Here is a 55,816-nt window from a genome sequence, read left to right on the forward strand (position 1 = left end):
CCACGCCCGAGCCGGACGGCGAGACCGCCCGAGCCGGATGCCCTGACACGCCCGAGCCGGACGGCGAGACCGCCCGAGCCGGATGCCCTGACACGCCCGAGCCGGACGGCGAGACCGCCCGAGCCGGATGCCCTGACACGCGCGAGCCGGACGGCGTGACCCGCACCGCCGGCACGCGAAAGGCCCCCGGCCGGCGCCGGGGGCCTTCGCTCACCTCAGGGGTCAGGACACCGCGCTGCGCAGCCCCTGCACGTCGATCTGCTCCGTCTCGTCGTGCGCCGTCAGGTCGATGACCTGGCCGATGCCGCGCGACTCCGCGTCCGCCGGCTTGTACCGGGCCTCGGTCTCGGCCTTGTGCAGCGCGAGCGCCTCCTGGCCGACGACGTCGGCGAGATCCTCGTTCTGCACGGCCTCCAGGGCGGCGCGCGAGGTGCCCTTCTTGGTGCCGAAGAAGTCGAACCCGCCCTCGCTCACCGGGCGCCGGGTCGGCGTCTGCGGGGCGACGGCCACGGCGGTCGGCACGGTGAAGTGACCGGAAACCGCCTGCCCGGCACGGGCCCGCTCCGGCAGCCGCTCACCCTCGGCCTGCGCGTCGGCCGAGGCGTCCTGCGTCTCGGGGGCGGCAACCGGTTCCGCGGGAGTACCGGTGCCGTCGGCACCGGAGCGAGCGGCGTCATCGGCATCGGCATCGGCACCGGAGCGAGCGGCGTCATCGTCGGCAGCGGTGGGAGCTGCGGCGGTCGCGTGCTCGTCCACCGCACCGGACTGCCGCCGGGGCTCGTCCTGCGGGGCCTGTTCCCGCTGCTCGGGCTGCTCCCGCTCGCCCTCCTGCGCGGGCTCCGCGTCGTCGTCCCCCTTCGGGACGCCGTCGCCGTCGCCGTCCCCGCCGCCGTCCGGGTCCGGGACCGTCTCGGCGTCGAACCGGGCGAGCGCCGCCTTGGCCCGCAGGAACAGCCGGGAGCCCTCCGGCGAGAACACCGCGGGGACCGCGGGCCCCTCCGCCACGGCGAGCGCCTCGCCGGCCGCGGCCCCGGCATCCGGCGCCCCGGAACCGGAACCTTCGGGGGCCGCCTGCTCCGGGCCCTGGGGCGCGCCGGCCGCGCCGGAGGCGCCCGCCGGCAGCGCGGCCCGCACCGGAGCCGTGGCCTCTATCTCGAGCACCCGGCGTTCCTCCAGGACGCTCGCGCGCTCGGTCTCCGACGTGGCGTACCGGCGCAGCAGCGCGGCGTGCTCGTTGCGCAGCCCGGCCAGCTCCGCGCGCTTGGCGCGCAGCCGCTGCTCCAGCTTCGCGCGCAGCTCGCGCGACTCCTCGAGGTCGGACTCCAGTTCGGCGACCCGCTCCTCGAAGCGCCACTCGTCGCTCGCCCGCGCGCGCGTGAGGTCGGCGACGCGTTTGCCCGCCTGGATGTCCCAGCGGCGCAGCACGACCGCGCCGATGACCGCCGTCGCCGCGGCGGCCGCGGCCAGACCGCGGAGCACGGCCGGCTCCGTGAACACCCATGGCCCCAGGGCGCAGACGAGGGAGACGCCTGCGATCGCCGACGGGGGCAGCAGCCTGTGCAAGGGCGGGGAATGGCGATGACGTCCACGTGGCATGGCCAGAAACTTACCGCGCGTAGGCGAATCATGGTGAGCCACCCCGCAAAAACAAAGCCATATCAAGAGAGTCACGCGGCATCAGAACCCGGGAAGAAGCGGAATCAACCGGCCACGCAATTCCCGGGATCATGCTCAACCTGCGTTCAGCCGTCCGCTCATCCACTCCAGCGCCGCCGGAATCTCCCGCCTCCAGGTGTTGAAGTTGTGCCCGCCGCTTTCCAGGACGATCGACGAGATCCGCGTCCGCCCGTTGGCCTTCACACGGTCGATGAACTCCACCGTGTCCCGGTAGTTGGACTCTCCCCGTCTGCTGCTGGTGACCAGCAAAGAGGTGTCGGGAGCGGGCATGTTCGCCAGGTACCACCACAGGTCGGCGCGATTGCGCAGCCCCTTGTCGCCCTGGAAGAGATCGCCCGTCGTGGCGTCGATCGGCGCCTTGTAGTACGCGGACAGACCGGCCCCCGCCGCGTACACCCGGGGATGGTGCAGGGCGATCTTCAACGCGCAGTAGCCGCCGGTGGAGTTGCCGATGATGCCGAGACCGCCGGGCTCCCGGGAGATCCGGTAGTGCGTGCGCAGCGCGTCGGGCAGATCCCTAGCGAAGAACGACTCCGTCTGCGGCCCGCCGGGGACGTCCACGCACTCCGTGTCCCGGGGCGGCGCCACCGTGGGCCGCAGCATGACGAGGATCATCGGCCGCGCGCGTCCCTCCCCGGCCAGCCGGAGTGCCGTGCGCGGATAGTGGAGTTTCTCCACCAGCGCCGACGCCGTGCCCGGATATCCGGTCAGCACCACGGCGGCGGGGAATCGGCGCGTGCGGTGCTGAGGCTGGAAGTACTCCGGCGGCAGATAGACGTACGCGGGCGTGGAGATACGGGTCGTACGGCCCGTGACGCCGATCTCGTGGATCCTGCCCCCGGCCGCCGGCCGCGCCCCGCCCGCCCCCGGCACCCGCCGCGAACCGACCACCTCCAGCCCGCCGCCGCGCCCCGCGTGGTCGACGACCACGCCCTGCTCCTTCTCCTGCCCGAACAGGTCCGCCCAGCTCGCGTAGAACCCGAAGGCCTGGTTGGCGGCCAGGCCCACCGCGGCGAACAGCGCCAGCTGTGTGGCCAGCAGCAGGGCGATCCGCCCGCCCACCGCACGCCAGGTGCGCCGGGCCAGCCTCGGCCACAGCCAGACCGTGCCGGCGAACAGCAGCACGGCGGACAGCACCGTCGGCACCAGCACGTTGTTGCTCGTCAGACCCATGGGGTGGTCACCTGCTCGCACTCTCCGCCCGGCCAGGCCCGTGCGCGTACACCTTCGCGCGGGCTTGGCCCGGACTTTCCTCGGCCTTGGAAGCGGCTTTGACGCGGGGAGTGAACCTCTCCCCTTGAGACACCGTCCTAGAGGGCGCAATGTCGCCGGATGCCCGAATCGGCACCGGATCCAAGGTCACTCGCAGAACCACGGGATGCGATGTCTGTCAGGACAGATGAGGAAATGTCGGGTGAGGTTCCGGGCCGCCGCGGCGGTACGGCGCCCACGGGCCGGCTGGGCCGGATGCTGCGCGGGCCACGCCCCGAGGCCGTCCCGGTCCTCGCCGGCAGAGCCTGCGCCCTCGTGGGCCTGCTGGACATCGCCGCGGGCGTCTTCCCCCGCTTCCGGCACAGCCGGATGCACGCCCTCGCCGAGGTCCTGCCCGGCGCGCTCGGCCCGTTCGCGGCCGCCCTGTCCCTCAGCGCCGGCGTGCTGTTGCTGCTGCTCGCCCACGGCCTCAAGCGCGGCAAACGCCGGGCCTGGCGGGCGGCAGTGGCCCTGCTCCCGGCGGGTGCCGTCGCGCAGTTCAGCTACCGGCACTCCGTGGTCGGCGTCCTGCTGTCCCTGGCGCTGCTGGCCCCCCTGCTGCGCCACCGCGACCAGTTCGACGCCCTGCCCGACCCGCGCAGCCGCTGGCGGGCACTCGCCAACTTCGTGCTCATGAGCGCCGGTTCGCTGCTGCTGGGCCTGCTCGTGGTCAGCGTGCACGGCGACCGCATGGTGGGCGACCCGAGCATGGCCGACCGCATCGCCCACGTCATCTACGGCCTGTTCGGCTTCGAGGGCCCGGTCGCCTACCGGGGCAGCACCTCCTGGACCGTCGCCTTCTCCCTCGGCGCCCTCGGCCTGCTCACCGCCGTCACCACCGTCTACCTGGCCTTCCGCCCCGAACACCCGGCCGCCCGGCTCACCGGGGAGGACGAGGCCCGGCTGCGCGCCCTGCTGGAGCGGCACGGCGGCCGCGACTCCCTCGGCCACTTCGCCCTGCGCCGCGACAAGGCCGTCGTCTTCTCCCCCAGCGGCAAGGCGGCCGTCACCTACCGCGTGGTCTCCGGCGTGATGCTCGCCAGCGGCGACCCGATCGGCGACGTCGAGGCCTGGCCCGGCGCCATCGAACGCTTCATGGACGAGGCCAGGGCCCACTCCTGGACCCCCGCCGTCATGGGCTGCTCCGAGACCGGCGGCGAGGTCTGGACCCGCGAGACCGGGCTCGACGCCCTGGAACTGGGCGACGAGGCGGTGGTGGACGTCGGGGATTTCTCCCTCGCCGGCCGCGCGATGCGCAACGTGCGCCAGATGGTCAAACGCATCGAGCGCGCCGGTTACGAGACCCGGGTACGACGTGTCCGTGACCTCGGCGACGCCGAACTGGAGCGCATCCGCCGCGCCGCCGACGACTGGCGCGGCACCGACACCGAACGCGGCTTCTCCATGGCCCTGGGCCGCGTCGGCGACCCGGCCGACGGCGACTGCCTCATCGCCACCGCCCACAAACAGGACGACCGGCCGGGCCCCTACGGCGATCTGAAGGCGATCCTGCACTTCGTGCCGTGGGGCCCCGACGGCGCCTCCCTCGACCTGATGCGCCGCGACCGCTCCGCCGACCCCGGCATGAACGAACTGCTCATCGTCGCCGCCCTGCAGGCCGCCCCGAAGCTCGGCATCGAGCGGGTCTCCCTCAACTTCGCCATGTTCCGCGCGGCCCTGGCACGCGGCGAGAAGATCGGCGCCGGGCCGGTGCTGCGCGCCTGGCGCGGACTGCTGGTCTTCCTCTCGCGCTGGTTCCAGATCGAGTCGCTGTACAAGTTCAACACCAAGTTCCGGCCGCGCTGGGAGCCCCGCTTCGTCGTCTACCGCGCCTCCGCCGACCTGCCGCGCATCGGCATCGCCGCGCTGCAGGCCGAGGGCTTCGTCAACCTCGCCCTGCCGCTGCCGCGCTTCCTGCGCCGCCGGCGCCCGGAAGACCGCCGTCCGTGCACCCACACACCGGCGCCCGCGCCGGAACACAGCGTCCGGGCGGCGTGACACGGACACCCACCACCCGACGGCACCGGGCCCGGCCCACGACGGCCCGGTGCCGCCCCCTCCCGACCACGCCCGGCGCTCCCCCCACCGCCCAGGGCCCCATCAGTACGACGCCCCCCGGCCCCCACACGGCCAGGCACCGCAGACCGCGCCGCCGCAGCAGCAGCCCGGCACGCACCCCCACACAGGACCCGGCGTACTTCCCCACCCCACCCCCCACGCACACAGAACCCAGCACCTCCCCCACCCCCCACCCCGCCCGCGCACGCGCCCCCGCGTACGCGCCCCCGCGTCCATTCGGCCCGGGCCGCGGCGTCTGGCGGCCCCCGCCGGGGCCTACGCTGAACATATGAGCAACCAGAGCGGACGCGGGCGCGTCGCGGGCCTGCCGGAATGGGACCGCTGCGCGGTCATGGGAGTCGTGAACGTCACCCCCGACTCCTTCTCCGACGGCGGCCGCTTCTTCGACACCACGGCCGCCGTCAAACACGGCCTCGACCTGGTCAGCGAGGGCGCCGACCTGGTCGACGTCGGCGGCGAGTCCACCCGCCCCGGCGCCACCCGCGTGGACGAGGCCGAGGAGCTGCGCCGCGTCGTCCCCGTCGTGCGCGGCCTGGCCTCCGAGGGCGTCACCGTCTCCGTCGACACCATGCGCGCCTCGGTCGCCGCCCGCGCCCTCGCGGCCGGCGCCGCCCTCGTCAACGACGTCAGCGGCGGCCTGGCCGACCCCCGCATGATCCCGGCCGTCGCCGACGCCGGCGCCCCCTTCGTCGTCATGCACTGGCGCGGCTTCCTCCAGGGCGGCAACGTCCGCGGGGTCTACGCCGACGTCGTCACCGAGGTCGTCGACGAGCTGCACGCGCGCGTGGAGGCCGTCCTGGCGGGCGGCATCGCCCCCGACCGGATCGTCGTCGACCCGGGCCTCGGCTTCTCCAAGGACGCCGAGCACGACCTGGCCCTCCTCGCGCGTCTCGACCGGGTCCTCGGCCTGGGCCACCCGCTGCTCGTCGCCGCCTCCCGCAAGCGGTTCCTCGGCCGGGTCCTCGCCGGCCCGGACGCCCCGCCCCCGCCCGCCCGCGAACGCGACGCCGCCACCGCCGCCGTCTCCGCCCTCGCCGCGCACGCCGGCGCGTGGGCCGTCCGCGTCCACGAAGTACGCGCCACCGCCGACGCCGTACGGGTCGCGCGCGCCGTGGAAGGGGCCCGCACCGGCGCGGAAGGAGCCCGGTGAGCGCCCCGCACACCGACGTCGAACAGGTCGAAGCCGCCAACACCGCCTTCTACGAGGCGCTGGAACAGGGCGACTTCGAGGAACTCGCGTCGCTCTGGCTGACCCCTTCCGACCTGGGCGTCGACGAGAGCTACCACGACCCGGCCGACAGCGGCGTGGTCTCCTGCGTGCACCCGGGCTGGCCGGTGCTCACCGGCCGCGGCGAGGTCCTGCGCTCCTACGCCCTGATCATGGCGAACACCGACTACATCCAGTTCTTCCTGACCGACGTGCACGTCTCCGTCACCGGCGACACCGCCCTGGTCACCTGCACGGAGAACATCCTCAGCGGCGGCCCCGCCCCCCAGGGCGACGAGGAGCTCGGCCCGCTCGTCGGGCAGCTCGTGGTCGCCACCAACGTGTTCCGGCGCACGCCCCAGGGGTGGAAACTCTGGTCGCACCACGCTTCCCCCGTCCTGGCCGAGAACGACGAGGACGAGGGCGACGACACCCCCGCCTGAGTGGGCAGGAGACGGGAAGTGGTTGGAATCACGGCCCCCCGGGTATGGGCCGCTACCAACCCGTGAGCCACCGGATTCCCCAGGGGAAACGCTGGATGAATCCTGCCGGGCCCGCCCCGGGCCCGCACCCCCGTGGCCCGGCCCCGTCCGTGCTCGCAGGTAGATTCGACCGGGGCCGGTGTGCCGCCCGCACACGGCACGGACCGGCCGTCACCGACGATTGCAGGAGTGATTCGCGTGGATCGTGTCGCGCTGCGCGGCCTGAAGGCCCGCGGGCACCACGGTGTGTTCCCCGAGGAACGCAGGGAGGGCCAGACCTTCGTCGTGGACCTCGTCCTCGGCCTGGACACCCGGCCGGCCGCGGCCGACGACGACCTGGCGAAGACCGTGCACTACGGCATCGTGGCGGAGGAGGTCGTGGCCGTCGTCGAGGGCGAGCCCGTCGACCTCGTCGAGACGCTGGCCGAGCGCATCGCCCAGGTCTGTCTGAAGCACGAGAGGGTTCAGGAGGTCGAGGTCTGCGTCCACAAGCCGCAGGCTCCGATCACCGTCCCCTTCGACGACGTGACCGTCACCATCACCCGGAGCCGAGGATGACTGCACCCTTCATCAAGGGTCCCAGCGACCCGACCGTCCAGCCGGTACCCGCCTCCGTCACCGAGAAGGTCGACGCCGCCGACACCACGCTGTCCAATCCGAAACGGGCGGTCGTCGCGCTCGGCTCCAACCTCGGCAACCGCCTGGAGACCCTCCAGGGCGCCGTCGACGCCCTCGGCGACACCCCGGGCCTGCGCATCAAGGGCGTCTCCCCCGTCTACGAGACCGAGCCCTGGGGCGTCGACGCCGACAGCCAGCCCGCCTACTTCAACGCGGTCGTGGTCCTCAAGACCACCCTCCCGCCCTCGTCGCTCCTGGAGCGCGCCCACGCGATCGAGGAGGCCTTCCACCGCGTCCGCGACGAGCGCTGGGGCCCCCGCACCCTCGACGTCGACATCGTGTCCTACGCCGACGTGGTCTCCGACGACCCGCGGCTCACGCTCCCCCATCCCCGGGCCCACGAGCGCGCCTTCGTCCTGGCCCCCTGGCACGACCTGGACCCCGAGGCGCAGCTCCCCGGCCACGGCCCGGTGGCCGCGCTGCTGGACGTGGTCACCCGTCAGGGCGTGACGCCCCGCGGGGACCTGGAACTCCGGCTGCCCGAGTAGCCGTTAAGGTCAAGACGGCCGTGAACGGGGCCGGAACCGGGGGAACCGAAGGGACACCGTGAAAGAGCTGCGCATCAGGTTGCTGGCCGGCGTGTTCGTCGTGGCCGGGGTCCTGTCCTGGGCGGGCGCCCGCCTGTGGAGCGCGATCGGCACGCTCCCCAGCGTCCCCCTCGCCGCCCCCATCGTCCTGGCGCTGATCGCCGTGGTCCTGCTGGCCACGGCGCTCTCGCTGCGCGCCCGCCTCAAGGCCCAGCGCGAGCGCCGGCCCGACGCCAAGGGCGTCGACCCCATGATGGCGGCCCGCGCGGTGGTCTTCGGCCACGCCAGCGCCCTGGTCGCCGCCCTCGTCTCCGGCATGTACGGCGGCACGGGCGTCTTCCTCCTGGAGTCCCTGGAGATCCCCGCCCGCCGCGACCAGGCCATCTACGCCGGCCTCTCGGTCGTCGCGGGCATCGGCGTCATAGCGGCCGCGATGTTCCTGGAGCGCGTCTGCAAGCTCCCGGAGGACGACGAGAACGACGGCACCGGCGTGGCCCCGACGGCCTGACGCGCGGCGTCAGCGGGCCATGATGAGGCTCATCGCCTCGTTCCGCGTCGCCATGTCCCGCAGCTGCCCCCGCACCGCCGACGTCAGCGTCTTCGCACCCGGCTTGCGGATCCCGCGCATGGACATGCACATGTGCTCGCACTCCACGACCACGATGACCCCGCGCGGCTCCAGGATCTCCATCAGCGAGTCCGCGATCTGCGTGGTGAGTCGTTCCTGCACCTGCGGACGCCGGGCGTAGACGTCCACGAGCCGGGCCAGCTTGGACAGCCCGGTGATCTTTCCGCTGGTGGACGGGATGTACCCGACGTGAGCGACACCGCGGAACGGGACCAGATGGTGCTCACAGGTCGAGTACACCTCGATGTCCTTCACGAGCACCATCTCGTCGTGACCGAGGTCGAACGTGGTCGTCAGGACGTCCTCGGGCTGCTGCCAGAGCCCGGCGAATATCTCCTTGTACGCCCGCGCCACCCGCGCCGGTGTCTCGCGCAGGCCCTCGCGGTCCGGGTCCTCGCCGACCGCGATCAGAAGTTCGCGGACGGCGTTCTCGGCGCGCTTCTCGTCGAACTCGCCGATCTGGCCCTCGCCGTCCAGCGTCACGGGGTCGGTCATCTGTGCCTCGTTCCTGTGTCCCTCATGGCGGAAAAGCCGCGCCCCCCAGGCTAAAACCTGGGGGGCGCGGCTTTCATTCCGGGGCCGGTGGCCGCCGGGAGCGCTGCGTTCAGCTCTCGGGGCGGTCCTCCGGCATCCGCTCGGGCGCCGGGGCGGGGTCCGCCGCGGTGCTCTTCACGGTGCTGATGGCCGGGGTCGCGCCGTTCGCGCCGTTCGTCAGGGCCAGCTCCTTGGGGGAGAGCACCGGCGGACGGGTGGACGGCGTGCGGCGGGAGGAGCCGGTCCAGGCGGGCCGGGGCGGGCGCTTGACGATCGGGGCGAAGATCTCGGCGATCTCCTCCTTGCCCAGCGTCTCCTTCTCCAGCAGCTGCAGCACGAGGTTGTCGAGGACGTCGCGGTTCTCGACCAGGATCTCCCAGGCCTCGTTGTGCGCCGTCTCGATGAGCTTCTTGACCTCTTCGTCGACCAGCGCGGCGACCTCTTCCGAGTAGTCGCGCTGGTGGGACATCTCACGTCCGAGGAAGGGCTCGGTGTTGTCCCCGCCGAACTTGATCGCACCCAGGCGCTCGGTCATGCCGTACTGCGTGACCATGGCGCGGGCGAGGCCGGTGGCCTTCTCGATGTCGTTGGCGGCACCCGTGGTCGGGTCGTGGAAGACGAGCTCCTCGGCCGCGCGACCGCCCAGCATGTAGGCGAGCTGGTCGAGCATCTCGTTGCGCGTGGTCGAGTACTTGTCCTCGTCCGGCAGCACCATCGTGTAGCCGAGGGCGCGGCCTCTCGACAGGATCGTGATCTTGTGGACCGGGTCGGAGTTCGGCGAGGCCGCCGCGACCAGGGCGTGTCCGCCCTCGTGGTACGCGGTGATCTTCTTCTCCTTGTCCGACATGATCCGGGTCCGCTTCTGCGGTCCCGCGACCACGCGGTCGATCGCCTCGTCCAGCATGTGGTTGTCGATCAGCTTCTGGTCGCTGCGGGCCGTCAGCAGGGCGGCCTCGTTCAGCACGTTGGCCAGATCGGCACCCGTCATGCCGGGCGTGCGGCGGGCGACGGCCGACAGGTCGACGTCCGGGGCGACCGGCTTGCCCTTCTGGTGGACCTTGAGGATCTCCAGACGGCCCTGCATGTCCGGGCGGTCGACGGCGATCTGCCGGTCGAAGCGGCCGGGGCGCAGCAGCGCCGGGTCGAGGATGTCGGGCCGGTTCGTCGCGGCGATGAGGATCACGCCGCCCTTGACGTCGAAGCCGTCCATCTCGACGAGGAGCTGGTTCAGGGTCTGCTCGCGCTCGTCGTGACCACCGCCGAGGCCGGCGCCGCGGTGGCGGCCGACCGCGTCGATCTCGTCGACGAAGACGATCGCCGGGGCGTTCGCCTTGGCCTGCTCGAACAGGTCACGGACTCGGGAGGCACCGACACCGACGAACATCTCGACGAAGTCGGAACCGGAGATCGAGTAGAACGGCACGCCCGCCTCGCCCGCGACGGCACGCGCGAGCAGGGTCTTGCCGGTGCCGGGCGGGCCGTAGAGCAGCACGCCCTTGGGGATCTTGGCGCCGACGGCCTGGAACTTGGCCGGCTCCTGCAGGAACTCCTTGATCTCGTGGAGCTCCTCGACGGCCTCGTCCGAACCGGCGACGTCGGCGAACGTCGTCTTGGGGGTGTCCTTGGTGATGAGCTTGGCCTTGGACTTCCCGAAGTTCATGACCCGGGAGCCGCCGCCCTGCATCTGGTTCATCAGGAACAGGAAGACGACCACGATGAGAACGAAGGGCAGCAGGGAGAGCAGGATCCCGACGAAGGGGTTCTGCTTGGACGGCGAGACCGTGTAGCCGTCCGGGATCTGCTTGTCCTGGTACTTGTTCTGCAGCGTGTTGGCGATGTCAACGCCCTGGTCGCCGATGTAGCTCGCCTGGATCTTCGAGCTGCCCTCGACCTTCACGCCGTCTTTGAGCGTGACCTTGATGGTCTGCTCGTCACCGGTGGTGAGCTTGGCCGACTCCACCTTGTTCTGGTTGATCGCCTGGACGACCTGGCCGGTGTCCACTGTCTTGTGGCCGCCGGACGAGCCGACGACCTGCATCAACACGACCACGGCGAGGACGGCCAGCACGATCCACATGACCGGCCCACGGAAGTATCGCTTCACGTCCATCCATACGGAGCGGTGCCGCCCCGTCCCTCCTGCCATAGTGAGTTTGATAAAGACTGTTCTTCGGACGGTACCCCAGCATTGTCACCTGAAGCTGCGCGGTGCGGCTGGCGATCCGTCTACGCATGCTCCAACGGCGGGAAGCCCGCCGGGGTTCCCGATCACCGTCACGGCACCCCGGCCGGGGTTTCAGCCGCCGTAGACGTGGGGCGCGAGCGTACCGACGAACGGGAGGTTGCGGTACTTCTCGGCGTAGTCGAGGCCGTAGCCGACGACGAACTCGTTGGGGATGTCGAAACCGACCCATTCGACGTCGATGGCGACCTTGGCCGCGTCCGGCTTGCGCAGCAGGGTGCACACCTTGAGCGACTCCGGCTCGCGGGAGCCGAGGTTCGACAGCAGCCAGGACAGCGTCAGGCCGGAGTCGATGATGTCCTCGACGATGAGGACGTGCTTGCCCTTGATGTCGGTGTCGAGGTCCTTGAGGATCCGCACCACACCCGAGGACTGGGTGCCCGCTCCGTACGAGGATACGGCCATCCAGTCCATCGTGACGGGGGTGGACAGCGCCCGGGCGAGGTCGGCCATGACCATCACCGCGCCCTTGAGGACTCCGACGATCAGCAGGTCCTTGCCCGCGTACTCCGCGTCGATCTTCGCTGCCAGCTCGGCCAGCTTGGCGTCGATCTCTTCTTTGGTGATGAGCACCTGCTGGAGGTCGGCACCCATGTCTTTCGCGTCCACCCGCATCACTTTCGGTCGTCCCACCGGCTGAGCGGCTCCGCCTCCGACTGCTCGGAGGGGTCGGCGTCAGCCCTGCCGAATCACCAGTCTGCCACCCTGCCGACGTGCCACGACCTTGCCGGGGAGGTTGATGGCCCCCTGACCGCGCCAGCCGGTGATCAGCCGGTCGACTTCCTCGAGGTGGCGGGCGAACAGCGAGCCCGCGGGGGCACCGGCCGCGATGGCGGCCCGGCGCAGGATCCGCCGGCGTACGGCGGGCGGCAGGGCGTAGAGCTTGGCGCACTCCAGCATCCCCGCGGCGTCGCGGACGGTGGCCTCGGCCTGGGCGGCCCAGGAGTCCAGGGCGTCGGCGTCGTCGCGGGAGAGCTGGGCCGTCCGGGCGAGGGCCTCGACGACGCCCTTGCCGAGGGCCTTCTCCAGGGCGGGCAGGCCCTCGTGGCGCAGCCGGGAGCGGGTGTAGGCCGGGTCGGCGTTGTGCGGGTCGTCCCAGACGGGCAGGGACTGGACCATGCAGGCCTTGCGGGCGGTCTGCCGGTCGAGCTCCAGGAAGGGGCGGCGGTAACGGCCGCCGGCCCCCGAGACCGCGGCCATTCCGGACAGGGAGCGGATGCCGGAGCCCCGCGCGAGGCCGAGCAGGACGGTTTCGGCCTGGTCGTCGCGGGTGTGCCCGAGCAGGACGGCCGCGGCGCCGTGCCGCTCGGCCACGGTGTCGAGCGCGGCGTAGCGGGCGTCGCGGGCGGCGGCCTCGGGCCCGCCGGCGCGGCCGACGGTGACGGTGACGGACTCGACGGGGTCCAGGCCGAGTTCGTGCAGGCGCTGGACGACTTCCGCGGCGCGTACGTCGGAGCCGGGCTGCAGACCGTGGTCGACGGTCACGCCGCCGGCTCTGACGCCGAGCTTGGGGGACTCGAAGGCCAGGGCGGAGGCGAGGGCCATGGAGTCGGCGCCGCCGGAGCACGCCACGAGCACGAGCGGCGGGGGTGGGGGCACCTCCCCGTTCGAGCGCGGTGGGGAGCCGGGGGAAGGCTCCTGTGCGAGGGCGTGCGGGACCGCGGCGGGGGCGCGGTGGTGCTCGGTGAGGAGGTCGTGGAGGACGCGGCGAACCGCCAGGCGTATCGCCGCGACCGCAGGATGGGGACCCATGTCCGGTTCCCTTCATGAAGTTTTCGGGGGGTGAACCCGAGGACGGTCACGCAGAGTGTGTAGATGGTGACAGAACCGGGCCGTTCCCCGAGCATTGCACGCCTACCCCTCCCTCACGGTCCCTCGGACGGGTGATTGGAGGGGCGTTTGCCTGCCGTCGGCCGGTTCTCTTTCACGACCTCCCCCCGATGTTCACTACTCGGACTTGCGGTGCACCCGCGCGATCCAGTCCGCCGGTTTGGCGATCTCCGTCTTGGTGGGCAGCGTGTTGGGCGAGGTCCACACGCGGTTGAAGCCGTCCATGCCGACCTCCTCGACGACGGCCCGTACGAAGCGCTCGCCGTCGCGGTACTGGCGGAGCTTGGCGTCCAGGCCGAGCAGTTTGCGCAGGGCGAGGTCCAGGCGGGAGGCGCCCTTGGCGCGGCGCTGCTGGAACTTCTCGCGGATCTCGGCGACGGACGGGACGACGGCGGGGCCGACGCCGTCCATCACGAAGTCGGCGTGGCCCTCCAGCAGGGACATCACGGCGGTGAGGCGGCCGAGGATCTCGCGCTGGGCGGGGGTCTGCACGATCTCGACGAGGGAGCGGCCCCCGTCGTCCTCCTCGCCCTCGGGGCGGCCCCCGGCGAGGCTCTGGGCGGCCTCGCGGACGCGTTCCAGGACGGTCATGGGGTCGACGTCGGTCTCCGCGAGGAACGACTGGATCTCGCCCTCGAGGTGGTCGCGCAGCCAGGGCACGGCGGTGAACTGGGTGCGGTGGGTCTCCTCGTGGAGGCACACCCAGAGCCGGAAGTCGTGCGGTTCGACATCGAGTTCCCGCTCGACGTGGACGATGTTCGGGGCGACCAGGAGGAGCCGGCCGCCGCCGCTCTGGCCCGCGGGGAGTTCGCGGGTGGCCGGGGCGAAGGTCTCGTACTGGCCGAGGACGCGGGAGGCCAGGAAGGACAGCAGCATGCCGAGCTCCACGCCGGTGACCTTGCCGCCCACGGCGCTCATGACCGCGTTGCCCGCGCCGCTGCCGCGCCGCTCCTCCATCTTGTCGAGCAGGGGTTTGAGGATCTCGCGGAACCCGGCGACGTTCGCCCGGATCCAGCCCGGGCGGTCGACGACGAGGACGGGGGTGTCGTGCCCCTCCTCGGTGTCCAGCCGGGTGAAGCCGCGGACGTGTTCCTCCGAGGCCTTGGCATGCCTGCGCAGTTCCGCGACGACGGCCCGGGCCTCGTCGCGGCTGACCTCGGGGCCCGGCCTCACGAGCCGGGTCGCGGTCGCGACCGCGAGATTCCAGTCGACCATGCCGGATGAGGCAGCACCACCGATGCTCGTCATGCGTCAACCGTACGTGAGCGCCCGCCACTGGGGCAGGGCGACGAGGGCCGGGCGCAGTTGCCCGGTGTTCGGCGCCGCGGGCCGAGCGGTCGGCCCTCCCCGGTCAGGCCACCTCAGCGGCAGCCGCAGTCGGCCAGGGTCGTGGCCAGCTTGTCCAGGGCCTTGCGCGTCGCCGCCTCGGTGCCCGGGGGCGTGTCCGTGGACATGAAGGCGAAGGCCAGCAGGCGGCCGTCGTGGTCGACGACCGTGCCCGCGAGGGTGTTGACGCCCGAGAGGGAGCCGGTCTTGGCCCGGACGACGCCGGCCGCGCCGTCCGTGTAGCGGGTGGTCAGGGTGCCGGTGAAGCCGGCGACGGGGAGGCCGGTGAGGGCCGGGCGGAGTTCGGGGTGGGCCGGGTCGGCCGCCTTCGCGAGCAGGGCCGTCAGGAGGGCGGGCGTCATCCGGTCGGCGCGGTTCAGGCCGCTGCCGTCCTTGAAGGCGGCGCCCTTGACGGGCAGGCCGAGCGCGCGCAGCCGGGAGCCGATCGCCTTGTCGGCTCCGGCGAAGTCGGCCTTGCCGCCGGTGGCGACGGCCGTGTGGCGGGCGAGGGCCTCGGCGATGTCGTTGTCGCTGTGGGTCAGCATGCGCTCGACGAGGGCCGACAGCGGGGGCGAGGAGACCTTCGCGAGGGTCTCGGCGCGGGTCGTCGCCTTGGACGGGCCGGGGGCGGTGGCCTTGACGCCGTGGGACTTCAGCAGGTCGCCGAAGCGGCGGGCCGCGTCCGCCGCCGGGTCCTCGACGCGCGTGACCGGGCCGCTGGTCGAGTCGTCCGTGCGGCCCTCGTCCGCCATCAGGGGGCTGACGAGGGCGAGGTTGGGGTTGACCCCGATCGGGTGTTTCTGGGAGCCCGCGTAGAGGGTCGTGTCGTACGAGAGGGTCACGTCGCGCACGCCCCGCTGGGCGAGGGCGGCGGCGGTCTGCGCGGCCAGGGTGCGCAGGCTCGCCATGCCGTCGGCGTTCTCGCGGGCGGTCAGCGTGGGGTCGCCGCCGCCGACCAGGACGACTTCCTTCGTGTCGGGTTCCAGCGCGGCACGGGTGGTGAGGCGGTGGTCGGCGCCCATCGCGGACAGCGCGGCGACGGCCGTGGCGATCTTCGTGGTGGAGGCCGGGGTGAGCGCGGCGTCCGGTTTCGCGCCGTACAGGCGCCGGCCGGTGGTGACGTCGACGACCGCGGCGGCGGGCCGGGGTCCGAGTGCCGGGTCCTTCAGCAGGGGTGTGAGCGCGTCCGCGAGGATCTTGCCGTCCGGGGCGGACTTCACCGTGCTGACGCCGCCGAGGCCCGTCAGGACGGGTCCGGCGCTGGGGGCCGGGCGGGGGCGGCTCGGCGCGCCGGGGATGCCGCCGTGATCTGTGCCACCCGCGCGTCCCAGGGCCACGGCCCGGTCGCGCTCGGCCGTACGCTGGCCCGTGGAGTCCCAGGGACCGGCGGCGGTCACCACACCGGCGGCCAGTGCCAGACCGGCGGTGGCGGCCCCGGCGGTGTACTGCCAGGTCTTCGGCCCCGCGCCTCGCGCGACCTGTGGTTTCCCGGCCCGTGCGAGCCGTGCGACCGCCGGTCTCGCGGCCGCGGCGGCCCGGGCCAGGTGCGGTCGTACGGCGTCCGCGATCCGCACCACGTGCGGTCTCGCGGCCCGCCAAGGACGCAGCTCCGGCACGACCACCAGCCCCTTTCGCGATCACACACCTGCGTGAGGGACACTTAACCACCAGAACTGTGTGTTGATCATGGAGGAGCCACCGGTGGAGTTCGACGTCACGATCGAGATTCCGAAGGGTTCGCGCAACAAGTACGAGGTGGACCACGAGACCGGTCGGATCCGCCTGGACCGTCGCCTGTTCACCTCGACCAGCTACCCGGCCGACTACGGCTTCGTCGAGAACACCCTCGGCGAGGACGGCGACCCGCTGGACGCGCTGGTGATCCTGGACGAGCCGACCTTCCCCGGCTGCCTCATCCAGTGCCGCGCGATCGGCATGTTCCGGATGACGGACGAGGCCGGCGGCGACGACAAGCTGCTGTGCGTGCCGGCGCACGACCCGCGCGTGGAGCACCTGCGCGACATCCACCACGTGTCGGAGTTCGACCGCCTGGAGATCCAGCACTTCTTCGAGGTCTACAAGGACCTGGAGCCCGGCAAGTCCGTCGAGGGCGCCAACTGGGTGGGCCGCACGGACGCCGAGGCCGAGATCGAGCGTTCCTACAAGCGCTTCAAGGAGCAGGGCGGTCACTGACCTGCGCCTCTTGGTGCTCACGGGCCGCACGCCCTCGCGTGCGGCCCGTTCGTTCTGTGTGCGCATACTGAGGCTGTGGTGGGTACGAGGCTGACGTGTCGTTCAGGGAGCACCGGGCAGTGACGGAAGCGGAGGACCGCAAGCCGAGGTCGGACGAGGCGAGGAGTGGCTTCCAGCCCCCCGCCGGGGCCGGCGTCGACGGGGACATGTCGACGACGTCCGAGTTCGCGATCCCCGAGGGGCTGGCCCTGCACCGGACCCACGCCACGGAGTCCGAGACGACGTCCGAGTTCGCCGTTCCGGACGGGCTGGGCGTGCAGGTGCCGCCCTCGGCGGAGCAGGAGGGGTCGGCGTTCACCCCGCCCAGCGGTTTCAGCGCCCAGCACGCGTTGTCGGCCTTCACGCCGCCGACCGGGATCCCCGCGGTCAGTCTGACCAAGGACGTGCCGTGGCAGGACCGGATGCGCACGATGCTGCGCATGCCGGTGGCGGAGCGGCCGGCGCCGGAGCCGAGCCAGCGCGGCCACGACGAGGCCGGGCCTGCGGTGCCGCGCGTGCTCGACCTGACCTTGCGCATCGGCGAGCTGCTGCTGGCCGGCGGTGAGGGCGCCGAGGACGTGGAGACGGCCATGTTCGCCGTCTGCCGGTCCTACGGCCTGGACCGCTGCGAGCCCAACGTCACCTTCACGCTGCTGGCGATCTCGTACCAGCCGTCCCTCGTCGACGACCCCATCACGGCCTCCCGGACCGTGCGCCGCCGGGGCACCGACTACACCCGCCTCGCGGCCGTGTACCAGCTGGTGGACGACCTCAGCGACGACGAGACGGCCGTCTCCCTGGAGGAGGCCTACCGCAGGCTCGCCGAGATCCGCCGCAACCGGCACCCCTACCCCGGCTGGGCGCTGACCGGGGCGAGCGGGCTGCTGGCGGGCGCGGCCTCCGTGCTGGTGGGCGGTGACCTGATCGTGTTCGTCGCGGCGGCGCTCGGCGCGATGCTCGGCGACCGGCTGGCGTGGCTGTGCGCCGGGCGGGGACTGCCGGAGTTCTACCAGTTCACGGTGGCCGCGATGCCGCCGGCCGCGATCGGGGTCGCGCTGACGCTGGGCCATGTGGACGTGAGGGCCTCGGCGGTGATCACCGGTGGGCTGTTCGCGCTGCTGCCCGGGCGGGCGCTGGTGGCGGGGGTGCAGGACGGGCTGACCGGGTTCTACATCACCGCGTCCGCGCGTCTGCTGGAGGTCCTCTACTTCTTCGTGGGCATCGTCGCCGGTGTGCTGCTGGTGCTGTACTTCGGCGTGCAGCTGGGCGCGCGGCTGAATCCCGACGCGGCGCTCGGGGTGTCCGACCAGCCGGTGCTGCTGATCGGGGCGTCGATGCTGCTGTCCCTGGCGTTCGCCGTGCTGCTCCAGCAGGAACGGTCCACCGTGGTGTGGGTGACGCTCAACGGGGGCGTCGCCTGGATCGTGTACGGCGCGATGCACTACGCGGGCGGCATCTCACCGGTCGCCTCCACGGCGGCGGCCGCCGGGCTCGTGGGGCTGTTCGGGCAGTTGCTGTCCCGGTACCAGTTCGCCTCGGCGCTGCCCTTCACGACCGCGGCGATCGGGCCCCTGCTGCCCGGTTCCGCCACGTACTTCGGGCTGCTGGCGATCGCGCAGAACGAGGTGGACCAGGGGCTGGTGTCGCTGTCCAAGGCGGTGGCCCTGGCCATGGCCATCGCGATCGGGGTGAACCTGGGGTCCGAGATCTCCCGGATGTTCCTGCGGATCGGGTCCGCCGAGAAGCGGCGGGCCGCCAAGCGGACCAGGGGTTTCTAGGTCCGCTCGGCGGCCCGCCGGCGGTCCGTGGCGTCCGTGGCGCCTGTCGCGCGCCGGGAGCGCGGCTCAGTAGCCGCCGTTGTAGGGCCGCTGACCGCCGCCGCCCTGCTGCGTGCCGTAGGGCTGCTGCGTGCCGTAGGGCTGCTGCGTGCCGTACGGCTGCTGCTGGCCGTGGGGTGCCTGCTGGCCGTACGGCTGCTGCTGGCCGTAGCCCGGGCTCTGCGGGTACTGGTCGTAGTACTGCTGGTCGCCGTACGGCTGCTGCTGGTGGTGGGACGGCTGGTCGTGCGGCGTGATGCGGCGGAGCTGGGTCGTCGCGTCGTCCATCGGGGGCGCCGCCTGCTGCCGCTCGGCCGGGGCCCCGGCCGCCGCGCGCTTCTTCTTCGAGCGGTCGCGGAGGTACTCGACGATGATCGGGACGACGGAGAGCAGGACGATCAGGATGAGGATCGACTCGACGTTCTTCTTGATGAAGCCGATCTGGCCGAGCCAGTACCCCGCGAGGGTGACGCCGGTGCCCCAGGCGATGCCGCCGATGACGTTGTACGTCAGGAAGGTGCGGTACTGCATGCGGCCGGCGCCGGCGACGATCGGGGCGAAGGTGCGCACGATGGGGACGAAGCGGGCCAGGACGATCGCCTTCGGACCGTACTTCTCCATGAACTCGTGGGCCTTGTCCAGGTTCTCCTGCTTGAACAGCTTGGAGTTGGGACGGTTGAAGAGCTTCGGGCCCAGGAACTTGCCGATCATGTAGCCCACTTGGTCGCCGATGACGGCGGCGAGCACGATCAGCGTGCAGACCAGCCACAGCGGCTGGGTGATGTACGTCCCCTCGGCGACGAACAGGCCCGCCGTGAACAGCAGGGAGTCGCCGGGCAGGAACGCGAAGAGTCCCGACTCGGCGAAGACGATGAGCAGGATGCCGGGCAGGCTGAACGTCGAGATCAGGTAGTCCGGGCTGAGCCACTCGGGGCCGAGCGCAAGCGTGGTCACGGGGATGTGGCTCCTGCTGCTGTGGGGTACGGGCTGGGGCTGACTGCCTCAAAGTATCAACGCAGCCGTCATGGCCCAGGTTCCATGGGGGTAATCAGGATGCACTGTGGCCCGCCCCGGGCAAAGCTGTGGACATGGGCATCGACGAATACGGCGGCGGACAGGGCCCTCAGCCCGACGTTCTCGTCGTCACCACGAACGACGTTCCCGGCTACCGCGTGCAGGAGGTGCTCGGCGAGGTCTTCGGCCTGACCGTGCGCTCCCGGCACCTGGGGAGCCAGATCGGCGCCGGGCTGAAGTCCATGGTCGGCGGCGAGCTGCGCGGCCTGACCAAGACGCTCGTGCAGACCCGCAACCAGGCCATGGAGCGCCTGGTCGAGCAGGCGCGCTCCCGCGGAGCCAACGGTGTGCTCGCGTTCCGCTTCGACGTCACGGAGGCGGCGGACGTGGGCACCGAGGTGTGCGCCTACGGGACGGCGGTGGTCCTGGCCCGGGAGTGAGCCCCCCGGGCCGGGGATCAGGAGGTGTGACGCGCCGCGTTCGCGGCGATCGCGTCCTTCAGGTGCTCGGCCAGACCCGGGCCCATCCCGTCGTAGAACTCCTTGAAGCGCTCGTCGGAGACGTACATCTCGCCCAGGCAGCGGTGGAGCTCGTACGAGCACGCGTAGAAGTGCGTGCAGATGTGCTGCCGGTGCTCCTCCGCCAGGGCCATGGCGGCCTCGCCGGTGGGCTCCTCGCCGGCCGCCATCAGGGCGCCGTAGCGCTCCGCCCAGTCGGCGGCCTCGGCCTGGATGCGCTGCCAGTCCTCCTTGGTGTAGCGCGCGGTGCGGCGCTGCGACTCGGCGTACTCGTCGGTGTCGCCCCAGCGCGCCTCCACCTCGTCGGCGTACTGCTCCGGGTCCTTGCCCCCGAAGACCTCGAACTTCTCCTCGGGCGTGAGATCCAGTCCCATCTTGCGTGCCTCCATGGCGTGCTCCACGGCCGCCGCCATCTTGCGCAGCTTCTCGATCCGGGCGGTCAGCAGTTCGTGCTGTCGGCGCAGGTGCGCGCGCGGGTCCGCGTCCGGGTCGTCGAGCAGGACGGCGACCTCGTCGAGGGGGAAGCCGAGTTCCCGGTAGAACAGGATCTGCTGCAGCCGGTCGAGGTCCGCGTCGCCGTAACGCCGGTGGCCCGCGTGGCTGCGCTCGCTGGGGACGAGCAGGCCGATGGCGTCGTAGTGGTGCAGCGTGCGCACCGTGACGCCGGCGAAGCCCGCGACCTGTCCCACGGAGTAGCTCACTTCCGCTCCCTTCTTCCTTCCGTGCTCCACGGTCGGGCCTCACGCCACGTGAGGTGCAAGCGTGTTTCTGTTTCATCCCGTTTGACGCGTTTATGGTGTGCGCGTGGTCCAGGACTCCGTGCCGCAGGCGCCCTCCGTCACCCCCGCGACTCCCGCCCGCACCCTGCTGCCGTCGATCGTGCCCGCGCTGGTCGTGGGCGTGGTGTGCAGCCTGGTCCTGGTGGGCGTGGAGGTCTCCGCCCGTCAGTTGCAGGCGCTGCTGTGGGAGATCGTGCCGGACGCGCTGGGGATCGGCCGGTACTCCGTGGTGTGGATGTTCGTCGTCCTGGTCGCGACCGGTGTCGCGGTCGGGCTGGTGGTGTGGAAGGCGCCGGGCCACGCGGGCCCGGACCCGGCCACCGTGGGGCTGGACGCCCCGGTCCTGCCGCCCGTGGTGCTGCCCGGGCTGGTGCTGGCGACCGGGCTGATGCTGGCCGGCGGGCCGAGTCTGGGCCCGGAGAACCCGGTCATCACCGTCAACGTGGCGCTGGCGGTCTGGCTGGGCGGCAGGTTCGTCCCCCGGGTCCCGGGGCGCATGTGGCCGGCGCTGGCGGAGGCGGCGACGATGGGCGCGCTGTTCGGCACGCCCGTGGCGGCGGCGCTGGTGATCTCGGAGGCGCTGGCGGGGCAGCGGCAGAAGGCGCAGGGCCTGCTGTGGGACAGCCTGTTCCCGCCGCTGACCGCCGCGGCGGCCGGCTCCCTGACCGTGAGCCTCGTCGACCACCCGAGCTTCGACCTGGACCTGCCGCCCTTCGGGCACCCCGGCCTGGGCGACCTGCTGGCGGCGTGCGTGGTCGCCTCGGCGGGGGCGGTGCTCGGCATGGCCGCCGTGTACGCCTTCCCCTTCGTGCACGGGGCGTTCGGCCGACTGCGGCACCCGATGCTGATGCTCCCGGCGGGCGGCGCCGTCCTGGGTGCCCTCGCCGCCCTGGGCGGCCATCTGACGCTGTTCAAGGGGCTCGACGAGATCACCACGCTGGCGCACGACCCGGACGGCTGGACGGCCGGGGAGTTCGCCGTCATGGCGGTCGTGAAGCTGGCCGCGCTGCTGGTCGCCGCGTCCTGCGGTTTCCGCGGCGGGCGGATCTTCCCGGCCGTGTTCGTCGGCACCGCCCTCGGTCTGTGCGCGCACGCCCTGGTGCCCGAGGTGCCTCCCGCCGTGGGGGTGTCCTCCGCGGTGCTGGGGGTGCTGCTGGCCGTCACGCGGCAGGGCTGGGTGAGCCTGTTCGTCGCCGCGGTGCTGGTCTCCTCGCCGGGGATCCTCGCCCTGCTGTGCATGGTGTCGCTGCCCGCCTGGCTGCTGGTGACGGGCCGGCCGCAGATGCAGCTGCGCGAGGACGGCACACCGGTCCGCTGACTCCGCTCCCTTCCCGACCCCCCACCCGGAGGCTGTCTTGCCGCTCAACGAAGGACCTCGCCGGTCCCGCGACCGCCGGCTGTCCGTCAACCCCTTCATCGGCCCCGCCAACCCGGTCGGCGACATGGCCGAGGCCCCGCCCACGCACCGGCTGCCGGACGGGCCCATGGCCCCCCTGACCGCCCATCAGCTGGTGCGCGACGAGCTGATGCTCGACGGCAACGCCCGACTGAACCTGGCCACCTTCGTCACCACCTGGATGGAGCCGGAGGCCGGGGTGCTGATGGCGGAGTGCCGGGACAAGAACATGATCGACAAGGACGAGTACCCGCGCACCGCCGAGCTGGAGCGGCGCTGCGTGGCGATGCTCGCCGACCTGTGGCACGCACCCGACCCGGCGCGCGCGGTGGGCTGCTCGACGACCGGGTCGAGCGAGGCGTGCATGCTCGCCGGGATGGCCCTGAAGCGGCGCTGGGCGAAACGCAACGCCGACCGCTACCCGGGCGCCCGGCCCAATCTGGTGATGGGCGTGAACGTGCAGGTCTGCTGGGAGAAGTTCTGCACCTTCTGGGAGGTGGAGGCCCGCACGGTGCCGATGGAGGGCGAGCGCTTCCACCTGGACCCGCAGGCCGCCGCCGAGCTGTGCGACGAGAACACCATCGGGGTCGTCGGGATCCTCGGCTCCACCTTCGACGGGTCCTACGAGCCGATCGCCGAGCTGTGCGCGGCGCTGGACGCGCTGCGGGAGCGGACCGGGCTGGACATCCCCGTGCACGTCGACGGGGCGTCCGGCGCCATGGTCGCGCCGTTCCTCGACGAGGACCTGGTCTGGGACTTCCGGCTGCCGAGGGTGGCGTCGATCAACACCTCGGGGCACAAGTACGGCCTCGTCTACCCGGGTGTGGGCTGGGCGCTGTGGCGGGACGCGGAGGCGCTGCCGGAGGAGCTGGTCTTCCGGGTGAACTACCTGGGCGGCGACATGCCGACCTTCGCGCTGAACTTCTCCCGGCCGGGCGCGCAGGTCGTGGCGCAGTACTACACCTTCCTGCGGCTGGGCCGGGACGGCTTCCGGGCCGTGCAGCAGGCGGCCCGGGACGTGGCCACGGAGCTGGCCGGGCGGGTGGCGGAGCTCGGGGACTTCCGGCTGCTGACCCGTGGCGACCAGCTGCCGGTGTTCGCCTTCACGACCGCGCCGGAGGTGACGGCGTACGACGTCTTCGACGTGTCACGGCGGCTGCGGGAGAGGGGCTGGCTGGTGCCCGCGTACACCTTCCCGCGCGACCGGGAGGACCTGTCCGTGCTGCGGGTGGTGTGCCGCAACGGCTTCTCCTCCGACCTCGCCGAGCTGCTCGCGCAGGACCTGGAGCGGCTGCTGCCGGAGCTGCGCCGGCAGCCGCACCCCTTCACCCGGGACAAGGGGGCGGCGACCGGGTTCCATCACTAGGCGGGGGGCTGCTGGATTCGCACCTTCGGCCATCGCGACTTCTGAGACCCCCTTCTCAGAAGTCGCTCGTCCGCAAGGACGTCGCCGTCGACCGGCGGACGCGTGGACGTGAGTCAGCAGGCGGTCAGGAAGGGAAGCCGCCGCTCCTGACCGCCGTGACGAACGCCGACCAGGCGGACCCCGGAATGATCAGGGCCGGTCCTTGGGGGTCCTTGGAGTCGCGTACGGGGACACCCGATGGAAAGTGGTCCAACACCTCGACACAGCTCCCCTGATCAGGCCCGCTGTGTGACGACTTGCGCCAACCGATCGCTATGGATGCATCCGAGATGCTGTGCTCAGTCATGGTGTCCGTAATCCTTCGCTGTCGCTCTCATGAGGGCCAGTGACTCGCGCTGCGGCAGGGCGTCGCCCAGCGCGAGATCGTAAGTGTCCCGGAACCGCTCGACCATCGCCGGGGAGTCATGCACCACGCCCGTGTGCAGACCCTCGACGTAGGCCACCGGCGGCTGGTCTTCGAACCCCATGAGGGTCAGCATGTTTTGCAGCAGCGGGTGGGCGCCCAAGCCGAAGGGCAACACGTGCACGCGAACGCGATTCACCTCGGCCAAGCGAACAACGTGCATGATCTGCTCCGCCATGACGTCCGCCCCACCAACCGGCCGACGCAGCACGGCCTCATCCAGCAGAGCCCACACTACGGGCGTGACCGGATCTGCCAGGATTTCCGCCCGCTCCAGCCGTGTGACGACAGCCCTGTCACATTCCTCTTCCCCCAGCGGAGGGAAGGCGACGCGCAGAACCGCACGCATGTACCTCTCCGTTTGAAGGATGCCCGGCACATAGGACAGAGCGAACTCGCGGATCATCGTGGCTTGTTGTTCGAACGCTCGCGCTGCTTCGAAGTGGTCGGCGACTGCGCGATCGTTCTGCGGCAGAAACCGGCTCAGCACATTCCCCGTGTTCAGCGCGTTGTCCAGCCGCCGCGCGTCCTCCCGTGACGGCACCCGGCGTCCCGCCTCGATGTGCGCGATGTGCGTTCGAGTCATGACCGCCGCCTCGGCCAGCTGCTGTTGCGTCAGCCCGGCCGCCTCGCGCTGCTCCTTGAGCCAGTCGCCGTAGTTGGTGCCCACGAGATCAACTCCCCTGTGACAAATGCTCTGTCACCTCGAACCCCCTGGCGAGCCTAATACGGGCCGTCTCACTCTGTATGTCGATCGCTACAGAACGCGACATCGATCACGGAGTCACCCCATGTTCGGCCTCATCGCCCGCCTCCTCGAACCGCTGCTCAGCCTCGTCGCCCCCGGTACGGGACGACGCCGGCTCGACGCGCGGGACGGATACGAGCCCCCGCCCCCACCCACCCAAGGGCCGTCCCCGCGCCAGTTCGGCGCACGCCCCCTCCGCGGCGAGGACCACAACCTCGTACGCCCCTACGTCATCGCGCACGAGCGGCGAGAGCAGGAGCGACGCCGGCAAGCCCGGCGCGGCTCCCTGCTGATCGCCCCACAGGGCATCCACATCCGCCCGCACCCGAACCCGACGCACCGCCTGGGACTGACCGCATGACGCACCACGCCCTCACCCCCGCACGCCTCCTGCCCTGGGCGAGCCCCGAAGGAAGGCCCTGCTATCTCCTGACCGACGGCAGCGGTCGCCTCTCCCGGGCCGCCGACACCGTCGAGAGCGTCCAGCTCGGCATGGCCGGCGACCTCCTCGCCCACCTCGCCGACATGCTCGACGACGAGCACGTGACCGCCGTCCAGCTCCGCTACCTCCTCGCCCGTATGAGCGAGGCCTTGGCCGACGTGTGCCGCATTGCGGAGAGCAGGGGCGCCCGCCTGCGCGTGTACACGGACGTCAGGGCCGGCGCCCCCTCCCCCGATGCAGGTCCGCCGTGAGGGGGTGGCCAGGCTCCGGGGCAGAGGACTGAGGGAGGACCTTCTCACCACCGCGCCTCCCTCCCGGTCCGGGGCACCAGCCGTCCTCCCGTCACGGCTGACGCCCCCGGCCCTCACCGGCTGAGCCGCGAGAACCGCCGCACCGCCAGCGGGAAGAACACCGCCAGCAGGGCCAGGGGCCAGACGACCGCCGCCCACACGTGCCCGGTCTCCGTGCCCTGGGTGCCGACCAGGTCCCGTACGGCCGTGGCCGTGTGGGACATGGGGTTCCACTCGACGGCCGTGCCGAGCCAGCCGGGCATCGAGTCGGGGGTGGCGAGCGCGTTGGACAGGAAGCCGATCGGCCAGACCAGGATCTGCACGGCCTGGACCATCTCGGGCCGGCCCGCCACCAGGGCCAGGTGGATGCCGATCCACAGCATGGCGAACCGGAACAGCAGCAGCAGGCCCAGCGCCCCCAGGAAGGCGCCCGGGCCGCCGTGGACCCGCCAGCCGAGGGCGAGGCCCACACCGGTCAGCACCAGCAGGGTCGCCGCGGACTGGAGCATGTCGGCGGCGGAACGGCCCACCAGCACGGCCCCGTTGGCCATGGGCATCGAGCGGAAGCGGTCGATGACGCCCTTGTTGAGGTCCTGGGTGACCGCGATCATCGTGCCCTCCAGGCCGAAGGCCATGGTGAGCGCGAGCATGCCGGGGATCAGGTAGTCGCGGTAGCTGCCGGACACCCCCCGGCCGCCGCCGACCAGGTAGCCGAACATCAGCAGCAGCATCACCGGGAAGACCAGGTTGACGACGAGCTGGACCGGCTGCCGCCCCCAGCGGGCGAGTTCGCGGCGGGTCATGGTCCAGGAGTCGGTGAGGGCGTGGGCGGTCACACGGCCTCCTTCACCCGGTGGCCGTCACCGGTGAGGTGCAGGAAGACCTCGTCCAGCGTCGGCCGCCGCAGGGCGACGTCCTCGGCTTCGAGCCCGGACTCCCGCAGGGCCCGTACGACCGCGGTGAGCGCCGTCATCCGGTCGGTCACCGGGGCGCTGAGCAGACGGCGGTCCGGGTCGACGGTGACCCCGGTGAGGGGCAGCAGGGCGACGGCCGCGTCCAGCCGGCCCGCGTCCCGCAGGACCACGTCGATGCGGTCGCCGCCGGTCGCCGCCTTCAGCTCGTCCGCCGTGCCGTCGGCGATCACCCGGCCGCAGTCCACGACCGAGATGCGGTCGGCGAGCTGGTCGGCCTCCTCCAGGTACTGGGTGGTGAGCAGGACCGTCGTACCGCCGCCGACCAGGGACCGGACGGAGTCCCACACCTCGGCCCGGCCGCGCGGGTCGAGGCCGGTGGTCGGCTCGTCCAGGAAGAGCACCTCCGGTTCGGTGATCAGCGAGGCCGCGAGGTCCAGACGGCGCCGCATGCCGCCGCTGTACTGCCGTACCGCCTTGCGGCCGGTGCCGGCGAGGCCGAAGCGCTCCAGGAGCTCGTCCGCACGCGCGCGTGCCCGCCGCGCACCCAGGTGGTGCAGCCGCCCGAACAGCTCCAGGTTCTGCCGGCCGCCCAGCTCCTCGTCGAGCGCGGCGTGCTGGCCGAGCAGCCCGATGCGCAGCCGCACGGCGTACGGCTCGCGCACCACGTCGTGCCCGGCCACCTCGATCCGGCCCGCGTCGGGCCGCAGCAGCGTGGACAGGACCCGCACGAGCGTGGTCTTGCCCGCGCCGTTCGGGCCCAGGACCCCGTGCACCGTGCCCCGCGCGACCGTCAGGTCGAGCCCGTCCAGTGCGTACCTGCCCCCTTTTCCGCCGTACTTCTTGCGTGCGCCTTCGACGGTGATCGCCGTGCCGGCCACAGACACTCCCTCGCTAGTCAAACTTGACTACGTGGACGAAGATACCCCCGCCTCCCGCATTGGTCAAACTTGATTAGAGGTCGTCCCCGGGGTGCCGCTCACCCGTCGCGTACGGGTTCTCCTCGCCCTGCGCCAGGACGCCCACGAACGGATCGCCCTCGTCGGCGAAGGTGTAGGCGCCGCCCTCGATCCGCTCGATCAGGCCGCGGGTCCACTCGGCCTCGGAGTCGGCCGTGTGGACCCACATGTTCATGATCTCGCCGATGTGCCCGAGCTGTTCCGGCCCCTCCTCCGGCACGTAGTGCTCCAGGACGGAGGCCCGCCACTGCTCGATCCGCAGGGTGCGCTCCTTGAGCAGGGCGACCGCCTCCGCCCGCGGCAGGTCGACGACGAAGCCGACCGCCGCCGTCTTGACGTCCCCGCGCTGGTCGTAGGTGACCAGCGCCTCCCGCAGCAGCCGGAAGTACTCCTCGCTCCCCCGCTCGGTGACCTCGTACTCCGTGCGCGGCGGGCCGCCGGCCGTGGACGGGGCGATCTCGTGCGCGTGCAGCAGCCCCTGTTTCGCCATCTGCTTCAGGGCGTGGTAGATCGAGCCGGGCTTGGCGCTGGACCACTCGTGCGCGCCCCAGTACTCCAGGTCGTTGCGCACCTGGTAGCCGTGGGCGCGGCCGTGCATGCGGACCGCGCCGAGCACGAGGAGACGGATCGCTGACATGGGGCCAGCGTAGGACGGGCGAGGTCAGCCCCAGGAGCTGCCCTGCTCCTTCGCCACCAGTTCGAAGGCGGTGGCGCCGTCCAGCGACTCGCGGATGATGTCGGCGTGGCCGGCGTGCCGCGCGGTCTCGCGGATCAGGTGCAGGCACAGCCAGCGCATCGAGAGCCGCTCGTCCTTCGGGTTCCAGGACGTCTTCGGCAGCAGGAAGGTGTCGTCGAGGCTGGGCACCGCGCGGATGAACGCCTCCGTCTCGGCGGCCACCTTCTCGTAGTACGCCAGGCAGGACTGAAGCGTCTCGTCGCCGGTCAGCCGGAAGCACTCGTGCCAGTTCGACTCGTCCCGCTGCACGGCCGGCGGCTCGCCCTTGGCGCGGGCGATCCAGCCCTGCTCCACCTCGGCGACGTGCTTGACCAGTCCGGCCAGGGACAGCTCGCTGACGGTGGGCCGGGAGCCCGCCTGCTCGTCGTCGAGCCCGAGCACCGCCCGCCGGATGCCGCCGCGCTGCTCGGCGATGAAGGACAGCAGCGCTCCGCGCTCGTCACCGGGTGCCTCGGGTCCCACGTGCGTCACCATGTCGGGCCGCCTTTCGTCTGGGGTTCACTGCCTGACGAAGACGAAACTACGGACCCTTGCGGTCAGGTGCTGTCCGCAAGGGTCCGCAAGGGTCCGCCGGGTGACGCGGGTCTAGAACGGGAACCCGCTGCGCCCGTGCTGCACCGAGATCCACTTGGTCGTGGTGAAGGCGTCCAGCATCGTGTCGCCGTTCAGCCGGCCGATGCCCGAGTGCTTCTCGCCGCCGAAGGGGACGATCGGCTCGTCGTGGACCGTGCCGTCGTTCACGTGGAACATGCCCGTGTCGATCTGCTTGGCGAAGGCCACGCCCCGCTCGATGTTCCCTGTGTGCACGGCGCCGCTCAGGCCGTAGGGGGTGTCGTTGACCAGGCGGACGGCCTCCTCCTCGCCGTCGAAGGGGACGACGAAGGCGACCGGGCCGAAGACCTCCTGCCGCAGCAGCGCCGAGTCCGCGGGCAGGCCGGTCAGCACGGACGGCTCGACGAGGTTGTCGGTCCGCCCGCCGCGCACCAGGGCCGTGGCGCCCTCGGCGAGGGCCTGCTCGACCACGCCGGCGATCGCGTCGGCCTGCGAGGAGTTGATGACCGGGCCGATGACGGTCTCCGGGTCGCGCGGGTCGCCCGTCTTGAGGGTCCTCACCTTGGCGGCGAACTTCTCGGTGAACTCGTCCGCGACCGACCGGTCGACCAGCACGCGGTTGGCGGCCATGCAGACCTGGCCCTGGTGGACGTAGCGGCTGAAGACGGCCGCGTCGACCGCGTAGTCGAGGTCGGCGTCGTCGAGGACCACCAGCGCGCTGTTGCCGCCCAGTTCGAGCACGGAGCGCTTGAACAGCCGGGCGCAGACGGTGGCCACGTGCCGGCCGACCTGGTCGGAGCCGGTGAAGGAGATGACCTTGGGGACCGGGTGCTCGATGAAGGCGTCGCCGATCTCCGCGATGTCGGTGATGAGGACGTTCAGCAGTCCGCCGGGCAGCCCCGCGTCCTCGAAGATCTTCGCGACCAGGGCGCCGCCGACGATCGGCGTGTTCTGGTGCGGCTTGAGCACCACGGCGTTGCCGAGCGCGAGCGCCGGGGCGACCGACTTGATCGACAGCAGGAACGGGAAGTTGAAGGGGCTGATCACGCCCACGACGCCGACCGGCACGCGGTAGACGCGGTTCTCCTTGCCGTCCACCGGGGAGGGGATGATCCGGCCCTCGGGCGCCAGCGCCAGGTGCACCGCCTCGCGCAGGAACTCCTTGGCGAGGTGCAACTCGAAGGCGGCCTTCAGCCGCGTGCCGCCGAGCTCGGCGACGATCGCCTCGGAGATCTCCGCCTCGCGCTCCTCGATGAGCCGCAGGGCCTTCTCGAAGACAGCGCGGCGGGCGTAGGGGTTGGTCGCGGCCCACTGCTTCTGGGCGCGGGCGGCCGCCCGGTACGCCTGATCGACCTCGTCGGCCGTGGCTATGGTGATCGACGCGAGCTTCTCGTCGTCGTACGGGTTGAAGTCGATGATGTCCCAGGAACCGCTGCCCGGGCGCCACTCACCGTCGATGTACTGCCGTGCTAGGTCGGTGAAGTAGGACGACGACATGTGTGACCCCTCGATCCCTGACAGACCTCTGATCGCGCCTTCACGATCTGATCACACGTCATCGTACTTGTGTCCTACGAGAGTTGGAGGAGTCCTCGGAGAAGATCCCGGCTCTCCGACGGGCCCGGGCTGTCGCTCTGGAGCTCCTTGAGCGCCCGCTCGTACTGGGCGACGTCCTCGGCCTTGTCGAGGTAGAGCGCGCTGGTGAGCTGTTCCAGGTAGACGACGTCCGACAGATCGGACTCGGGGAAGCTCAGGATCGTGAACGCGCCACTCTCGCCGGAGTGCCCGCCGAGGCTGAACGGCATGACCTGCAGCCGTACGTTGGGCCGCTCGGAGATCTCGATGAGGTGCTGGAGCTGGCCGCGCATCACCTCGCGGTCGCCGTAGGGGCGGCGCAGGGCGGCCTCGTCCAGGACGATGTGGAAGTCCGGGGCGTTCTCGGCGACCAGGTACTTCTGCCGCTCCAGCCGCAGCGCGACCCGCCGCTCGACGTCGGCCTCGCTCGCGCCCTGCATGCCCCGCCGGACGACGGCGTGCGCGTACGCCTCGGTCTGCAGCAGGCCGTGCACGAACTGCACCTCGTACACCCGGATCAGCGAGGCGGCGCCCTCCAGGCCGACATAGGTGGGGAACCAGCTGGGCAGCACGTCCGAGTAGCTGTGCCACCAGCCCGCGACATTGGCCTCCTTGGCCAGGGAGAGCAGGGAGGCGCGCTCCTGCTCGTCCGTGATGCCGTACAGCGTCAGGAGGTCCTCGACATCCCTGGTCTTGAAGCTCACCCGGCCCAGCTCCATCCGGCTGATCTTCGACTCGGAGGCGCGGATCGAGTAGCCCGCCGCCTCGCGCGTGATGCCCCGCGCCTCACGCAGTCGCCGCAGTTGTGATCCGAGCAGCATGCGCCGCACCACCGATCCCGGCTCTCCCGCGCTCACGTTCGCCAGCCTCCCCAACGTCTTCAGGGCCCGAAGTCTGCCACTAAAACACTCCGAGCAGTACTCGTCCGGTTACAGAAACGGAATCGGGACGGCCGGCGCACGCAGGCGTGTTCAGAAATCGGCCGCCGAACGGACGCAGGACGGCACGAGGATGACGGAAAAATTGACCAACAAGCGGTACGGGACGTCCTATTCCGGTCACCTGCACGTGCATCTGCCCTTGCATCTGCTGTACGCATCCGAAACCATGGTCCCGCACCACCGCTGCATCGCACCGACCGCGAATTCCCGGGAGTGCCTCGCATGGGGACGAATGGATCGACCATGCTCGAGCCGTTACGGCAGGGCCTTCCGCCGCTGGATCCCGCGGCCGTGTCCGACGCCGCCTCCTGTGCACTGCCCGCCCGCTACGAAGCGGTGCGCGAGGCCAGGCAGTTCACCCGCGGAACGCTCGACCAGTGGGAGATGGGCGACCGGTTCGACGACGTCTGCCTGGTGGTCTCGGAACTCGTCACCAACGCCCTGCGCCACGGTCTGCCGGCGGAATCCGCGCGCTGCCGCGGGCAGGAGCCCCCGGTGCGGCTGCACCTGATGCGCTGGACCGAGCGGCTGGTGTGCGCGGTGCGCGACCCCAGTCACGACAGTCCCGTGACCCGGGAGACCGACGACTTCTCGGCCGAGTCGGGCCGCGGACTGTTCCTGGTCGACTCCTTCAGCGACAGCTGGGGCTGGCACCCGCTCGCGGGCGCGCTCAGCGGCAAGGTGGTCTGGGCGCTGTTCCGGCTGCCGCGCACCGGGAACCGGCCGGACGGCGCATGAGAAACCGCGGCGCTTCCTCGCGCCGCGGTTCTACGCGCGTCACCGCGCACGCCGTCCTCATTGCCCCGGTATCGCCGGGGCCGGAGGGACCGTCAGCCGCCCACGAGGTGGTCGAACTCGCCGTCCTTCACGCCGAGCAGCATCGCCTCGATCTCCGCACGGGTGTAGACCAGTGCGGGGCCGTCGGGGAAGCGGGAGTTGCGGACGGCGACGTCACCGCCCGGCAGCCGGGCGAACTCCACGCACGACCCCTGCGAATTGCTGTGCCGGCTCTTCTGCCAGGCCACACCGCGCAGCCTGGCGGCCGCCATACCGTTGTACACGTCGTGGTCCACAGGTCGCTCCCCGGTGGTGCACTGGCTGGTGTGGCCATTGATGCAGCGGTCAACTGACCCGGATCATAACCCTGTTCATGTGCAGACGCATGGGCAGATGCACGTGCACGGGGGGTGGCCCTCCGGTTACAGCCGCGAAGACCCGTTCGGCCCTAAGTCCTTGACTGTTTGACGACCTTCCCCCTGTGCGCGTTCCCCGCGGCCGGGGGTGAAGTCGTCGGGGTTCGGCGGAGGTCCGGTGGAGGCGGAGCGTCCGCTCGGCGCCGGGGCGGGCGGCTGTGCGGCTGCGAGGCGCGCCGGAGGGCCGCATGCGGAAGCGGCGGGGGCCTCGGGGGAGCAGGGAGAAATCGGCCGGGTGCACGACCGGTGCGTCATCCTTCGGTCCGGTGACCGGCTCGGACCATCGCAGGAGGCGGCGTCGGCGGCCGGGAGCCGGCGGACCGTCGACCGGTGCCGGGCACACGGAGAGGTCCCCCACGCGGCAAACGTGGGGAACCTCTCACGGGGGACGCCCCGGCCTCAGCGGCTCGTGTACGGCAGCAGCGCCATCTCCCGGGCGTTCTTGATCGCCTTCGCCAGCTGCCGCTGCTGCTGGGCCGACACCCGGGTGACGCGGCGGCTGCGGATCTTGCCGCGGTCGGAGATGAACTTCCGCAGCAGGTCGGTGTCCTTGTAGTCGATGTACGTGATCTTGGCCTGGTCCAGGGGGTTGGGCCGGTTCTTCGCGGGCTTGCGCTCGGGCTTGCGGGGCATCTCGGGTCAGACCTCCAGGAGGGTGTCGAAGGCGTGCGGCAGCCGCTGCCAGGCGTCGCGCCCGGCCGCGTACTCGGCGTCGGTGAGCAGGCAGGACTCCAGCAGCCGCTCCAGGCCGTCCCGGTCGAGGCCGGGCGAGGTGAAGACGAGGTGCTGGCAGCGGTCGCCGTGCTCGGGGTGCCAGTCCAGCGCGGCGGCGGCCCGGCGCACCGGCGGGACCATCTCCCAGGCCGCGTCCGGCAGGGAGGCCAGCCACGGCCCGGCGCTCTCCACGCACAGGGCCCCGCCCGCCGCGTCCCAGTGGAAGAGCGTGTCAGGCTTGTCGGCGAGCCAGAACCGGCCGCGGCTGCGGGCCGCCGCGCAGGTCAGGTCCTCCAGCGCGGCGTAGAGCCGCTCCGGGTGGAAAGGGCGGCGCCGGTTCCACACCAGGGTGGACACGCCGTGCGCGTCGGCCTCGGCGGGCAGCAGGGCGCAGGCCGGGTGCTGGGCGGCGGCCGCCGCCTCGACGTCGAAACCGGCCAGGGCCGCCTGGGCCAGGGCGGGCAGCGGGCCCCGGCGCGGGGCGGGCACGGTGAGTCCGCCCCCGGCGTCCACCGGGTCGCCGGGCGCCCGCCCCGCGGCCGGGCCGTCGGGGCCGATCGGGACCAGACGGGCCGTCGGGTGCAGCTGGGCGAGCAGCTCGCGGTCCTCGTCGTCGGCCTCCGGGGAGTCGGCGATCGCGAGGACGGGGGCGTACTCCAGCTGGCGCGCGAAGGTGTCGGCGACCGTGCGCTGGTCGGTGGCGGCCGCGGCGAGACCGCCGTCGGCCAGGTCGTCGCCGTTGGCGAGGTAGGGCAGGACCAGGGCCGGGTCGACGGCGGTGATCACACCGGTGACGGTGAGACCGCCGGCCGTCACGACCTCGGCCATGGCCTTGGGCTCGACGGAGTCCCACAGCTCGACGACGGCGAGCCGGGTGCCGCCGGCGTCCCGCAGCCGCTCCAGCTCCGGCACCAGGTCCTCGCGCAGGGCGCAGCAGGCGCAGTCGTTGACGAGCGGCGCCTCGCCCGCGTCGAGCAGGCCGGAGGCGTCCCGGATCGTCCGTACGACCGTGCCGGCGGCGGCCGTCGCCAGGTCGTGGTGGAGGACGACACTGCCGGGCACGTCGGCGAGCAGCCGCGCCACGGCCTCCTTGCGGGCGTCGGCGTGCAGCCCGCCGACGATCACGACGGGGAGCCCGGGATGGTCAGCCACGGGTCAGCCCTTCTTTCCGTACCGGCGCTCGAAGCGCTCCACGCGTCCGGCGGTGTCCAGGACGCGGGCCGTGCCGGTGTAGAAGGGGTGGCTGACGTCGGAGATCTCGACGTCGACGACCGGGTAGGTGTTGCCGTCCTCCCACTCGATCGTCTTCTCGCTCGTCATGGTCGAGCGGGTGAGGAAGGCGTAGTTGGCGGCGCGGTCGCGGAAGACGACGGGGCCGTACTCCGGGTGGATTCCCTGGCGCATGGTCAGCGCTCCTCTCGGAAGTCGACGTGGCGGCCGGCGACCGGGTCGAACTTGCGCAGGGTCAGCCGGTCCGGATCGTTGCGGCGGTTCTTGCGGGTCACGTAGGTGTAGCCGGTCCCGGCTGTGGACCGGAGTTTGATGACCGGCCGGAGTTCGTTGCGTGCCATGCCGCTATGCTACTGAAAATGAATTCCATTTACATCGCCTGAGGCAGAGAGGTACGTCACCACCCATGTCCGCGCACTGCATGCTGACCGGCGCACAGCCGGGCTTCGGCAACCGCATCTCGCACTCCCACCGGCGCACGTCACGCCGGTTCGACCCCAACATCCAGTCCAAGCGCTACTGGCTGCCGAGCGAGGGCCGGTACGTCCGCCTCCGGCTGAGCGCCAGGGGGATCAAGACGGTCGACACGATCGGGATCGAGGCGGCCGTCGCCCGGATCCGCGCCCGGGGAGTGAGGGTCTGATGGCCAAGAAGAGCAAGATCGCGAAGAACGACAGGCGGCAGGAGATCGTCGCCCGGTACGCCGCCCGGCGGGCCGAGCTGAAGGAGATCATCCGCAGGCCGTCCTCGACGGAGGCGGAGCGGCTGGCCGCCCAGGAGGAGCTGCGCAGGCAGCCGCGCGACGCGAGCGCGACGCGCGTCCGCAACCGCGACCAGGTGGACGGCCGTCCGCGCGGGTACTTCCGGGCGTTCGGGCTGTCCCGGGTGAGCCTGCGGGAACAGGCGCATGCGGGGTATCTGCCCGGGGTGCGGAAGTCTTCCTGGTGAGTGCTCCCGGCGGGGCTTGCTGAGTTCGGCTGGCGGGGGGCTTGCCGAGCCCGGGGGCTTGCCGAGTTCGAGGGCTTGCCGAGTTCGAGGGGTTGCTGAGCCCAGGGGCTTGTTGAGTTCGAGGGCCTGCCGAGTTCGAGGGCTTGCCGAGTTCGGGGTCTTCCCGGTTCGCAGGGGCGGGGCTCTCGGGGGTGTGGTCGCGGCGTGGTGAGGGGATCGGCTGGTTCTTCCGTGTGAGGGGAGCCGCCGTGTGGGGTTTCCGGGGTTCCGTACTCGGTTTCCGCAACGGGGGTTCTCTTGCGCCCCGCCCCGGCCGAGGCTCCCGGGGGCCGCGCCCTTGCAGGCCGCGATCCGGGGACGATCTCCGGGGGTCGGGGGCTTGACGGGCCCTGGTAGCTTGCTGCGATCGTTCCGGCCAGGGTCGGTCGGCTACAGCTTGGGGGCTTGCAGTGACTTCGGTGACCTTCTGGCGTCGCACCGGCGCCGTGCGCGTCGTGGCGGCGGCCGCGGGGCTGGTGGGTGCGCTGGCGCTGACCGCGTGCAGCGGCGACGGCAACGGCGACTCGGGGGACGAGTCCGCGTCGAGCCCGGCCCCGTCCGCCTCGGCGTCCGCCGGAACGGGCGGCGGCTCCGGTTCCGGTTCCGGCTCCGGCTCCGCCGGGTCGGGCTCCGGCGAGCTGGAGGGCAGCTGGATCGCGACCACCGACGGCAAGGCCGTGGCGCTGATGGTCACCGGCAAGCAGGCCGCGCTGTTCGCCACCGGCGGCAGTGTGTGCAGCGGCACCGCGGGCGAGGAGTCCGGGACCCGGACGATCCGCCTGAAGTGCACGGACGGCTCCGAGAAGCGGGCCACCGGCACCGTGGGCTCCGTGACCGGCAGCAGTCTCAAGGTCACTTGGGAGGGCGGCCTCGGCGAGGAGACGTACACGAAGGCGGAGGGCGGCAAGCTGCCTACCGGTCTGCCGACGGCCGGTCTCGAAACGCAGTAACCCGCCTCCGCGCGGCCCGGCCCGTGCGGCGTTCGAGGGACTGGCAGGGGGCGCGTGCCCCTGCGGCGTGCGCGTGCGTGATGATCCAGGAGCCACACGCCACACGCCACTCACGGTCACCCCGCTGACCACGCTGACCACGCCCAGAGGACCTCATGCGCACCTTTCCCCTCACCCTGGCCGCCGCCCTCGCCGCCACGCTCCTGCTGACCGCCTGCAACGACTCCGAGAACGCCGCAGACGACGGCAAGAACGCGGACCGTCCCGGCGATGCGGCCTGTGTGCTCGCCGACCTGGGCGTGGAGGTCGGAGCCGGTGCCGCCCCGGCCGCCGGGGACACCGGCAACGTCACCGTCACCCTCACCAACCGCGGCGCCCGGTGCACCCTCGACGGCTTCCCCGCGGTCGCCCTGGCCGCCGACGACAGGACGGCGTCCGTGACGGCGGAACAGCCGGCCGCCGCGGAGCCGCTCACCCTCGTGAAGGGCGCCACCACGTCCTTCACGATCACCTACGTCCGCGGCGAGGCGGACTCCGCGCGGAGCCTTGCCGTACGGAAGGCGACGTTCGCCCTGCCCGGCGCCACGTCCACCACGCACGAGCTGGCGTGGTCGTACGGCGAGGTCGCCCTGAAGGGCGAGGGCGGCGAGCCGGACGCCTCGGTCAGCGGCTTCGAGTCCGCAGCCGGCTGACGGCAGGTCAGCGCAGCGGCGGCCGGTGCTCCACCCGGGCCCGGTCCGCCGCCTGCGCGCCCTCCGTCCAGCCGGCCGCGTCGCTCACGCCGCGCAGCCGGGTCGTGGTCGTCTCGGGGAACATGCGGTCCAGCCGTCCGGTGACGGCGACCTCCCGGGAGGCGAGGACGGGAAGCAGGTCCTGGGTCACCGGGGTCTCGGCGGCGGCCGCCAGGCGGGTGCCGATGCGGTGGGCGTAGGCCGCGAGGAACGACTGGCGGAACGTCTTGGTGCGCTTGCGGCCCCCGGCGCGCTGGGCGGCCTCCGCCTTCGTCATCGCGGTGGTGGCCTGCACCAGCAGCGAGGTGTAGAGGAGTTCGACCACCTCAAGGTCGGTCTCGAAGCCGACGACGGTCGAGAAGCCGAGGGGTTCGTTCCACACCGCCCGGCAGTGGTTGGTTGTGGCGACGGCGTCCAGGAGCACCGCCTTGGCCTGCTCGTACGGCGGCTCGACACCGATCCGGCAGGCGCCGGGCGTCTCGGGCGAGGGTGCCCGGGCCGCGAGCAGGGCCTCGTCGACGCTGTGCCGGGCCATCAGCTCCTGCGCCTTGGCACTGAGCGCCTCGGCCTCCTCCGGGAACCCGGTCGCTTCCGCCTTGGCGAGCAGGGCACGGATGCGGGTGAGCATGCGCGACTCGGTCCTCGCCCGCCCAGAGGGCTGCGCCGTCTCGTCCAGGGCTTCCAGGGAGGGCAGGCGCAGCAGCAGGCGGTACAGCTCCAGTACGGCGGTGGCGTGCGAGAAACGGTCCGTGCGGGGCGGGTCGCCGGCGGGCAGCTCGGCCAGCTGGGCGCTCCAGCGGCGGCCCCGGGGGCGGTCGCCGGGCGCCTGCGCGCGTATCAGGGCCGCCACGAGGAGCACGTGGACGTCGTCCAGCTCCCGGCGGACGATCCGCACGGCATCGGCCGGCTGCCAGCCCCGCCGCCAGAGCGCCGCCACGAACTCCCTGCCCCGCCGCGCGAGTTCCCCGTCCGCCGACGGGTCGGAGGCGAGCAGGGACGCGCCGGTGTCGAGGGCCGTCTCGCCGGTCTCGTACAGAGCGGCTTCGAACGCGCGGCCGACGGTGGTGGACGTACTCACCCGGCGATGGTGTCACGCGGCACGAACGGGTCGCGCGGTGGTCTCCCTCGGCACGGACGGGCCGCGCGAGGGTCTCCCTCGACACGGACGGGCCGCGCGAGGGTCTCCCTCGACACGGACGGGCCGCGCGGGGGTGTCACGCGGCACGGACGGGCAGTCGCCGCCTCCTCCGCCCTCCCCACGGCCCGCCTCGTCCCACTCCCCGGCATCGCGGTCGTCGCGCTCTGCGTCGCGCCCGACCGGCGACCCGGCGGGCAACTGTCAACTCACGGTTGACACCTCCCCGGGCGCAACCTACGGTTGACAGTATGACGACGAACCCCAGCATCACGTCATCCGTGCGCCTCGACGATCTGATCGCGGCGATCAAGAAGGTTCACCAGGAACCACTGGAGCAGCTCCAGGACGCGGTGATCGCCGCCGATCACCTCGGTGAGGTCGCCGACCACCTGATCGGCCACTTCGTCGACCAGGCCCGGCGGTCCGGGGCGTCCTGGACCGACATCGGCAGGAGCATGGGCGTCACGCGGCAGGCGGCGCAGAAGCGGTTCGTGCCCAAGGAGTCGTCCGACCTCGACCCCGGACAGGGCTTCAACCGCTACACCCCCCGCGCCCGCAACGCGGTGATGGCCGCGCACAACGAGGCCAAGGCCGCCCGCAACGCCGAGGGCGTGCCCGAGCACCTGGTCCTCGGTCTGCTGGCCGAGCCCGAGGGACTGGCCGCGCAGGCCTTCACCGCCCAGGGCGTCACCCTCGACGCGGTCCGCGAGGCGGCCGCGGCGGCGCTCCCGCCGGCCGTCGAGGAGCCGCCGGAGCTCGTGCCGTACGGCCAGGCCGCCAAGAAGGTCCTGGAGCTCACCTTCCGCGAGGCGCTGCGCCTCGGCCACAACTACATCGGCACCGAGCACGTCCTGCTCGCCCTGCTGGAGCACGAGAACGGCGAGGGCGTCCTCAGCGGCCTCGGCATCGGCAAGGAGCGGACCGAGCAGTTCGTCGCCCGGGTGCTGGAGAAGTTCGCGCAGGCGCAGAAGGACGTACTGGACGAGACCTGAGCCCGGCGGGGGCCGGCCCTCCGGGCCCGCCTCCGCCCGTCGCGCGGCGGGGGCGTTGTCAGACCCCCCTGGCAGACTCACCGCATGACCGACCGGTGGGCGCTCGCTCCGGCCGAGGACGGCGGCGTCGACGTCGCTCCCCTCGGTCCGGACGGCTTGCCCGCCGGGCCGGTGCGGCGGGAGGCGGATCCCGCCGAGGCCGTGCGGAGCCGTCCCGGCGTCACGCGGTGGGTGTGGCGGTCCACCGCCGAGGTCTACCCGCGTCTGCTCGCCACGGGGGTGCGAGTCGAGCGGTGCTACGACATCGAGGCCGCCGAGACGCTCCTGCTCGGCCACGAGGGGCGGTACGGGGAACCACGCTCGGCCGCGGCCGCATTGGCCCGGCTGCGCGGCGGTCCCGTACCGCCCGATCCGCCGCCGCGCTCCGCCGAACCGGGCGCGCAGTCCTCGCTGTTCGAACCGCAGGGCGTCCCGCTGCCCCTGACCGACCTCCTCGCCGTCTACGCCGAGCAGCAACGCCGGCACGAGCGGGCCGAACACCCGGACCGGATGCGGCTGCTGACCGCCGCCGAGTCGGCGGGCATGCTGGTGGCCGCCGAGATGAACCGCGCCGGGCTGCCCTGGCGCGCCGACGTGCACCGCGCCCTGCTGCACGACCTGCTCGGCGAGCGGTACGCGGGCGGCGGCGAGCCCCGACGCCTGGCCGAACTGGCCGACGAGGTTTCCGCCGCGTTCGGCCACCGCGTCCGGCCCGACCTGCCGGCCGACGTGGTCAAGGCCTTCGCCCGGGCCGGCATCAAGGTCTCCTCGACCCGCCGCTGGGAGCTCGAGTCCGTCGACCACCCGGCCGTGAAGCCCCTCATCGAGTACAAGAAGCTGTACCGCATCCGGGTCGCGCACGGCTGGTCCTGGCTCCAGGACTGGGTGCGCGAGGGCCGGTTCAGACCCGAGTTCCTCGCGGGCGGCACGGTGACCGGGCGCTGGGTGACCAACGGCGGGGGCGGGCTGCAGATCCCGAAGGTGATCCGGCGGGCCGTGATCGCGGACCCGGGCTGGCGGCTCGTCGTCGCCGACGCCGACCAGATGGAGCCGCGCGTCCTCGCCGCGATCTCCCGCGACCCGGGGCTGATGGAGGTGGCCGGCCGGGAGACCGACCTCTACCAGGCCGTGTCCGACCGCGCCTTCTCCGGCGACCGCGCCCAGGCCAAACTCGCCGTGCTCGGCGCGGTCTACGGCCAGACCTCCGGCGACGGCCTGAAGAACCTCGCCGCGCTCAGACGCCGTTTCCCGCAAGCGGTGGCCTACGTCGACGAGGCCGCCCGGGCCGGTGAGGAGGGGCGGCTCGTACGGACGTGGCTGGGACGCACCTGCCCCCCGGCCGCCGGGGCGACCGACGACAGCGTGGAGGAAGCGGGGATTCCCCTCTCCGAGGACGACAGCCGGCCGTGGGTGCCCGGCTACGCCTCGACCAACGCCCGCGCCCGTGGCCGCTTCGCCCGCAACTTCGTCGTCCAGGGCAGCGCCGCCGACTGGGCCCTGCTGCTGCTCGCCGCGCTGCGCAGGGCCTGCGCGGATATGGCTGCGGAGCTGGTCTTCTTCCAGCACGACGAGGTGATCGTGCACTGCCCCGAGGAGGAGACCGAGACGGTCGTCACGGCGATCCGCGAGGCGGCGGCCCTCGCCGGGCGGCTGACGTTCGGCCGGACACCGGTGCGGTTCCCGTTCACGACGGCGGTGGTGGAGTGCTATGCGGACGCCAAGTAGCCGCCGCTGCGCGGGGAGTGGCGTGCGACCGGTGACCGGTCTGCCGGTCAGACGACCGGAGGCCGCCCCAGCCGGGTGAGCCGCCACACCGTGCGCCAGCGCATGGGCCGCCGCTCCCCCGCCGGCTCCCGCACGCCCTCCAGGAACCCGCCGCACCACGCCCGCAGCCCGGCGGCCGACCGGTTCCGGGCGAGGGTGAGCAGCACCCAGACGCCAAGGTGGACGGGGACGAGCGCGGCGGGCAGCCGGCGGCGGGCCAGCCAGACCCGGTTGCGGGCGTTCACGCGGTAGTAGATGGCGTGCCGGGCGGGCGAGGTCTTCGGGTGCTGGAGCAGCAGTTCGGGCGCGTAGAGGATCCGCCAGCCGGCGTCGGCCGCGCGCCACGCGAGGTCGGTCTCCTCGTGCGCGAAGAAGAACTCCGCGGGCCAGTCGCCGATCTCGTCGAGCATCGCCATCCGCAGGGCGTGCCCGCCCCCGAGGAACCCGGTGACGTACCCGCCCCGCAGGGGGTCGGAGTTGCCGACCCGGGGCACGTGCCGCTGCTGCGTCTCCCCCAGCTCGTCGGCGATGCGGAAGCCGACGATGCCGAGCCGGCCGTCGGCCGCGTACAGGTCCCGTACCCGCCGCAGCACATCGGCGTCGACGAGCAGACCGTCGTCGTCCAGGTCCACCACGACGTCGATGTCCCCGAACTCCCGCAGCCGCGCGAGGGCCGCGTTGCGCCCGCCCGGGCACCCCAGGTTCTCGTCGAGCTCGACGGGCGTGACCTCCCCCGGCAGCCCCAGCCGCTCGGCGAACTCGGGCAGCGGGCAGCCGTTGCCCACGACGACGATCCGCTCCGGCGGCACGTCCTGCTTGGCCACCGAGCGCAGCAGGGCGTCGACCTCCTCGGGCCGATTGCCCATGGTCACCACGGCGACGGCGATCCTGGGCGCCCCCATGTCCTCACCTCGTCCCGGTCGGCAACTGACGGATCGACGGGCGATGCTATCCGTTCACGGCGAAGCCACCTCACGTACGCCGCGCATGACGAGCCCGACAGCGATGGGGACGAACGGCTCCATGCACCCGGAACCGGATGGATCGCCGTCGCCCTCTGGTGGTCAGCTCCGACCAGCAGGGACCGTAAGTGTGAGTCGTCTTCCCCGTCTTTTCCGCGTACAGGCCCATCTCGATCGCTTCTGCGTCCGGCTGATCGACGGCGACGACAACGAGACCGGCGGCCGCAGGCTCGATGAGATGTACACCCTCAACCGGATCCTGGACGGCGACGCCTTCTACATGAAGATCACCAACTGGCAGAAGGGCAAGGCCTCATGGCGCTCCTGGCCGAATACAGATGCAAGGCCACACCGGCCCGCCGCGTGGTCGAGGTGTACGACGCCGACGCCTACCTGAGCGACGACGACGCCATGGCCGCTGCCCGCATACAGGTGGTGGCCGGCAACGGCTACCACCTGTACCTCCGCAGTCTGCAACCCGACATCGACGTCGAGGTCACCATCCGCGTCTGGGACGACCCGCCGACCCCGCCCGCCGATGCGGAAGGCCAAGTCCCCGTCAGCATCGAGTCCGAAACCGGCATCCTCGTCGTCAACCAACTCGAATACGGGCCCGCCGACGAGATCACCCTGCCCCGCCCCGGCGTCTATGAAGGCCACGCCTGGTGGCAGAACCGCCAAGCAGCAGCCGACTACTACGACACAACCCTCGACCAGTTCACCAACGACTCCCCGGAAGACCAGCTCACCGAAGCCTGGGACAACTGCCCCGTCACCGAACGCTACGTCCTTGACCTCGCCTACACCCGCGAGCCTGAACCCGTCGATGACGATGATCCATAGCGAGGGCTGCGGTGCGAGGGCTCGCGTACGTTCAGCGAGGCTGATCAGGGAGCGTCCTGGCGGTCACGAGCGCCTGGCCGGGCTGCTCGTCCGATGTCCCCTCAGCGCCGGCTCGCCGCTTCCATGATGATCTCCGCGACGGCTTCCGGAGTCACCCGATGGACGGCTGCGTCGGCCCGACAGCGCCTCGCAACAGGAGAAGCCCTAGGTCAGATGCATCTGACCTAGGGCTTCGGAAGAGCCGCCTTCGGGATTCGAACCCGAGACCTACGCATTACGAGTGCGTTGCTCTGGCCATCTGAGCTAAGGCGGCGCGCTGTCCGCACTATGGTGCGATCAGCAACGTCGGTAAGTCTACACAGTTTCCGGGGGTGCTCCGTACCGGCCCCGGAGGTGGTCCCTCCGGGGCCGGGCGGGGCCGCTAGGAGCAGCGCTTTCCGTCCTGCGGCGGGGTGCCGCGGACGAGGTAGGCGTTGATCGTGCGGTCGATGCAGGAGCTGCCCCGGCCGTAGGCCGTGTGGCCGTCGCCCTCGTAGGTGAGCAGGCGCGCCGAGGAGAGCTGGCCGGCCAGGGCCCGCGCCCAGCGGTAGGGGGTCGCCGGGTCGCGGGTGGTGCCGACGACCACGATGGGCGCCGCGCCCTTCGCCTCGATGCGGTGCGGCTCGCCGGTGGCCCGCACGGGCCAGTACGCGCAGTTCAGGGACGCCCAGGCCAGGCCCTCACCGAAGACCGGGGACGCCTTCTCGAACTCGGGAAGGGCCCTGCGCACCTCGTCGGCGGTGTCGAAGGCGGGCGGCAGGTCCAGGCAGTTGACGGCCGCGTTGGCGAACATCAGGTTGCTGTACGCGCCCTCGGCGTCCCGCTCGTAGTAGCTGTCGGACAGGACCAGGAGCCCGGAGCCGTCGTTCTCCCGCATCGCGGACGTCAGCGCCTCGCGCAGTCGCTCCCAGGAGCCCTCGTCGTACATGGCCGCGATCACGCCGGTCGTGGCCAGCGACTCCGTGAGCCTGCGGCCGCCGGCGTCCCCGGTGGGCACGGGCCGTGCGTCGAGTTTCTCGAAGAACGCCTTGAGGTTCCGGCCGGCCTTCTCCGGCGGGGTGCCCCTGCCGCCCAGCGGACAGCCGGCCTGCCGTACGCAGTCCTTCACGAACGACCGGAACGCCGTCTCGAAGCCCGCCGTCTGCTCCAGGTTCAGCCGCCGGGCGGGCAGCGACGGGTCCATCGCGCCGTCCAGCACCAGCCGGCCCGTCCGCTCCGGGAACAGCCCGGCGTACGTCGCGCCGAGGAACGTGCCGTAGGAGGCGCCGACGAAGTTCAGCTTCCCGTCGCCGAGCGCCGCCCGGACGATGTCCATGTCGCGGGCCGCCTCCACCGTGGACACGTGCCGCAGCAGCTCGGGAGCGTCGGCGCCGCAGCCCTCGGCGAACGTCCGGTACGCCGCCGTCAGCCCGTCCGTCTCGTTCGCGTCGTCGGGGGTGCTGTCCGTCTGCGTGTACCTGTCCATGGCCGGCCCGTCCAGGCACTCGACGGGTTCGCTGCGGGCCACGCCGCGCGGGTCGACCGCCACCATGTCGTAGCGGGCACGCACCTCGGCCGGGTAGCCGATCCCGGCGTACGACTGCACGTAGCCGATCGCCGAGCCGCCCGGTCCGCCCGGGTTGACCAGCAGTGAGCCCAGCCGCTTGCCCGGGCCGGTGGCCTTCTTGCGGGCGACGGCGAGCCGCACGTCACCGGCGGACGGCTCGGCGTAGTCGAGCGGCGCCTTGACGGTGGCGCACTCGAAGCCCGGCACACCGCAGCCGCGCCAGGCCGGCTTCTGCCGGTAGTACGACGACAGCGCCGCGGGTGTGGCCCGGGGCAGCGCGGCCAGGGCCGCCTCCTGGGCCGCCGCGGAGGCCGCGGACGTCGTCGGGCTTCCGGAGGAGCAGGCGGAGACGAGCAGCGCGGCCACGGCGAGGAGGCCGGCCGCGGTCCGGCCCGTGCTCCGTGTCCTGCGGTGGAGGCCGCCGGGGCGCGGGGAGGAGCCGGAGGCGGTGCGGGGGGAGCGCCTTGTGTACATCCAGTGAGCGTAACTCTGGGCGACGGGATGAACGCCGTGCGTGCGGGGCGTGCCTCGTACGAGTTACGGCGTCAACCCGGTGCCCGTGCGTTCTCGCCGACGTCTCGCCTCGCCGCCCGGCCGGCTCGTGCCCGCCGTCAGCCCGCTCTGAGGGCCATGGTCATCGCCTCCACCGCGAGCAGGGGCGCCACGTTGCGGTCGAGGGCGTCGCGGCAGGCGGCGACCGCCTCGATGCGGCGCAGCGTGGCCTCCGGTGAGCTGCCGCGGGCTAGGCGCTCCAGGGCGTCCTCCGCGTCCACGTTGGCGATGGCGACGCGGGAGCCGAGCTGCAGGGCGAGGACGTCCCGGTAGAAGGACGTGAGGTCGGTCAGGGCGAGGTCGAGGCTGTCGCGCTGCGTGCGCGTCCGGCGGCGCTTCTGCTTGTCCTCCAGGTCCTTCATCACGCCTGCCGTGCCGCGCGGCATGCGTCCGCCCTGGGAGGCGCCGAGGGCGGCCTTCAGCTCCTCGGTCTCCTTGGAGTCCGTCTCCTCCGCGAGCTGCTTGGCGTCCTCGGAGGCCGCGTCGACCAGCTCCTGGGCCGCCTTGAGCGCGCCGCCGATGTCCTCGACGCGCAGCGGCAGCCGCAGGACGGCGGCACGGCGCTCACGCGCGGCCGGGTCGGTGGCCAGGCGGCGTGCCCGGTCGACGTGGCCCTGGGTCGCGCGGGCCGCCGCCGCGGCCACGTCCGGTTCGATGCCCTCGCGGCGCACCAGCATGTCGGCGACGGCGTCGACCGACGGCGTGCTCAGGTTCAGGTGGCGGCAGCGGGAGCGGATGGTCGGCAGGACGTCCTCGATGGAGGGGGCGCACAGCAGCCAGACCGTGCGCGGAGCGGGCTCCTCCACGGCCTTGAGGACCGCGTTGGCCGACTTCTCGTTCAGCCGCTCGGCGTCCTCGACGAGGATGACCTGCCAGCGGCCGTTCGCCGGCGAGGTGAACGACTTGCGGACGGTGTCGCGCATGTCGTCGGCGAGGATCTGCGTGCCGACCGCGGCGACGGTGGTGACGTCGGCGTGGGTGCCCACCAGCGCCGTGTGGCATCCGTCGCAGAAGCCGCAGCCCGGGGCGCCGCCGAGGGCCCGGTCGGGGCTGACGCACTGCAGCGCCGCCGCGAACGCCCGAGCCGCCTGGGTCCGCCCGGCACCGGGCGGGCCCGTGAACAGCCAGGCGTGCGTCATCCGGGACGCCTCGGGCGGCGGGGCGGCGGCGGTGGCCGCGGTGACCAGGGCGTCGGCGTCCCGGGCGGCGGCGTCCAGCTGCGCGCTCACCCTCTCCTGCCCGACGAGGTCGTCCCACACGGTCATGGGTCACGCCGCCCTTCCGTCATGTTTCGCGGTGCGGGTTCCATTGTGCGGGTGGGCACTGACAGTGCCGGTGTGCGGGTGGGCACCGGCAGTGCCGGACCGGCGGGCGGCCACCGCGGCGGCCCGCCCCTCACCGGAACCGGTTCCCCCGCGCACGCGGGCGGGCCCGGACCGGGTCGGTCCGGGCCCGCCTCGTGGGCCTTCCCCTGTGCGGGGCCGTCGGGGGCCTCAGCGGCCCCGGCCGCCCCTGCCGCCCCTGCCGCGGCGTCCGCGCCCCTCGTCCGGCTCGTCGTCGCGCGGCCCGAGGAGTTCGTCCGCAAGGGACGGCAGATCGTCCAGCGGCGTCTCCTCGGCCCAGTCGGACCGGCGGCGGCGCGGCGCTTCCTCGGCGTCCACCTGGGGCAGCTCCCGCGTGCGGTCCTCGCCGTCGGCCGGGGCGGGCCGCTCGGCGTCCCGGAAGGAGCCGGGCGGCACCCGGTCCGCCGGCCCGTCACCGCGTACGGGCGGCAGGACCGCCGTCTCCTCGGCGTCCCCCGGGCGGACGGGCGGCAGCACGGCCGTCTCGTCCGCTGCCCCGGAGGGCACCTGGGGCAGCACCTCGGTCTCCTCCCCGGCCCCGGGGCGGACCGGCGGCAGCACCTCGGTCTCCTCCCCCGGACCCGGCGGAACCGGCGGTACCGGCGGCTTCGGCAGCTGGGCCGTCACCTCGGCCTCGGACGCGCCGGCGTTCCGGCCGCGCCCGGAGGCGTTGTCGTCGTCCCGCACCGGCCGCAGCACGGTCGTCTCGTCGGAGGAGCGCCCCGGGGCGCCGTCCGGGGTGACCACGGGCGTCGGCACGGTCGCCGCGTCCTGCGGCCGGGCAGCCGCCGGACCGGAGCCGCCCCGCGTGGGGGAAGCCTTCGGTCCCGCCTCCGCCGCCGCGGCCGCCGCCTCGGCGAGCCGCCGCGCCTCCTCGGCCCGCAGCAGCGCCTCCTCGGCCTTGCGCTGCTTCTCCAGGCGGAGCGCCTCGGCCTCGGCCCGCAGCCGGGCCTCCTCCTCCTGCTGCTTGCGCCGGCGCTCCTCCTCCGCCTTGCGGCGGGCCTCCTCCTCGGCGCGGGCCTTCTCCTCGGCGAGGAGCCGGGCCCGCTCCTCCTCGGCCTTCCTGCGCGCCTCCTCGGCCCGGCGCCGGGCCTCCTCCGCCTGCCGCTCGGCCTCGCGCCGCTGGGCCTCCTCCAGCTCGCGCCGCTTGCGCTCCTCCTCCTCGGCGCGCAGCTTGGCCAGCTGCTCCTGGCGCTCGCGCTCCAGGCGCTCCTCCTCGGCCTTGCGGGCGGCCTCTTCCTCGGCCTTGCGGCGGGCCTCCTCCTCGGCCTTCCGCCGGGCCTCCTCGCGGGCCTGGATCTCGGCCTCGGACAGCGGCAGCACCTGGTCCAGCCGGTGCCGGACGACCGTCGTGACGGCCTCGGGCTCCTGGCCGGCGTCCACCACCAGGTAGCGTCCGGCGTCGGCGGCGGCCAGGGTCAGGAAACCGGCCCGCACGCGCGCGTGGAACTCGGCGGGCTCGGACTCCAGCCGGTCGGGCGCCTCGGTGAACCGTTCGCGCGCGGTCTCCGGGTCGACGTCCAGCAGCACGGTCAGGTGCGGCACCAGCCCGTTCGTCGCCCAGCGGTTGATCCGGGCGATCTCGGTGGGCGACAGATCGCGGCCCGCGCCCTGGTAGGCCACGGACGAGTCGATGTACCGGTCGGAGATGACCACCGCGCCGCGCTCCAGGGCGGGGCGTACGACGGTGTCGATGTGCTCGGCCCGGTCGGCCGCGTAGAGCAGCGCCTCGGCGCGGTGGGACAGGCCCGCGCTCGACACGTCGAGCAGGATGGACCGCAGCCGCTTGCCCACCGGCGTGGCCCCCGGCTCACGGGTCAGCACGACCTCGTGGCCCTTGGCGCGGATCCACTCGGCGAGCGCCTCGGCCTGCGTGGACTTGCCGGCCCCGTCGCCGCCCTCCAGGGCGATGAAGAAGCCGGTGGCCGCGGGCGCCTGCTCGGGGTCGTCGCCGCGCAGCAGCGCGTCCTTCAGGTCCTGGCGCAGCGGCACACCGGAACGGTCGTCGACCTTGGCCAGCACCAGCGCGGCGACCGGCAGCAGCAGGGCGCCGGCCAGCATCAGCGTGAAGGCGGCGCCGCCGTGTGCGAAGACGAACTTGCCGCTCTCCAGCCGGTGCGGTCCGATCGCCGCGGCGACCAGCGGGGCGGTCACGGCGGCGAGCGCCACGCCGACCCGGACGACCGCGTGCAGGTGCTCCGTCGTACGGGGCCGCCGGTACTCCTCGGTCTCCTGGTCGAGCAGGGTGTGCCCGATGTTGGCGGACAGGCCCGCGCCGGCACCGGCCAGGCCCAGGATCAGCAGCACGCTCGTGACGTCCGGGACCAGCCCGGCGGCCAGCAGGGCGACCCCTGTGAAGGCGATCGTCAGGGCGAGCAGCCGGCGCCGCGACAGGGCGGGCAGCAGGGCGGGCGCCGTCCGTATGCCGACCACGACACCGCCGGTCAGCGCCCCGGCGAACAGCCCGAAGAGCACCGGGCCACCGCCCAGGTCCTTGGCGTGCAGCACGGCCACGGCCACGGCGGCGGAGACCGCCGAGGCGACGGCGGCGCACGCCAGCACGAGCAGCGTCATCGCGCCGGTCCGGCCCTTGTCGGCGCCGGTGCCGGTCTTCGGGCGGCGCAGGCCCTCGAGCGGCGAGCGCGCGCGGGGCGTGCGCGTGCCGGGCAGTTCCAGGAAGGTCAGCACCGACAGGGACGCGGCGAACAGTCCGGCCGCGACGTAGGAGGCGAGGGCCGCCTGGTGCTGGCCGAACCAGTCGATGCCGGCGCCCAGCAGGTTGTTGAACAGGGACGCGACGACGAGCACGACGGCGCCGAGGGGAATCGCCACGAAGCCGGTGCGCAGCGACAGCCGGCGCAGGGCGTCCATGTGGTCGGGCAGCGGGCGGACCGTCGCGCCCTCCGGAGGCGGGGCGGGCAGCAGCGCGGGAGCCGCGCTCTCCCTGCACACCGTCCAGAACCGCTCGGCCACTCCCATCACGAAGACCGTGACGAGCAGGACGGCCGGCGCGTCCTCGGGCGTCCAGTCGATCCACAGCGGCGCGACGATGAGCAGCGCCGCGCGCAGCCCGTCCGCGCCGACCATGGTCCAGCGCCGGTCGAGGGGGCCGTCCTGCGAGGTGAGCGCCGTGAGCGGGCCGAGGAGCACGGCACCGAACAGCAGCGTCGCGAGGACGCGCACCCCGAAAACGGTCGCCACTGCGAACGCCACGCCCCGGTAACCGCCCCCGAACGAGCCTTCGGCGACAGCTGCCTGAACAGCGAGGAGGACCAGCACGAGGAGGGCGAGGGTGTCCCCCACACCGCCCACGAGCTGTGCGCTCCACAACCGTTTCAGCTGCGGTCGGCGCAGCAGGGCGCGGACGGCGCGCTCGCGGGAGTCCGCGACCAGGGCGTCGTCGGGGGCCGGCTGAGGGGCCGTAGGATGCTCGGCTCGCGTCATGCGTTCAGCCTATCGGGCGCCACCCACACCCCGGGATGCCCGGTCTGACATGCGCACGCCCCGACACCGAAGTGTTGCCGGGGCGTTCGCTTTCCAAACCTCGGCGAAGGTCCGGACCTTGACGGCCCGGCCCCTCGACGGACTCTCGTCGGGTCCGCTCGGGGCCTCACAAGCACCCGGGCGGGATCCCGAACGGGCTCAGTCCTCCGCCGACTTCGAGGCGGTCGCCGTCTTGGCGGCCGTCTTCTTCGCGGTGGCGGTCTTCTTCGCCGTCGTCTTCTTCGCGGTCGTGGTCTTCTTCGCCGCGGCCTTCTTGGCCGTCGTGGCCTTCTTCGCCGGGGCCTTCTTGGCCGCCTTCTTCGCGGTCTTCTTCGCCGGCGCCTTGGCGCGCTTCTCGGCGAGCAGCTCGAAGCCGCGCTCGGGGGTGATGGTCTCGACGCTGTCGCCGGAGCGCAGGGTCGCGTTCGTCTCCCCGTCGGTGACGTACGGGCCGAAGCGGCCGTCCTTGACCACGACCGGCTTCTCGCTGACCGGGTCCGTGCCCAGCTCCTTCAGCGGCGGCTTGGCGGCGGCCCGGCCACGCTGCTTGGGCTGGGCGTAGATCGCCAGCGCCTCCTCCAGCGTGATCGTGAAGAGCTGCTCCTCGGACTGCAGCGACCGCGAGTCCGTCCCCTTCTTCAGGTACGGGCCGTAGCGGCCGTTCTGCGCGGTGATCTCCTGGCCCTCGGCGTCCGTGCCGACGACCCGCGGCAGCGACATCAGCTTCAGGGCGTCGTCGAGGGTGACGGTGTCCAGGGCCATCGACTTGAACAGGGACGCCGTGCGCGGCTTGACCGCGTTCTTGCCCGTCTTCGGGGTGCCCTCGGGGAGGATCTCCGTCACGTACGGGCCGTAGCGGCCGTCCTTGGCGACGATGGTGTGGCCGGTGGCCGGGTCGGTGCCCAGCTCGAAGTCGCCGCTGGGCTTGGCCAGCAGTTCCTCGGCCAGCTCCACGGTCAGCTCGTCCGGCGCGAGGTCGTCCGGGATGTCCGCGCGCTGGTGCTGCTCGGTGTCCTTCTCGCCGCGCTCGATGTACGGGCCGTAGCGCCCGACCCGCAGCACGATGCCGTTGCCCACCGGGAACGACGACACCTCGCGCGCGTCGATCGCGCCCAGGTCCGTCACCAGTTCCTTGAGGCCGCCGAGGTGGTCCCCGTCGCCGTTGCCGGCTTCCGCCGCGCCGCCGATGCCGTTGGCCTCGCCGAAGTAGAACCGCTTGAGCCACGGCACGGCCTGCGCCTCACCGCGGGCGATGCGGTCGAGGTCGTCCTCCATCTTGGCGGTGAAGTCGTAGTCGACGAGCCGCCCGAAGTGCTTCTCCAGGAGGTTGACCACGGCGAAGGACAGGAAGGACGGCACCAGGGCCGTGCCCTTCTTGAACACGTAGCCGCGGTCCAGGATCGTGCCGATGATCGACGCGTACGTCGAGGGGCGGCCGATCTCGCGCTCTTCGAGCTCCTTGACCAGGGAGGCCTCGGTGTAGCGGGCCGGGGGCTTGGTGGCGTGCCCGTCGACCGTGATCTCCTCGGCGCTCAGGGCGTCGCCCTCGGAGACCTGCGGCAGCCGGCGCTCGCGGTCGTCCAGCTCGGCGTTCGGGTCGTCGGCGCCCTCCACATAGGCCTTCAGGAAGCCGTGGAAGGTGATCGTCTTGCCGGACGCGCTGAACTCGACGTCCCGGCCGTCGGCCGCCGTGCCGCCGATCTTCACCGTGACGCTGTTGCCGGTGGCGTCCTTCATCTGGGAGGCGACGGTCCGCTTCCAGATCAGCTCGTACAGCTTGAACTGGTCGCCGGTCAGTCCGGTCTCGGCGGGAGTGCGGAAACGATCACCCGAGGGGCGGATCGCCTCGTGGGCCTCCTGCGCGTTCTTGACCTTCCCGGCGTACGTCCTCGGCTGCGGCGGCAGGTAGTCGGCGCCGTACAGCTGGGTGACCTGGGCGCGGGCGGCGGTGACCGCCGTCTCGCTCAGGGTCGTGGAGTCCGTACGCATGTACGTGATGTAGCCGTTCTCATACAGCTTCTGCGCGATCTGCATCGTGGCCTTCGCGCCGAAGCCGAGCTTGCGGCTGGCCTCCTGCTGCAGCGTCGTCGTACGGAACGGGGCGTACGGCGAGCGGCGGTAGGGCTTGGACTCGACGGAGCGGACGGCGAACCGGGTCTGGTCCAGGGCGGCGGCCAGGGCGCGGGCGTTCGCCTCGTCGAGGTGGAGGGTGTTCGCGCTCTTCAGTTGTCCCAGGGAGTCGAAGTCGCGGCCCTGCGCGACCCGCCTGCCGTCGACGGTCTGCAGGCGCGCGACCAGCGACGACGGGTCCGACAGGTCTCCGGCGCGGCCGGTCGCGAAGGTGCCCGTCAGGTCCCAGTACTCAGCCGAACGAAAGGCGATGCGCTCGCGTTCCCGTTCCACGACGAGACGGGTGGCGACCGACTGGACACGGCCCGCGGACAGCCGCGGCATGACCTTCTTCCACAGGACCGGCGAGACCTCGTAGCCGTAGAGGCGGTCGAGGATGCGGCGGGTCTCCTGGGCGTCGACGAGCTTCTGGTTGAGCTGGCGCGGGTTGGCCACGGCGGCCTGGATCGCGGCCTTGGTGATCTCGTGGAAGACCATCCGCTTGACCGGGACCTTGGGCTTGAGCACCTCCTGCAGGTGCCAGGCGATGGCCTCGCCCTCGCGGTCCTCATCGGTGGCGAGGAAGAGCTCGTCGGATTCCTTCAGCAGGTCCTTGAGCTTCTTGACCTGTGCCTTCTTGTCGGCGTTGACCACATAGATCGGCTGGAAGTCGTGTTCGACGTCCACACCGAGCCGGCGGACCTCGCCGGTGTACTTCTCGGGCACCTCGGCGGCGCCGTTGGGAAGGTCGCGGATGTGCCCGACGCTCGCCTCGACGGTGTATCCGGGGCCGAGATAGCCCTTGATCGTCTTCGCCTTGGCAGGCGACTCGACGATGACGAGTCGGCGGCCGCCCTTCGCGGTCTCGCTGGTCGGGGACAACTTCGCTCTTCTCTCCGGTCGACGCTGGGGCCTCCCCGGGGTCGCTGTACCGGGGCTGGGTGGTGGTGACGCTGCGGAGTGTGACGGTACAGCCCGCCCCCGTGTCAAACGGGAAAAGCCCGCAACGGCCACTCGAACGGTAACCCGACTACCACCATTCCTGCCGCCCGGAGTGCCCGGAGCTCGCCGCCTCCCTTGCGGAGTGCGACCTACCGCTTACTCCCGGAAGCGTCGCGCCGCGCGCTTCACAGGCGGGTGAGGCACCAGGTTCCGGCTGCCAGCGCGAGCACCGCGACGACGCCCGCGGCCGTCGCCGATGCGACCGGCCTCACACCTTCGGCGACCGGCCGGTGCTGACGCACACGGGTCACCGTCCAGGCCAGCAGTCCGCCCCCGAACAGGGAGAACACCACTCCCGCGAAGATCGCCGGTTCGGTCTCCATGACTCGCCGCGCCCCTCTTCATCCGTCCGCGCATCCCCAGCCCCGGGAGGCTGACACGCGTGGGCGGCGGGCAGGAGAACCCTGGGTGAACGCCGGGCCGACCAGTCAGTGGATCAAGGGATCCGGGCCGCCCCGACCCGTTCCGGACGAGGTGTCCAAAACGACTCGAAATTATTGGCCGTGTGTTTCGGGGGGGTGCCTTCGGGGCCGGGGATGCGCGGATGCCCCCGAGCCGGGACCGGGCAGGGCGGGAGGGGGCTCTCGTGAGGCGGGGTGGGGCACACAGGCACACGGCCCCCGACGCTCCCCCACCCAGCGCTCCGCCTCAGCCGGCTCCCTCAGCCCGCCGCCTCGGCCCGCCGCCTCAGCCCGCCGCCTCGGCCCGCCGCCTCAGCCCGCCGCCTCGGCCCGCCGCCTCAGCCCGCCGGCTCCAGGAAGCCCTGTTCCACCAGCAGCCGGATCTGGGCCGGGGTGCGGTCGCGCAGCAGCACCGGGTCCTCGCCGACCAGCTGGGCGATGGCGTCGAGGATGCGGCCCGCGCTCATCGTGCCGTCGCACACCCCGGCGAAGCCCGCTCCGACGGTGTCCACCCGGGTGGCCCGGCGCATGCCGCGGTTCTGGCGCAGCACGACATGCTCGGGGTCCTCCGCGCCGGGCAGCCCGACCTGCTCCTGGACGATCTCGGCGGCCAGCCGGAAGTGCCCTTCGAGCAGGGCGGCGTCGTCGTGGGTGCGCAGGTAGTCGAGCCGGTCGAAGTGGTGGCGGATGGTCTCCCCGAGCGGCTGCTCGACCGGGTGGGGCCATTCCTCCACGGTGACGGAGGGCACGGCGGCGCCCGTCCTGCGCAGGGTGATCCAGCCGAAGCCGACGGCCCTCACCTTGCGCGCCTCGAACTCGTCGAGCCATGCGTCGTACCGCGCCTGGTACTCCGCCACGTCCTCGCGGTGGTCACCCGCGTCCCGCAGCCACAGCTCGGCGTACTGATGGACGTCCTGCACCTCGCGCTGCACGATCCACGCGTCGCAGCCGCGGGGCACCCACGACCTGAGTCTGTCCTGCCAGTCCTCCCCTTCCACGTGCTGCCAGTTGGCGAGGAACTGCGCGAACCCGCCCTCGTTCAGCCGCTCCCCCGCCTGCTGAACGAGCGTGCGGCACAGATCGTCCCCGCTCATTCCGCCGTCGCGGTAGGTGAGCCGGGCACCGGGCGAGATCACGAACGGCGGGTTGGAGACGATCAGGTCGTACGTCTCGTCGGCCCGGACCGGCTCGAAGAGGGAGCCCTGGCGCAGATCGGCCGCCGGGGCGCCGGACAGCGCCAGCGTCAGCGCGGTGATGTGCAGGGCGCGCGGGTTGAGGTCGGTGGCCGTCACTCGGGTGGCGTGCCGCGTGGCGTGCAGCGCCTGGATGCCGGAGCCGGTGCCGAGATCGAGCGCGGCCGCGACGGGCGTACGGACGGTGATGCCGGCGAGGGTCATGGAGGCGCCGCCGACCCCGAGGACGACTCCTTCGTCCCGCCGGCCGATCCCGCCGGCGCCGCCGACCGCGCAGCCCAGGTCCGACACGATGAACCAGTCCTCGCCGCCCGGCCCGCCGTAGGGCCGTACGTCCACCGTCGCGGCGAGTTCGTCCTGGCCGGAACGGGTCAGCCACCCGCTCTCCAGGCACGCGTCGACGGGCAGGACGTCCGCCACGCGCGCGTGCGGCACGGGCTGCTGCAGCAGGAACAGCCGCACGAGCATCTCCAGCGGCGTGTCCCCGCGGGTCGCCCGGAGCGCGGGCACGATCTCACTGCGGGCCAGCGCGGCGTACGCGGGGGCTCCGAGCAGGTCGAGCAGGCCGTCGGCGGTGAAGGAGGCCGCGAGCAGGGCGTCCCTGAGCCGGGCGGCGACGTCGGGGCGGTCGGGGGCGGGCAGCGGGGGCACGGGTGACTGGCTGGCGTTACTCACGCCCCCATTGTGGCCGCCGGACCCCCTCCCGCACGCGTCCGCACCGGCGTCTCCGGCACGCCCTGCCGCTCGCCTCACCCGTCACATACGGCTCAGCCGCCACACCGTTCGGAACGGGTGGCGGCTGTGGCGCGGGGCGCGGTGCCGGTCAGCTCTGTGTGGCCCCCGCGGAGCCGGTGGCCGCCTTGCAGCTCGACTGGCGGGCCATGGCCTGGCCGACCTCGCCCTCCTCCAGGTTCCGCAGCGCGTCGTTGCCGCTCTGGCTCAGCTTGTCCAGCTCGGTGGCGATGTCCTTGAGGCCGTCGGCGAACTTGCCCTGGTCCTTGGTGTCGAGGTCGTCCACCTGCTTCTTGAGGTCGGCGTACGACGCGGAGATCGAGTTGAGCTCCTTGACGGCGTCCTGCTGCTTCTTCTCACCGTTCTCGACGTCGGGCGCCCCGGCCTTGGAGACCGCGCTGCCGATCGCCTTGTAGGCGTCGGACATGTCCTGGAAGGCCTTCGCGTCGGTCTTCTGGACGTCCTTCGGCGTGCTGTTGTCCGAGGTCTCCTTCTGGATCGCGGCATTGGCCGACTCGATCTTCTTCGCCTGCGGCTGCACGGCGTCGCAGACCTGCTTGGCCCAGGAGTCCAGCTTCTCGTTGTCGTCGCCGCCGCAACCCGACAGCGCCAGTACCAGTACCGCACCGCCGGACAGTGCGGCCGCGAGCTTCTTGTTCACCGGTTTGGTCCC

53 protein-coding genes and 1 tRNA gene (1 of these 54 running past the window's edge) are annotated in these 55,816 nt (G+C 72.4%); 21 read left to right on the plus strand and 33 right to left on the minus strand.

What is annotated here, in order from left to right:
- Positions 1-222: 222 nt before the first annotated feature.
- Both ABZY20_RS23195 and ABZY20_RS23200 read right to left on the minus strand, forming a co-directional pair.
- Entirely contained in the window at positions 223-1,596 is a 1,374-nt protein-coding gene (locus ABZY20_RS23195; RefSeq protein ID WP_356443435.1) for a hypothetical protein, read from the minus strand.
- Positions 1,597-1,731: 135 nt separating this feature from the next.
- Positions 1,732-2,850 (minus strand): alpha/beta hydrolase-fold protein, encoded by a 1,119-nt coding sequence (locus ABZY20_RS23200; RefSeq protein WP_356443436.1) that lies wholly within the window; start codon positions 2,848-2,850, stop codon positions 1,732-1,734.
- Between the two features lie 234 nt (positions 2,851-3,084).
- On the opposite strand from ABZY20_RS23200, the gene ABZY20_RS23205 reads away from it, so the two are divergent.
- From ABZY20_RS23205 to ABZY20_RS23230, 6 genes are all read left to right on the plus strand, one after another.
- Positions 3,085-4,926, plus strand: a complete 1,842-nt coding sequence (locus tag ABZY20_RS23205) for a phosphatidylglycerol lysyltransferase domain-containing protein (protein ID WP_356443437.1) — start codon at positions 3,085-3,087, stop codon at positions 4,924-4,926.
- 349 nt (positions 4,927-5,275) lie between these two features.
- The gene (gene folP / locus ABZY20_RS23210) at positions 5,276-6,157 is read left to right on the plus strand and encodes a dihydropteroate synthase (RefSeq protein WP_356443438.1); all 882 of its coding nucleotides are present in this window, start codon (positions 5,276-5,278) and stop codon (positions 6,155-6,157) included.
- Positions 6,154-6,657, plus strand: coding sequence for a nuclear transport factor 2 family protein (locus ABZY20_RS23215; protein ID WP_356443439.1), 504 nt, complete (start codon positions 6,154-6,156; stop codon positions 6,655-6,657). Before folP ends, ABZY20_RS23215 begins: the two co-directional genes overlap by 4 nt.
- Before the next feature lie 237 nt (positions 6,658-6,894).
- Entirely contained in the window at positions 6,895-7,254 is a 360-nt protein-coding gene (folB, locus tag ABZY20_RS23220) for a dihydroneopterin aldolase (protein ID WP_356443440.1), read from the plus strand.
- Complete coding sequence (folK, locus tag ABZY20_RS23225) at positions 7,251-7,862, plus strand: 2-amino-4-hydroxy-6-hydroxymethyldihydropteridine diphosphokinase (protein ID WP_356443441.1); 612 nt, start codon at positions 7,251-7,253, stop codon at positions 7,860-7,862. Before folB ends, folK begins: the two co-directional genes overlap by 4 nt.
- A 58-nt stretch (positions 7,863-7,920) precedes the next feature.
- Positions 7,921-8,409 (plus strand): DUF3180 domain-containing protein, encoded by a 489-nt coding sequence (locus tag ABZY20_RS23230; RefSeq protein ID WP_356443442.1) that lies wholly within the window; start codon positions 7,921-7,923, stop codon positions 8,407-8,409.
- 9 nt (positions 8,410-8,418) lie between these two features.
- Here ABZY20_RS23230 and folE read toward each other — a convergent pair whose 3' ends face one another.
- From folE to dacB, 6 genes are all read right to left on the minus strand, one after another.
- Positions 8,419-9,024: a GTP cyclohydrolase I FolE gene (gene folE / locus ABZY20_RS23235; RefSeq protein WP_356443443.1), complete on the minus strand. Its 606-nt coding sequence runs from the start codon at positions 9,022-9,024 to the stop codon at positions 8,419-8,421.
- Positions 9,025-9,133: 109 nt separating this feature from the next.
- Complete coding sequence (gene ftsH / locus ABZY20_RS23240) at positions 9,134-11,173, minus strand: ATP-dependent zinc metalloprotease FtsH (RefSeq protein WP_356443444.1); 2,040 nt, start codon at positions 11,171-11,173, stop codon at positions 9,134-9,136.
- Positions 11,174-11,359: 186 nt separating this feature from the next.
- Positions 11,360-11,920 carry a hypoxanthine phosphoribosyltransferase gene (gene hpt / locus ABZY20_RS23245; RefSeq protein WP_015658790.1) on the minus strand — a complete coding sequence of 187 codons (561 nt, stop codon included), beginning with the start codon at positions 11,918-11,920 and terminating at the stop codon, positions 11,360-11,362.
- 60 nt (positions 11,921-11,980) lie between these two features.
- A complete protein-coding gene (gene tilS, locus ABZY20_RS23250; protein WP_356443445.1) occupies positions 11,981-13,057 on the minus strand; it encodes a tRNA lysidine(34) synthetase TilS in 1,077 nt (358 codons plus the stop codon).
- 195 nt (positions 13,058-13,252) lie between these two features.
- The gene (locus tag ABZY20_RS23255) at positions 13,253-14,383 is read right to left on the minus strand and encodes a zinc-dependent metalloprotease (protein ID WP_356443446.1); all 1,131 of its coding nucleotides are present in this window, start codon (positions 14,381-14,383) and stop codon (positions 13,253-13,255) included.
- 113 nt (positions 14,384-14,496) lie between these two features.
- Complete coding sequence (gene dacB, locus ABZY20_RS23260) at positions 14,497-16,083, minus strand: D-alanyl-D-alanine carboxypeptidase/D-alanyl-D-alanine-endopeptidase (RefSeq protein ID WP_356443447.1); 1,587 nt, start codon at positions 16,081-16,083, stop codon at positions 14,497-14,499.
- 79 nt (positions 16,084-16,162) lie between these two features.
- On the opposite strand from dacB, the gene ABZY20_RS23265 reads away from it, so the two are divergent.
- The gene (locus ABZY20_RS23265; RefSeq protein WP_003991985.1) at positions 16,163-16,654 is read left to right on the plus strand and encodes an inorganic diphosphatase; all 492 of its coding nucleotides are present in this window, start codon (positions 16,163-16,165) and stop codon (positions 16,652-16,654) included.
- Between the two features lie 119 nt (positions 16,655-16,773).
- Positions 16,774-18,471: a threonine/serine exporter family protein gene (locus ABZY20_RS23270; RefSeq protein ID WP_356443448.1), complete on the plus strand. Its 1,698-nt coding sequence runs from the start codon at positions 16,774-16,776 to the stop codon at positions 18,469-18,471.
- Between the two features lie 66 nt (positions 18,472-18,537).
- On the opposite strand, the gene ABZY20_RS23275 is transcribed toward ABZY20_RS23270, so the two are convergent.
- On the minus strand, positions 18,538-19,464 hold the full coding sequence (locus ABZY20_RS23275) for a VTT domain-containing protein (protein ID WP_356443449.1): 927 nt from the start codon (positions 19,462-19,464) through the stop codon (positions 18,538-18,540).
- 134 nt (positions 19,465-19,598) lie between these two features.
- Here ABZY20_RS23275 and ABZY20_RS23280 point away from each other — a divergent pair, with 134 nt between their 5' ends.
- Positions 19,599-19,964 carry a YbjQ family protein gene (locus ABZY20_RS23280; RefSeq protein WP_356443450.1) on the plus strand — a complete coding sequence of 122 codons (366 nt, stop codon included), beginning with the start codon at positions 19,599-19,601 and terminating at the stop codon, positions 19,962-19,964.
- A 17-nt stretch (positions 19,965-19,981) separates the two neighbouring features.
- Here the strand turns inward: ABZY20_RS23280 and ABZY20_RS23285 are convergent, their stop codons facing one another.
- Positions 19,982-20,743, minus strand: a complete 762-nt coding sequence (locus ABZY20_RS23285; RefSeq protein WP_356443451.1) for a MerR family transcriptional regulator — start codon at positions 20,741-20,743, stop codon at positions 19,982-19,984.
- Positions 20,744-20,846: 103 nt separating this feature from the next.
- Here ABZY20_RS23285 and ABZY20_RS23290 point away from each other — a divergent pair, with 103 nt between their 5' ends.
- Entirely contained in the window at positions 20,847-22,139 is a 1,293-nt protein-coding gene (locus ABZY20_RS23290; protein WP_356443452.1) for an ion channel protein, read from the plus strand.
- Between the two features lie 37 nt (positions 22,140-22,176).
- Positions 22,177-23,583 carry a glutamate decarboxylase gene (locus ABZY20_RS23295; protein WP_356443453.1) on the plus strand — a complete coding sequence of 469 codons (1,407 nt, stop codon included), beginning with the start codon at positions 22,177-22,179 and terminating at the stop codon, positions 23,581-23,583.
- Positions 23,584-23,707: 124 nt separating this feature from the next.
- Here ABZY20_RS23295 and ABZY20_RS23300 read toward each other — a convergent pair whose 3' ends face one another.
- Together ABZY20_RS23300 and ABZY20_RS23305 are read right to left on the minus strand one after the other, a co-directional pair.
- Positions 23,708-23,929, minus strand: a complete 222-nt coding sequence (locus ABZY20_RS23300) for a DUF397 domain-containing protein (RefSeq protein ID WP_356443454.1) — start codon at positions 23,927-23,929, stop codon at positions 23,708-23,710.
- Positions 23,922-24,716: a helix-turn-helix transcriptional regulator gene (locus ABZY20_RS23305; protein WP_356443455.1), complete on the minus strand. Its 795-nt coding sequence runs from the start codon at positions 24,714-24,716 to the stop codon at positions 23,922-23,924. Before ABZY20_RS23305 ends, ABZY20_RS23300 begins: the two co-directional genes overlap by 8 nt.
- Before the next feature lie 121 nt (positions 24,717-24,837).
- On the opposite strand from ABZY20_RS23305, the gene ABZY20_RS23310 reads away from it, so the two are divergent.
- Both ABZY20_RS23310 and ABZY20_RS23315 read left to right on the plus strand, forming a co-directional pair.
- Positions 24,838-25,155 (plus strand): hypothetical protein, encoded by a 318-nt coding sequence (locus ABZY20_RS23310; protein ID WP_356443456.1) that lies wholly within the window; start codon positions 24,838-24,840, stop codon positions 25,153-25,155.
- Positions 25,152-25,487: a hypothetical protein gene (locus ABZY20_RS23315; RefSeq protein WP_356443457.1), complete on the plus strand. Its 336-nt coding sequence runs from the start codon at positions 25,152-25,154 to the stop codon at positions 25,485-25,487. Before ABZY20_RS23310 ends, ABZY20_RS23315 begins: the two co-directional genes overlap by 4 nt.
- Positions 25,488-25,600: 113 nt before the next feature.
- Here ABZY20_RS23315 and ABZY20_RS23320 read toward each other — a convergent pair whose 3' ends face one another.
- The 6 genes from ABZY20_RS23320 to ABZY20_RS23345 all read right to left on the minus strand — a co-directional run bounded on the left by ABZY20_RS23320 (position 25,601) and on the right by ABZY20_RS23345 (position 31,080).
- On the minus strand, positions 25,601-26,362 hold the full coding sequence (locus tag ABZY20_RS23320; protein WP_356443458.1) for an ABC transporter permease: 762 nt from the start codon (positions 26,360-26,362) through the stop codon (positions 25,601-25,603).
- A complete protein-coding gene (locus ABZY20_RS23325; RefSeq protein WP_356443459.1) occupies positions 26,359-27,318 on the minus strand; it encodes an ATP-binding cassette domain-containing protein in 960 nt (319 codons plus the stop codon). The genes ABZY20_RS23320 and ABZY20_RS23325 overlap by 4 nt, the downstream gene beginning before the upstream one ends.
- A gap of 73 nt (positions 27,319-27,391) precedes the next feature.
- On the minus strand, positions 27,392-28,033 hold the full coding sequence (locus tag ABZY20_RS23330) for a PadR family transcriptional regulator (RefSeq protein ID WP_356443460.1): 642 nt from the start codon (positions 28,031-28,033) through the stop codon (positions 27,392-27,394).
- Positions 28,034-28,057: 24 nt separating this feature from the next.
- Positions 28,058-28,606 (minus strand): DinB family protein, encoded by a 549-nt coding sequence (locus ABZY20_RS23335; protein WP_356443461.1) that lies wholly within the window; start codon positions 28,604-28,606, stop codon positions 28,058-28,060.
- A gap of 111 nt (positions 28,607-28,717) precedes the next feature.
- On the minus strand, positions 28,718-30,181 hold the full coding sequence (locus ABZY20_RS23340; RefSeq protein ID WP_356443462.1) for an aldehyde dehydrogenase family protein: 1,464 nt from the start codon (positions 30,179-30,181) through the stop codon (positions 28,718-28,720).
- A gap of 74 nt (positions 30,182-30,255) precedes the next feature.
- Positions 30,256-31,080, minus strand: coding sequence for a helix-turn-helix transcriptional regulator (locus ABZY20_RS23345; RefSeq protein ID WP_356443610.1), 825 nt, complete (start codon positions 31,078-31,080; stop codon positions 30,256-30,258).
- A 363-nt stretch (positions 31,081-31,443) separates the two neighbouring features.
- Between ABZY20_RS23345 and ABZY20_RS23350 the strand changes: the two genes are divergently transcribed.
- The gene (locus tag ABZY20_RS23350; RefSeq protein ID WP_356443463.1) at positions 31,444-31,938 is read left to right on the plus strand and encodes an ATP-binding protein; all 495 of its coding nucleotides are present in this window, start codon (positions 31,444-31,446) and stop codon (positions 31,936-31,938) included.
- A gap of 92 nt (positions 31,939-32,030) precedes the next feature.
- On the opposite strand, the gene ABZY20_RS23355 is transcribed toward ABZY20_RS23350, so the two are convergent.
- From ABZY20_RS23355 to rpmG, 5 genes are all read right to left on the minus strand, one after another.
- The gene (locus tag ABZY20_RS23355; RefSeq protein ID WP_051648637.1) at positions 32,031-32,249 is read right to left on the minus strand and encodes a DUF397 domain-containing protein; all 219 of its coding nucleotides are present in this window, start codon (positions 32,247-32,249) and stop codon (positions 32,031-32,033) included.
- A gap of 543 nt (positions 32,250-32,792) precedes the next feature.
- Entirely contained in the window at positions 32,793-33,026 is a 234-nt protein-coding gene (gene rpsR / locus ABZY20_RS23360) for a 30S ribosomal protein S18 (RefSeq protein WP_356443464.1), read from the minus strand.
- A gap of 6 nt (positions 33,027-33,032) precedes the next feature.
- The gene (locus tag ABZY20_RS23365; RefSeq protein WP_356443465.1) at positions 33,033-34,259 is read right to left on the minus strand and encodes a GTP-binding protein; all 1,227 of its coding nucleotides are present in this window, start codon (positions 34,257-34,259) and stop codon (positions 33,033-33,035) included.
- Between the two features lie 3 nt (positions 34,260-34,262).
- Entirely contained in the window at positions 34,263-34,511 is a 249-nt protein-coding gene (locus ABZY20_RS23370; protein WP_031115921.1) for a type B 50S ribosomal protein L31, read from the minus strand.
- 2 nt (positions 34,512-34,513) lie between these two features.
- Complete coding sequence (gene rpmG, locus ABZY20_RS23375; protein WP_333932256.1) at positions 34,514-34,678, minus strand: 50S ribosomal protein L33; 165 nt, start codon at positions 34,676-34,678, stop codon at positions 34,514-34,516.
- A gap of 65 nt (positions 34,679-34,743) precedes the next feature.
- Between rpmG and rpmB the strand changes: the two genes are divergently transcribed.
- The 4 genes from rpmB (at position 34,744) to ABZY20_RS23395 (ending at position 36,966) form a co-directional block, all read left to right on the plus strand.
- The gene (gene rpmB / locus ABZY20_RS23380) at positions 34,744-34,980 is read left to right on the plus strand and encodes a 50S ribosomal protein L28 (protein ID WP_356443466.1); all 237 of its coding nucleotides are present in this window, start codon (positions 34,744-34,746) and stop codon (positions 34,978-34,980) included.
- Positions 34,980-35,285: a 30S ribosomal protein S14 gene (rpsN, locus tag ABZY20_RS23385; RefSeq protein WP_356443467.1), complete on the plus strand. Its 306-nt coding sequence runs from the start codon at positions 34,980-34,982 to the stop codon at positions 35,283-35,285. Before rpmB ends, rpsN begins: the two co-directional genes overlap by 1 nt.
- 458 nt (positions 35,286-35,743) lie before the next feature.
- On the plus strand, positions 35,744-36,274 hold the full coding sequence (locus tag ABZY20_RS23390) for a hypothetical protein (RefSeq protein WP_356443468.1): 531 nt from the start codon (positions 35,744-35,746) through the stop codon (positions 36,272-36,274).
- Between the two features lie 155 nt (positions 36,275-36,429).
- Complete coding sequence (locus ABZY20_RS23395) at positions 36,430-36,966, plus strand: DUF4232 domain-containing protein (RefSeq protein ID WP_356443469.1); 537 nt, start codon at positions 36,430-36,432, stop codon at positions 36,964-36,966.
- A gap of 7 nt (positions 36,967-36,973) precedes the next feature.
- Here ABZY20_RS23395 and ABZY20_RS23400 read toward each other — a convergent pair whose 3' ends face one another.
- Positions 36,974-38,083, minus strand: coding sequence for a DUF2786 domain-containing protein (locus ABZY20_RS23400; RefSeq protein WP_356443470.1), 1,110 nt, complete (start codon positions 38,081-38,083; stop codon positions 36,974-36,976).
- A gap of 308 nt (positions 38,084-38,391) precedes the next feature.
- Here ABZY20_RS23400 and ABZY20_RS23405 point away from each other — a divergent pair, with 308 nt between their 5' ends.
- Positions 38,392-39,135 (plus strand): Clp protease N-terminal domain-containing protein, encoded by a 744-nt coding sequence (locus ABZY20_RS23405; protein WP_356443471.1) that lies wholly within the window; start codon positions 38,392-38,394, stop codon positions 39,133-39,135.
- 84 nt (positions 39,136-39,219) lie between these two features.
- Positions 39,220-40,899 carry a bifunctional 3'-5' exonuclease/DNA polymerase gene (locus ABZY20_RS23410; protein WP_356443472.1) on the plus strand — a complete coding sequence of 560 codons (1,680 nt, stop codon included), beginning with the start codon at positions 39,220-39,222 and terminating at the stop codon, positions 40,897-40,899.
- A gap of 47 nt (positions 40,900-40,946) precedes the next feature.
- Here the strand turns inward: ABZY20_RS23410 and ABZY20_RS23415 are convergent, their stop codons facing one another.
- Entirely contained in the window at positions 40,947-41,840 is an 894-nt protein-coding gene (locus tag ABZY20_RS23415) for a glycosyltransferase (protein ID WP_356443473.1), read from the minus strand.
- A gap of 375 nt (positions 41,841-42,215) precedes the next feature.
- Here ABZY20_RS23415 and ABZY20_RS23420 point away from each other — a divergent pair, with 375 nt between their 5' ends.
- Positions 42,216-42,743, plus strand: coding sequence for a hypothetical protein (locus ABZY20_RS23420; RefSeq protein WP_356443474.1), 528 nt, complete (start codon positions 42,216-42,218; stop codon positions 42,741-42,743).
- Between the two features lie 239 nt (positions 42,744-42,982).
- Here the strand turns inward: ABZY20_RS23420 and ABZY20_RS23425 are convergent.
- The 8 genes from ABZY20_RS23425 to ABZY20_RS23460 form a co-directional block, all read right to left on the minus strand.
- Positions 42,983-43,056 (minus strand) — tRNA-Thr (locus tag ABZY20_RS23425).
- A gap of 108 nt (positions 43,057-43,164) precedes the next feature.
- A complete protein-coding gene (locus ABZY20_RS23430) occupies positions 43,165-44,802 on the minus strand; it encodes an alpha/beta hydrolase (RefSeq protein WP_356443475.1) in 1,638 nt (545 codons plus the stop codon).
- Positions 44,803-44,939: 137 nt separating this feature from the next.
- Complete coding sequence (locus ABZY20_RS23435) at positions 44,940-46,145, minus strand: DNA polymerase III subunit delta' (RefSeq protein ID WP_356443476.1); 1,206 nt, start codon at positions 46,143-46,145, stop codon at positions 44,940-44,942.
- Positions 46,146-46,373: 228 nt separating this feature from the next.
- A complete protein-coding gene (gene tmk, locus ABZY20_RS23440; protein ID WP_356443477.1) occupies positions 46,374-49,667 on the minus strand; it encodes a dTMP kinase in 3,294 nt (1,097 codons plus the stop codon).
- 198 nt (positions 49,668-49,865) lie between these two features.
- Positions 49,866-52,697: a type I DNA topoisomerase gene (topA, locus tag ABZY20_RS23445; RefSeq protein WP_356443478.1), complete on the minus strand. Its 2,832-nt coding sequence runs from the start codon at positions 52,695-52,697 to the stop codon at positions 49,866-49,868.
- Between the two features lie 245 nt (positions 52,698-52,942).
- The gene (locus ABZY20_RS23450) at positions 52,943-53,140 is read right to left on the minus strand and encodes a hypothetical protein (RefSeq protein WP_356443479.1); all 198 of its coding nucleotides are present in this window, start codon (positions 53,138-53,140) and stop codon (positions 52,943-52,945) included.
- Positions 53,141-53,556: 416 nt separating this feature from the next.
- The gene (locus tag ABZY20_RS23455; RefSeq protein WP_356443480.1) at positions 53,557-55,086 is read right to left on the minus strand and encodes a class I SAM-dependent methyltransferase; all 1,530 of its coding nucleotides are present in this window, start codon (positions 55,084-55,086) and stop codon (positions 53,557-53,559) included.
- A gap of 148 nt (positions 55,087-55,234) precedes the next feature.
- Positions 55,235-55,816 carry the 3' portion of a small secreted protein gene (locus ABZY20_RS23460; protein ID WP_356443481.1) on the minus strand. The gene runs 6 nt beyond the window's last position, so 582 of the gene's 588 nt are visible here — the last part of the coding sequence; its start codon lies off the right edge, out of view; its stop codon occupies positions 55,235-55,237.

Source organism: Streptomyces sp. NPDC006624 (assembly GCF_040611555.1).
GTDB lineage: Bacteria > Actinomycetota > Actinomycetes > Streptomycetales > Streptomycetaceae > Streptomyces.

Bases quoted from the DNA above. Each gene is read 5' to 3' on its own strand.
- ABZY20_RS23195 (WP_356443435.1), bottom strand. From the start codon at position 1,596: ATGCCACGTGGACGTCATCGCCATTCCCCGCCCTTGCACAGGCTGCTG.
- ABZY20_RS23200 (WP_356443436.1), bottom strand. From the start codon at position 2,850: ATGGGTCTGACGAGCAACAACGTGCTGGTGCCGACGGTGCTGTCCGCC.
- ABZY20_RS23205 (WP_356443437.1), top strand. From the start codon at position 3,085: ATGTCGGGTGAGGTTCCGGGCCGCCGCGGCGGTACGGCGCCCACGGGC.
- folP (WP_356443438.1), top strand. From the start codon at position 5,276: ATGAGCAACCAGAGCGGACGCGGGCGCGTCGCGGGCCTGCCGGAATGG.
- folK (WP_356443441.1), top strand. From the start codon at position 7,251: ATGACTGCACCCTTCATCAAGGGTCCCAGCGACCCGACCGTCCAGCCG.
- folE (WP_356443443.1), bottom strand. From the start codon at position 9,024: ATGACCGACCCCGTGACGCTGGACGGCGAGGGCCAGATCGGCGAGTTC.
- ftsH (WP_356443444.1), bottom strand. From the start codon at position 11,173: ATGGACGTGAAGCGATACTTCCGTGGGCCGGTCATGTGGATCGTGCTG.
- hpt (WP_015658790.1), bottom strand. From the start codon at position 11,920: ATGCGGGTGGACGCGAAAGACATGGGTGCCGACCTCCAGCAGGTGCTC.
- tilS (WP_356443445.1), bottom strand. From the start codon at position 13,057: ATGGGTCCCCATCCTGCGGTCGCGGCGATACGCCTGGCGGTTCGCCGC.
- ABZY20_RS23255 (WP_356443446.1), bottom strand. From the start codon at position 14,383: ATGACGAGCATCGGTGGTGCTGCCTCATCCGGCATGGTCGACTGGAAT.
- ABZY20_RS23280 (WP_356443450.1), top strand. From the start codon at position 19,599: ATGGGCATCGACGAATACGGCGGCGGACAGGGCCCTCAGCCCGACGTT.
- ABZY20_RS23300 (WP_356443454.1), bottom strand. From the start codon at position 23,929: ATGACTGAGCACAGCATCTCGGATGCATCCATAGCGATCGGTTGGCGC.
- ABZY20_RS23310 (WP_356443456.1), top strand. From the start codon at position 24,838: ATGTTCGGCCTCATCGCCCGCCTCCTCGAACCGCTGCTCAGCCTCGTC.
- ABZY20_RS23315 (WP_356443457.1), top strand. From the start codon at position 25,152: ATGACGCACCACGCCCTCACCCCCGCACGCCTCCTGCCCTGGGCGAGC.
- ABZY20_RS23330 (WP_356443460.1), bottom strand. From the start codon at position 28,033: ATGTCAGCGATCCGTCTCCTCGTGCTCGGCGCGGTCCGCATGCACGGC.
- ABZY20_RS23335 (WP_356443461.1), bottom strand. From the start codon at position 28,606: ATGGTGACGCACGTGGGACCCGAGGCACCCGGTGACGAGCGCGGAGCG.
- ABZY20_RS23340 (WP_356443462.1), bottom strand. From the start codon at position 30,181: ATGTCGTCGTCCTACTTCACCGACCTAGCACGGCAGTACATCGACGGT.
- ABZY20_RS23345 (WP_356443610.1), bottom strand. From the start codon at position 31,080: ATGCTGCTCGGATCACAACTGCGGCGACTGCGTGAGGCGCGGGGCATC.
- ABZY20_RS23350 (WP_356443463.1), top strand. From the start codon at position 31,444: ATGCTCGAGCCGTTACGGCAGGGCCTTCCGCCGCTGGATCCCGCGGCC.
- ABZY20_RS23355 (WP_051648637.1), bottom strand. From the start codon at position 32,249: ATGGCGGCCGCCAGGCTGCGCGGTGTGGCCTGGCAGAAGAGCCGGCAC.
- rpsR (WP_356443464.1), bottom strand. From the start codon at position 33,026: ATGCCCCGCAAGCCCGAGCGCAAGCCCGCGAAGAACCGGCCCAACCCC.
- ABZY20_RS23370 (WP_031115921.1), bottom strand. From the start codon at position 34,511: ATGCGCCAGGGAATCCACCCGGAGTACGGCCCCGTCGTCTTCCGCGAC.
- rpmG (WP_333932256.1), bottom strand. From the start codon at position 34,678: ATGGCACGCAACGAACTCCGGCCGGTCATCAAACTCCGGTCCACAGCC.
- rpmB (WP_356443466.1), top strand. From the start codon at position 34,744: ATGTCCGCGCACTGCATGCTGACCGGCGCACAGCCGGGCTTCGGCAAC.
- rpsN (WP_356443467.1), top strand. From the start codon at position 34,980: ATGGCCAAGAAGAGCAAGATCGCGAAGAACGACAGGCGGCAGGAGATC.
- ABZY20_RS23395 (WP_356443469.1), top strand. From the start codon at position 36,430: ATGCGCACCTTTCCCCTCACCCTGGCCGCCGCCCTCGCCGCCACGCTC.
- ABZY20_RS23405 (WP_356443471.1), top strand. From the start codon at position 38,392: ATGACGACGAACCCCAGCATCACGTCATCCGTGCGCCTCGACGATCTG.
- ABZY20_RS23410 (WP_356443472.1), top strand. From the start codon at position 39,220: ATGACCGACCGGTGGGCGCTCGCTCCGGCCGAGGACGGCGGCGTCGAC.
- ABZY20_RS23415 (WP_356443473.1), bottom strand. From the start codon at position 41,840: ATGGGGGCGCCCAGGATCGCCGTCGCCGTGGTGACCATGGGCAATCGG.
- ABZY20_RS23420 (WP_356443474.1), top strand. From the start codon at position 42,216: ATGGCGCTCCTGGCCGAATACAGATGCAAGGCCACACCGGCCCGCCGC.
- ABZY20_RS23430 (WP_356443475.1), bottom strand. From the start codon at position 44,802: ATGTACACAAGGCGCTCCCCCCGCACCGCCTCCGGCTCCTCCCCGCGC.
- ABZY20_RS23435 (WP_356443476.1), bottom strand. From the start codon at position 46,145: ATGACCGTGTGGGACGACCTCGTCGGGCAGGAGAGGGTGAGCGCGCAG.
- tmk (WP_356443477.1), bottom strand. From the start codon at position 49,667: ATGACGCGAGCCGAGCATCCTACGGCCCCTCAGCCGGCCCCCGACGAC.
- ABZY20_RS23450 (WP_356443479.1), bottom strand. From the start codon at position 53,140: ATGGAGACCGAACCGGCGATCTTCGCGGGAGTGGTGTTCTCCCTGTTC.